The sequence below is a fragment of the Streptomyces sp. NPDC003379 genome, from assembly GCF_053589195.1.
In genome coordinates this window covers 1-56144 of record NZ_JBSFRK010000011.1, presented here as the reverse complement: position 1 = coordinate 56144, position 56144 = coordinate 1, and the positions used below count along the sequence as shown (strand labels likewise).

Genomic DNA, 56144 nt, shown 5'->3' with positions numbered 1-56144 from the left:
GTGCACGGCGACGACTCCGGGGTGGCGCACGCGGGCGGCCGCGCGGGCCTCGCGCTGCATCCGCAGACGCAGGTCGGCCAGTTCCGGACCGGCCGCGTCCGTGTACGTACGCAGTTCCTTCACCGCGACCTCGCGGTGCAGCACCTCGTCGAGCGCGCGCCATACGACGCCCATGCCGCCGCGGCCGAGCTGTGCCACCACGCGGTAGCGCCCGGCGAGGAGTCTGCCCGCCTCGCCCGTCTGTTCCTGATCCCCCGAAAACACCGCTGCCCCGTCCGTGTGACGCCACTTTCCGTGGCGTACAGACTACGGGGCAGCAGTGACAGTGGGGTGCCGGGTGCTACTTGCCCGAGGCCGTGAGGTCGCCGCGGCGCGGACCCGAGAAGCCCTGCAGACGGGCCAGGGTCAGACCGGTGAGCCGGGTGACCTCCCCCGCATCGAGGGCGCCGCAGTCCAGGCCGCGCAGCAGATAGCCGGCGAGGGCCTTGGCGGTGGCGGGCTCGTCGGCGACGCCGCCGCCCTCGCGGTGACCGGCGTACGCGGCCAGGCGCTTGGCGGCGGCCTCGAAGCCCTCGCGGTAGAAGGCGAAGACGGCGGCGTAGCGCGTGGGGATGTGGCCGGGGTGCATGTCCCAGCCCTGGTAGTAGGCGCGGGCCAGGGCGCGCCGGGTCAGGCCGTAGTGCAGCCGCCAGGCGTCGTGGACCTGCTCGGTGGTGCCGACGGGCAGGACGTTGGTGGAGCCGTCGGAGACGCGGACGCCCGTGCCGGCGGCGGCGACCTGCATGACGGCCTTGGCGTGGTCGGCGGCCGGGTGGTCGCTGGCCTGGTAGGCGGCGCTGACGCCGAGGCAGGCGCTGTAGTCGAAGGTGCCGTAGTGCAGGCCGGTGGCGCGGCCCTCGGCGGCCTGGATCATGCGGGCCACGGCGGCGGTTCCGTCGGTGGCGAGGATGGACTGGCTGGTCTCGATCTGGATCTCGAAGCCGATGCGGCCCCGCTCCAGGCCGCGCGCCTTCTCGAACTCCTCCAGGAGGCGCACCATCGCGGTGACCTGCTCGGGGTAGGTGACCTTGGGCAGCGTCAGGACGAGTCCGTCGGGGAGGCCGCCCGCCTCCATGAGGCCGGACAGGAAGACGTCGAGGGTGCGCATGCCGCGGTCGCGTACCGCCTCCTCCATGCACTTCATGCGGATGCCCATGTACGGGGCGGCGGTGCCGTTCCTGTACGCCTCGGCGATCAGTCGCGCCGCGCGGGCGGCGTCCTGGTCCTCGTCGGCGCCCTTGTAGCCGTCCTCGAAGTCGACGCGCAGGTCCTCGATCGGCTCGCGCTCCAGCTTGCTCCGTACGCGCGTGTAGACGGCCTCGGCCAGATCGTCGGCCAGGCCGAGGACCGCGGCGAAGGAGGCGGCGTCCGGGGCGTGCTCGTCGAGCATCGCCAGGGCCTTGCCGCCCCAGGTGCGGATGGTGTCGGCGGCGAACTGCTCACCGGGGACGTACACGGTGTGGACGGGCTGGCGCGTGCCGGGGTCTCCGGGGTAGCGGCGCTCCAGCTCCGCGTCCACGGGGGCGAGGGAAGCGCTGATGCCCTCGCTGACCGCGCCGGCGAGGCTCGTTGCCACCTTCTCTTGCTGACCCATTCCCGCATCCTCCACACAGTCGGTGCCGCGCCCGGCAATTCCGCTTCACGGAATCAACAATCCGTATAGCGAAGTTATCCGTGACCTTCACGCTGGTCAACACCCTCTCGCGTCCTGCATCCGTTGCCGACCCCGGCCGTTCACGCGTGTCCCGGGACCGGTGAGCGGCCTGTCGCCGGATACTGCCGCCACACCCGCGCGCCACGCTCAGGTTGCGCGAAACCGGATTCAAGGAGACCGTGTGCCGATCGTGCCGACCGACCCCCGCTTCACGCGCCGTGCCGGCCTGCGAACCGCGCTGGCCGCGACCGTGGCGCTCCCCCTGCTCGGCACGGCGCTGTCCGCCGGCCCCGCGCACGCCGCCGAGGCGCCGGACGCGCGTCTGAAGGTCATGTCGTACAACGTCCGCTTCGCGAGCAACAGACCGCCGCACACGTGGCCCGAACGCCGCCCGGCGACGAAGGAGATGCTCCTGCGCGCCAAGCCGCACATCATCGGCACCCAGGAGGGCCTCTACTACCAGCTGCAGGACATCGAGGGCGACCTCGGCGCGGACTACGACTGGGTCGGCACGGGGGTCGGGGGCGGCAGCCGCGACGAGTTCATGGCCGTCTTCTACGACAACCGCCGACTGTCCCCGCTCGAGTACGAACACTTCTGGCTCTCGGACACCCCGTACACCATCGCCTCCAACACCTGGGGCGCGAACTCCCCCCGCATGGCCACCTGGGTGCGCTTCCTCGACCTCGTCACGGGCAGCCAGCTGTATGTCCTCAACGCGCACTTCGACCACGTCAGCCAGAACGCACGCGCGCGTTCGGCGACCCTGATGGCCGAACGCATCGCCCAGCTCAAAGCGACCACGCCGCTCATCGTGACGGGCGACTTCAACGCGGTCGCCCACAAGAACCCCGTCTACACCACCATGCTGGCCGCCGGCCTCGTCGACACATGGGACACCGCGAAGGTGCGGGGCAAGGCGTACGGCACCTTCCACGGCTACCGGCCACCCATCCCGGGCGGCGGCCGGATCGACTGGGTCCTGACCAGGCCGACGGCGCAGGTCCACACGGCGTCGATGAACACGTTCTCGCTCGGCGGGCAGTACCCCAGCGACCATCTGCCGGTGCAGGCGACGCTGACGCTGTGACGCGCCGAGGCCCTCACCCCGCGCGCGGGGTGAGGGCCTCGTACAGGCGGCGGGGTCAGCCCTTGCGGGACTTGACCTCTTCGGTGAGGGCCGGGACGACCTCGAAGAGGTCGCCGACCACGCCGTAGTCGACCAGGTCGAAGATCGGGGCCTCGGCGTCCTTGTTGATGGCCACGATGGTCTTCGAGGTCTGCATGCCCGCGCGGTGCTGGATCGCGCCGGAGATGCCGGACGCGATGTACAGCTGCGGGGAGACCGACTTGCCGGTCTGGCCCACCTGGTTGGAGTGCGGGTACCAGCCGGCGTCGACCGCGGCGCGCGAGGCGCCGACGGCGGCACCGAGCGAGTCGGCGAGCGCCTCGATGACCGAGAAGTTCTCGGCGCCGTTGACGCCGCGGCCGCCGGAGACCACGATCGCGGCCTCGGTCAGCTCGGGGCGGCCCGTCGACTCGCGCGGGGTGCGCGAGACGACCTTGGTGCCGGTGGCCTTCTCGGAGAAGGAGACGGAGAGGGACTCGACGGCGCCCGCGGCCGGGGCGGCCTCCACGGCGACCGAGTTCGGCTTGACCGTGATGACCGGGGTGCCCTGGGTGATGCGGCACTTGGTGGTGTAGGACGCGGCGAACGCGGACTGCGTGGCCACCGGGCCCTCGTCGCCGGCCTCCAGGTCGACGGCGTCCGTGATGATGCCGGACTTGATGCGGACCGCGAGGCGGGCCGCGATCTCCTTGGCCTCGGCCGAGGAGGGCAGCAGCACGGCGGCCGGGGAGACGGCCTCGTACGCGGCCTGGAGCGCGTCCACCTTCGGTACGACGAGGTAGTCGGCGAACTCGGGGGCGTCGGCGGTGAGCACCTTGACCGCGCCGTGCTCGGCGAGCGTGGCGGCGGTGGCCTCGGCGCCGGAGCCGAGGGCGACGGCGACGGGCTCGCCGATGCGGCGGGCCAGGGTCAGCAGCTCGAGGGTGGGCTTGCGGACGGCGCCGTCCACGTGGTCGACATAGACGAGAACTTCAGCCATGGGACTTCAATCTCCTGCGATTACGAAGAAGTTGGGGCGGTTGAGGGGTCGGCTGAAGCTCAGATGAACTTCTGGCCCGCAAGGAACTCGGCCAGCTGCTTGCCGCCCTCGCCCTCGTCCTTGACGATCGTGCCGGCCGTGCGGGCCGGACGCTCGGCGGCGGAGTCGACCTTGGTCCAGGCACCCTCCAGGCCGACCTCTTCGGCGTCGATGTCCAGGTCGTCCAGGTCGAGCGACTCCACCGGCTTCTTCTTGGCGGCCATGATGCCCTTGAAGGACGGGTAGCGGGCCTCGCCCGACTGGTCCGTCACGGACACGACGGCCGGCAGGGAAGCCTCCAGCTGCTCGGAGGCGCTGTCGCCGTCGCGGCGGCCCTTGACGACACCGTCCTCGACGGAGACCTCGGAGAGCAGCGTGACCTGCGGGACGCCCAGACGCTCGGCGAGGATCGCCGGCAGGACACCCATGGTGCCGTCGGTCGAGGCCATACCGGCGATGACCAGGTCGTAGCCGGTCTTCTCGATGGCCTTGGCGAGCACCAGCGAGGTGCCCATGACGTCGGTGCCGTGCAGGTCGTCGTCCTCGACGTGGACGGCCTTGTCGGCGCCCATGGAGAGCGCCTTGCGCAGCGCGTCCTTGGCGTCCTCGGGGCCGACGGTCAGCACGGTGATCTCCGCGTCGTCCGCCTCGTCGGCGATCTGCAGCGCCTGCTCGACCGCGTACTCGTCGAGCTCCGACAGCAGGCCGTCGACGTCGTCGCGGTCGACGGTCAGGTCATCGGCGAAGTGCCGGTCGCCGGTGGCGTCGGGCACGTACTTCACACAGACAACGATCCTCAAGCTCACGCCGGCTCTCCTACTGCATCGTCTTTACTGGGCTGCTGCCTCGGCTATGGCTACTGCCTTCTTGCAGGCAGCATAGGCGCCTGAAGCGGCGGATCCCGGTCGGGGCGGCCCGCGCTCCGATCGAAATATTACTCATGAGTACACCCAGTTCATTCCCCCTGAGCAAGCGCTTTGAACTGTGACCTTCCCAACGCTCCGTAATCACGCGACGTGCCCGCTCACGGGAACTCTCAGTCGCGCAGCGCGTTGAAGCGCCCCTGGTGGTACAGGAGCGGGCGGCCCTCGCCCGCGGGGTCTCCGACGACGGCCTCCGCGAGCACGAGGCGGTGGTCGCCCGCGGGCACCCGCGCCACGGTCCGGCAGACCAGCCAGGCGAGCGCGCCGTCGAGCACGGGCACCCCCTCGGGCCCCCAGCGCCAGCCGGTGGGCTCCCCGAAGCGGTCGGCGCCGCTGCGCGCGAAGGTGGCGGCCAGCTCCTGCTGGTGCTCGCCGAGTATGTGCACGCCGACATGCGTGGCCTCGGAGACCGCGGGCCAGCTGGAGGCGCCGGTTCCGATGCCGAACGAGATGACCGGGGGCTCGGCGGAGACCGAGGTGAGCGAGGTGGCGGTGAAGCCGACGGGGCGGGAGCCGTGGGCCGCGGTGATCACGGCGACCCCCGCCGCGTGCTGCCGGAAGACCGAGCGCAGCAGATCGGGGGTGGCGGGCCGGTGGGTGGCGGGCCGGTGGGTGCCGAGAGCGGGCGAGGCCGTCATGGGGTTGTCCTTCTGCCGGAGGAGGTACGAGCGGAGACGTCGGTGCTCAGCAGTGCGGACAGCGCGCACTGGCATGGCGGGCGAGGTCCACATGGACGCGCTCGTACAGAAGGAGGTCCCGGGGCATGGAAGAAGGCTCGCGACAGGTGCCGCATACAGTCAAGTCCGTTCCGGGATGTGAAAGACATGTCACTGGCGTGCGCCCGATCGGGGAGCGGACGGTCACACGGCCTCCCCGAGGGCGGCGATCACGTCGGCCTTGCGGGGCTGCCCGGCGGCGCGTCGCACCACGCGGCCCCGCGCGTCCAGGACGAGCACGGTCGGCGTCTTCAGGACGCGCAGTTCTCGTACGAGATCGAGGTGGTCCTCGGCGTCGATCTCCACGTGGGTCACGCCCGGGACCATGGCGGCCACGTCCGCGAGGACTCTGCGGGTCGCGCGGCAGGGCTGGCAGAAGGCGCTGGAGAACTGTACGAGCGTCGCCCGCTCCCCCAGGCCCTCGCCGATGTCCGCCGCGCCGAGCCGCCGCTCGGTATCGCGTCCTGGCACTTGTTTCTCCCGCCCCTCGGCCTTGATCTCGTCGCTCCCCGGTTCAGCGTTCCCGTACCCGCGAAAGATTCCGGAGAAGATTTCCGACGTGATGAGAATCTCCCGGATTGAGGGCACCAAGACTGGTCACCCGTCCGTTCTTGGGGCACGATCTGCGCAACGCCGAAAAACCTACGGCTGCGTAACCTCCCGCCGGGCGCCCCCTCCCCAGGCAGAAACGAAGGGCCCACCCCACCCATGGCCGAGCTTGTCTACCGTCCCGTCATCGGTGCAGCGAAAACGCTGTTCAAGGCATGGGACCTGAAGATCGACTGCAAGGGGTCGGAGAACATCCCACGCTCCGGCGGCGCGGTCCTCGTCAGTAATCACATCAGCTATCTCGACTTCATCTTCGACGGCCTCGCCGCCCTGCCGCAGAAGCGGCTGGTGCGCTTCATGGCCAAGGAGTCGGTCTTCCGGCACAAGATCTCGGGGCCGCTGATGCGCGGGATGAAGCACATTCCCGTGGACCGCACACAGGGCGAGGCGGCCTATGCGCACGCGCTGGACTCGCTGCGCTCCGGGGAGATCATCGGCGTCTTCCCCGAGGCGACGATCTCGCAGTCCTTCACCCTCAAGACCTTCAAGTCGGGCGCCGCGCGGCTGGCCCAGGAGGCCGGGGTGCCGCTCATCCCGATGGCCCTGTGGGGCACGCAGCGGCTGTGGACCAAGGGCCACCCGCGCAACTTCAAGCGCAGCCACATCCCGATCACGATCCGCGTCGGCGAGCCGGTCGAGGCGCCCAAGGACCAGTACGCGGGCGCGATCACGCGGCGGCTGCGCGAGCGCTGCCAGGAGCTCCTGGAGGCCGCGCAGCGCGCCTACCCGGTGCGCCCCAAGGGTCCGGACGACACCTGGTGGATGCCGGCGCACCTCGGCGGGACGGCGCCGACCCCCGCCGAGGTGAAGGCCGCCGAGGCCGGCTGACCGGCCGCCGGGTCACCGCGGCGGGTGGACGGTGATCCGCGCGCCGGGGCTGAACTTCTCCAGGAGCTCGGCCAGCTCGGCGCCCGCCGCTTCGAGCCCGGCGTCCGGGCCCATGCCCTCCAGCAGGAAGATCGCGTTCACCGACTCCTCGGTGAGGCGGGTGCGCGGCCCCTGCCGCCAGTTCCAGCGGCGGCAGGTGACGCCCTCGTCGTCGCACCACACGACCTCGCCCGCGTCGGGGTGCTCGACGACCCGCTCCCCCGCCGCCGCGGTCACGAAGTCCTCGGCGCCGGTGGCCCGCACCAGGCGCATGCCGCCGTTGATCCGGTCCAGGTCCTCGCCGCCGACCGGGATCAGATGGGCCACGCTGATCGCGTTGTAGAGGTCGACGAGGGTGTTGATCCGGGGCAGTCCGCCGTCGGCGAGCGCCCGCTTGGCCAGGGCCTCGGCGGAGTTGCGGGTGCGCGAGGGCTTCACGCCGAAGGCCGTGTAGGCGGCGCGCCAGGCGACCATGTGCGGGTCCTCGTGCGGGGCGCGGCCGTCGAGCCGTACGGTCAGGCGCCGCGCGGCTTCGTCGAGCAGGACCGCACTGGCGTCGGTGCTGGGGCCGTTGACGAGGCCGTGCGCCTCGATGGCGACATGGGTGAAGCCGGGCGCGAGGGCGCGCACCTCGTCGGAGACGGTGAGCGTCAGGGGCGCGTTGGTCATGAGGCTGCCTTGCTGCGTCGGGGCTCGTCAGAGCGCGTCGGGAAGGTTCTCCCACAGGTGCGGTCGGTCCGGGGCGTTCCTCAGGAAGCTCAGGACGACCGGGTGCGGTGCAGAATAGAGTACCGGATAGTCCATCTCACTGGACTTGCCGTCCGGCGCGAAGGCCAGCCTCTCCCCGGCGAGTGAGAACCGCGCGTCGACACCCGGCTTGTTTCCGCGACAGTCCTGGCGGTGCCACGCCCCGTGGAAGCGCACGGCGACCAGACCGTGGACACAGTGGCCGGTCCCGGCGTCATGGGTGAGCCGCTGGTAGCAGAGCGCGGTCGGGATGTCCTCGGCACGCAGCAGCGCGGCCAGCGCGTGGGCCTTGGCGTGACAGATGCCGGTGCCCTGCTCCAGGACGTCCGAGGCGCGCCAGGTGACGCGCATGTCGCCGCTGTCGGCGGAGTGGGGGATGGTGTCGCGCACGAATTCGTAGGCGGCCTGCGCGTATACGTATGAATCCGTGACCTTCTCGGCGAGTCGCGCGGCGGTCTCGCGTACGAGGGGATGGTGATGGTCGATGGCCTCGTCCGCCGCCAAGTAGGCGGACAGGTCAGGGTTCTCCTGGATCAGCTGCATGCCACGGGAGCATAGGAATACGACCGACCGTACGTCAATGACTTTACGGGCGGTCGTATATCTATGCAGTCCGCTTCTATGCGGCCTCAGAGATGCCGGGTCGAGGCCGGGTTCAGCGCGCCATCTCTTCCTTCAGCGCCGCCAGGAACCCGTCGACGTCCTCCTCGCGGGTGTCGAACGCGCACATCCAGCGCACGTCGCCCGCCGCCTCGTCCCAGAAGTAGAAGCGGTACCGCTTCTGGAGGCGCTCGCTCACATCGTGCGGCAGGCGCGCGAAGACGGCGTTGGCCTGCACGGGGTGGAGGATCTCCACGCCGTGCACGGAGCGGACGCCCTCCGCGAGGCGCTGCGCCATCTCGTTGGCGTGCCGGGCGTTGCGCAGCCACAGGTCCTTGGCGAGCAGCGCCTCCAGCTGCACCGAGACGAAGCGCATCTTGGAGGCCAGCTGCATCGACATCTTGCGCAGGTGCTTCATGTGGCGGACGGCGTCCTGGTTGATGACGACGACGGCCTCGCCGAACAGCGCGCCGTTCTTGGTGCCGCCCAGCGAGAGGATGTCGACGCCGACCGCGTTCGTGAACGTGCGCATGGGCACGTCGAGCGCGGCGGCCGCGTTGGATATCCGCGAGCCGTCGAGGTGCACCTTCATGCCCAGCTGGTGCGCGTGGTCGCAGATCGCGCGGATCTCGTCGGGCGTGTAGAGCGTGCCCAGCTCGGTGTTCTGCGCGATCGAGACGGCCTGCGGCATCGCGCGGTGCTCGTCGTCCCAGCCGAACGCCTGCTTGTCGATCAGCTCGGGCGTCAGCTTGCCGTCGGGCGTCGCCACCGTGAGCAGCTTGATGCCGGCCATGCGCTCGGGCGCGCCGCCCTCGTCCACGTTGATGTGCGCGGACTCGGCGCAGATCACCGCGCCCCAGCGGTCGGTGATGGCCTGGAGCGCGACGACGTTGGCGCCCGTGCCGTTGAACACCGGGAACGCCTCGGCGGTCGGGCCGAAGTGGCCGCGGATCACCTGCTGGAGGCCGGCCGTGTAGTCGTCCTCGCCGTACGCGATCTGGTGGCCGCCGTTGGCGAGCGCCAGGGCGGCCATCACCTCCGGGTGGGCGCCCGCGTAGTTGTCGCTGGCGAAGCCGCGGACGTCCGGGTCGTGGCGGCGCCGGGCGTCGGTCTTCGGCGGGTTCACGGCCTCTCTGGCGGCGCCCACGGCGTCTCGGTCGGTCACGGCGTATCTGTCAGCCACAGGCGCTTTCCGTTCACTTCCCCGGCGGGCCGCTCCCAGACGCCGGCGATGGCCTCGGCCAGCTCCGTGACGTCCGTGAAACCCGCGAACTTCGCGCTCGGCCGCTCCGCGCGCATCGCGTCGTGCACCAGCGCCTTGACCACCAGGATGGCAGCCGCCGCGCGCGGCCCGGATTCGCCCCCCGCCTTGCGGAAGGCGTCGGCGAGGGCGAGCGTCCAGGCCTCGGCCGCCGCCTTGGAGGCCGCGTACGCCGCGTTGCCGGCGGTCGGCTTGGACGCGCCCGCCGCGCTGATCAGCAGATAGCGGCCGCGGTCGCTGCGCCGCAGACCGTCCTCGAAGGCGAGGGAGGTGTGCTGCACGGTGCGGATCAGGAGCTTTTCGAGGAAGTCCCAGTCGCCGAGGTCCGTCTCGGCGAAGCTCTTGCTGCCGCGCCAGCCGCCGACGAGGTGGACCAGGCCGTCGATCCGCCCGAACTCCTTCTCCGTGCGCGTCGCCCACTCGCGGGCGGCGGCCAGGTCCAGGAGATCGACCGTGTCCCCTATGACGGTGGCCCCGCCGTGCGCGTACCGCGCCGCGTCCACGGCCTCGGCCAGGCGCACGGGATCGGCGTCCGACGCCACGACCGTGGCGCCCGCCTCTGCCAGCCTCAGCAGCGTGGCGCGTCCGGCGGGTCCGGCGGCTCCGGCCACCGCGACCACCGCTCCATCGAGTGCGGACATGGTCCTCGCCTCCTCCTGGTGGCCGCTCACGCGGCGACCCTCTCGGCGCCCGAGGCGGTGATCCCCTTGGTGGAGGCGATCACGTTCTTCAGCTTCTTGGAGAGCGCCTCATAGAACATGCTGAGCGGAAACTCGTCGGGAAGCACCTCGTCCACCAGTTTGCGCGGCGGCAGCGAGGTGTCCAGGGCTTCCGGGCCCTTGGCCCAGCGCGATCCGGGGTGCGGGGCGAGGTAGGTGGAGACCAGGTCGTAGGCGGCGAACCAGTGGACCAGCTTCGGGCGGTCGATGCCCGCGCGGTAGAGGTCCTCGATCTCGCCGCACAGCTGGTTGGTGACCCGCGGCGCGCGCTCCCAGTCGATCCGGAGCGTGTTGTCGGTCCAGCGGACCACGTCGTGCTTGTGGAGGTAGGCGAAGAGGAGCTGGCCGCCGAGCCCGTCGTAGTTGCGTACGCGCTCACCGGTGACCGGGAAGCGGAACATCCGGTCGAAGAGCACCGCGTACTGCACGTCGCGGCCCTGCGGGAAGCCGTCGGCCTCCAGCTTCACGGCCTCCTTGAACGCGGTGAGGTCGCAGCGCAGCTCTTCCAGGCCGTACATCCAGAACGGCTGGCGCTGCTTGATCATGAAGGGGTCGAAGGGCAGGTCGCCGTGGCTGTGGGTGCGGTCGTGGACCATGTCCCACAGCACGAAAGCCTGCTGGCAGCGGTCCTGGTCGCCGACCATCTCGCGGATGTCTTCGGGCAGGTCGAGCCCGAGGAGGTCCACCGCGGCCTCGGTGACACGGCGGAAGCGGGCCGCCTCGCGGTCGCAGAAGATGCCGCCCCAGGAGAAGCGCTCGGGGGCCTCGCGCACCGCGATGGTCTCGGGGAAGAGGACGGCCGAGTTGGTGTCGTACCCGGCGGTGAAGTCCTCGAAGGTGATGCCGCAGAAGAGCGGGTTGTCGTAGCGCGTGCGCTCCAGCTCGGCCAGCCACTCGGGCCAGACCATGCGCAGCACGACCGCTTCGAGATTGCGGTCGGGGTTGCCGTTCTGGGTGTACATCGGGAAGACGACCAGGTGCTGCAGCCCGTCCCGGCGGTTCGCCGCGGGCTGGAAGGCGAGCAGCGAGTCCAGGAAGTCCGGCACCTCGAAGCCGCCCTCGGCCCAGCGGCGCAGGTCCGCGACGAGCGCCCGGTGGTACGCGGCGTCGTGCGGCAGCAGGGGGCTGAGCTGCTCGACCGCGGACATCACGCGGTCCACGGCGAGTTCGGCGACGGCCTTCGCCGGGGCGCCCTCCGCCGCGAAGTCGATGGAACCGTCCTGGGACTGCCAGGGCCTGATCTCTTCCACGGCCTCCTTGAGCACCGGCCACGCCGGGTGGTCCACCACCCGCCCTTCAGCGGACTGAACCGCACCGTCCGTACCCGCCTGCACAAGAATTTCCGTCATGTCCCACCTTCCACGGGAGAACCTCGCGTATGGACACCGTATGGGTGCAGGGTTCTCCGTGACAAGGGAAGACTCGGGAAATTATCCTGCGTCACCCCCTACTTCACCGCTGTTTTTCCCGTCCTTCACGGTTGAGGCAACCGCTTCTGCCACACCCGCCAGAGCCTCCTCGGCGTCGGGGAGCAGTTCGGGGAAGCCGAGTGGCCGCCGACGCGCCCCGTGGCTCAAGCCCTTCGCCGCGCGTCACAGCGCCGCCGCTTCCCGGCTGCGGAAGCAGGGGATGACCTTCTCGCCCCACTGGCGCAGCGTCTCCAGGCAGGCCTCCTGCGGGACCGTGCCCATCTGGATGAGGCACATGATCTCGTCGGCCCCGGCGTCACGCAGCCGTTCCACGTAGGCGATGGCGTCGTCCGCGGTGCCGTACGCGTGGTCGGCGTTGAAGGTGGCGGTCGATGTCGGGCGTACCGGAATGTTGTGTTCGTTGAGGCGGGCGACGACCTGTTCGGCGGCCTCCCGCATCCGGGCGGCCTCGTCGCCGCCCTCGACCACCGCCTCGTCGGGGACGCCGGCGCCGCCGTACCAGTGCCCGATGGACTGCGCGAAGAACCGCTGCCCACGGATGCCGACGCGCCGCGCCGTCTCGCGGTCGTCGAGGACGATCGTCGGACAGAGCACGGAGAAGTGGTCGTTGACGACGCCGGACACGAGGCGCGCGCCGGTGCGGGCCGCGAGCGCGGCGTCGTACGCCTGTCGCATCCCGGCGATCGACTCGGGCCCCGCGAAGCCCATCACCAGCGCGCCGATGCCGAGTTCGGCCGCCTGCGTCAGGGTCTCCGTCCTGCTGCAGGCGAGGAAGAGCGGCGGGTGCGGGGTCTGCTTCGGGCGCGGCAGGATCGGATGCGGGCCGATGTCGAGGAGTTCGCCATGGTGCTCCAGCTCCTCCTTCTCCCAGGCCTTGCCGATGATGCGAAGCGCTTCCTCGACCTCTTGGACCGTCCGCGCCTTGTCGACTCCGCACAGGGATGTCTCCTGCTCGGTGCCGCCCCGTCCCGCGCCGAGGTCGAGCCGTCCGCCGGAGAGCAGGTCCAGCATCGCGGCGCGCTCGGCGACCCGCGCCGGGTGGTTGAAGTTGAACGGCATGCAGACCACGCCGTGCCCGATCCTGATGGTGCTGGTGCGGGCGGCGACCCAGGTCAGGAAGATCTCCGGGGCGCTCATATGCGCGTACCACTTGAGGGAGTGGTGCTCGACCGCCCAGACGCGGTCGAACCCCATCTCCTCGGCGAGCACGGCCTGCTCGACGCTGTCGTGGATGACCTGGTGCTCGCGCTCGACGGTCGGGTCGGCGAGCTGCGCCTCGAAGATGACGGAGAACTTCACGTGCCCTCCAGGGAGATGTGCCGCTGCGGCATGGCTCACACTTCAATCAGCTATATGACTAACCGTCAGGTGCTGAAGTCGCAAGGCTTCGCGCAGGCTCTTCCCTGTCGGGCGGCTCGGGCGGCTCGGGCGGCTCGGGCCGCTCGGTCGGCCCGGATGGGCCGGGTCAGACTCGGGGCAGGTCCGCCCGGACCGTCTTGCCCTGGGACCCGGTGCTCACATCGACCGCCAGGGCCATGCTCTTGACCATGGGCCAGCCGAACCCGCCGGTCCCTCCCGCCAGATCGGGGGTCCGCTCGCGCGGTGGCCGGGGGTCGGCGTCGGTGACGGCGACCGTGACGGCGTCCCGGCGCGCCAGGAGGCGCAGCGAGCAGGCGAGGCCGCGGGCGTGCCGCACGGAGTTGGTGACGAGTTCGGAGACGGTGAGTTCGACGCTCGCGGCGGCTTGTCCGTCCATGGCCGGACTGAGGCCCTTCATGAAGGCGCGGGCGAAATCCCGCGCCTGTGCGACGACTTCCGGTCGTTTGTCGAAGACTGTCCGGTCCAACGGTTTGATGCGGTGCGGTAGGTGGTCCGTCCTCATACGCCCCTCCTCAATCAGGGGTGGACTGTACGAATGGGTCTCTTGCCCCCGAAGTCGGCTTCTTAACGCCCTCTCCCGGGCCGACGTGCCCCGCACACCGCCCCGTTCCGGCCGCACGGGTCCGCGTGAAGATCAGGCCGTGTGGTGGGTATCACGCAAGGCGTGTGGTGACAGGGGGACATGAAGCAATGGAGGAGGGGTAGTCGCTGCCTCACCAACCCACAGGGGACGAGGGGGGTTGGCGGACAGGGAGGTAGACATGACGATGGCCACTGGAACCCAGACGGACACCGGCATCACGGAACTGCCGGAGGTGGTGGATCCGCAGGCGGTGACGCCGCGGGACTCCCGTGCCTTGTCCCAGTTGTTCTTCGATCAGCTCGCCGTACTCGAAGAAGGCACGGCCGAATACCAATACGTACGCAATACTCTGATCGAATTGAACATGTCGCTGGTCCGCTATGCGGCGGGGAGATTCCGCAATCGCGGTGACGAGATGGAAGACATCGTCCAGGTCGGCATGATCGGTCTCATCAAGGCCATCGACCGTTTCGAGCTCTCCCGCGAAGTGCAGTTCGCCACTTTCGCGGTGCCTTATATCGTCGGGGAGATCAAGCGGTTCTTCCGCGACACGTCCTGGGCGGTGCACGTTCCGCGCCGCCTCCAGGAAGCGCGGGTCGAACTGGCCAAGGCCACCGAGGAGCTGAGCAGCCGTCTGGGGCGCGCTCCGACCGTGGACGAGCTGGCCGCGCTGATGAATCTGTCCGCCGACGAGGTCATCGAGGCGCGGCTCGCCTCCAACGGATACAACTCCGCCTCCCTGGACGCCGTCCTCCACGGCGACGCCAATGACGAGACTCCCCTGGCCGACTTCATCGGCGAGGAGGACCCCTCCCTGGAACTCGTGGAGGACTTCCACGCGCTCGCCCCGCTCGTCGCCGAACTGCCCGAGCGGGACCGGGAGATCCTGCATCTGCGCTTCGTGGAGGAGATGACCCAGTCGCAGATCGGCGAGCGTCTCGGAGTCTCGCAGATGCAGGTGTCCCGCCTGCTCTCGCGCACCATCGCGACCTTGCGCGCGGGCATGATGCCCGCCACCGGCTGAGGCCCGGCCCCGAAGGTCAGGGCCGGCCGTGCCAGTCGAGACAGACGATCATGGCGTCGTCGTCGGCGTCGATGGGCCCCCGGTGTCCCGCGAGCTCATGGAGCATGGCCCGCGGGACCTGCGAGGGAGGCAGCAGGCGCGTGCTGGCCATGGCGCGGGTGAGCGCTCGTTCGCTGTAGCGCTCACCCGCCGGGGAGGCCACGTTGTAGACGCCGTCGCTGACGAACAGCAGCCGGTCCCCGGGCTCCACCCGGAAGCGCTCCGTCACATACAGGGTGTCCTCGAACATGCCGAGCGGGAGCTGCGCGTCCAGTTCGATCGCCTCGGCCCTGCCCTGCCGCATGCGCCACATCTTGGGAGAGCCGGCGTCGATGACTTCCGCCTCCCCGGTCTCCAGGTCGAAGCGCAGCAGCAGCATCGAAAGGTGGACATCGCCGTGGTAATGGCCGTAGACGGCCTGGTCCGCCAGGCATGCCTGGTCGCCGAGCGACAGGCCGGCGCGGCGGGCGTTGCGCAGCGCGTTGATCGCGAGGTTGGTCAGGAGGGCGGCCTCGATGCCCTCCCCCATGCCGTTGGTGACCGTGAGAGTGAGATGGTGGGCCGAGGTCGACCAGTCGAAGTTGTCGCCGTAGATCGCGTAGGCGGGTTCGAGCTGGGCCCCGAGTTCGTACTCGGGACGCGAGCAGGCGCGTCCGGGCAGCAGCTGCCACTGCATCTCGGCGGCCAGGGTGAGGCGGTCGGCGCGGCGGGCCTGGAGGTATACGTCAGTGTCCCGTTCGGCGACGACGATCTCGTGGCCGAGGACTTCCGCGACGTCCTGGAGCTCGCGGGCGGTGGCGCTGTCGTAGGCGTCCGCCGGAAGGCGGACGGTGAGGATGCCGATGCGGTCGCCGCGCACGCTGACGGGCAGGTGCACGGTGACGAGGCCGGCCCCTTCGTCCGCCTCGACGTGGGGCTCCTGGGCCCCGAAGGCCCGGCCCGGGGCGCTGGTGTGGACGGAGATGGGGTCGGCGGTGTAAGGCAGCGCGTCGACGGGCTGCAGTATGGTCATCGCGTAATCCGCCACGAGCAGCTCCACGGAGAGCGCGTCGTAATGGGCGGTGAGCGTGGACCGCACCGCTTCGAGGAGAGCGTGCGGCGCGGCCCCGCGCAGCGCGCGTTCCACCACCCTGAATCTGTCCACCTGCCGGTTACCACCTATCTGGAATGACATGGCAAGAAGGAGCGAACAGCCCCTCATGTCTCAGCGACTGACAAGGTCATTGCGAAGTGTCACAGTTGAGGACATGAATCCCGACCTCTCCGGCAGCGGCGACCAGGACGCCGCCGCGCACGCGGTCCGGGACGTCACCGAGCTGCTCGAAGTGCTGTGGAACAAAGGCCGGGACATCACGTCGTCGGCTCCGGTGTCCTCGTCACAGCTCCGGGTGCTGTACGTCCTGGACGGCGCCCAGGGCATCAATCTGCGCACCCTCGGTGAGGTACTCGGGTCCGCGCCCTCGTCGGTCAGCCGTATGTGCGACCGCCTTCACGCGTTGGGCTTCATCGAGCGCTCCCTCAGTTCGGCCAGCCGCCGCGAGCTTGAGCTGCGCCTCTCGGGCCGGGGAGAAAGCTACCTCAAAGAACTGCGCGCACGTCGTGAGAGTGCCCTGCTCGGCGTCATCTCCGGCATGACAGGGACGGACCTGGCGGCGCTGGAGAAGGGCCTGAGCGGGTTCCGCACGGCCGTCGAGGAGACCGCTCCGAAGAGCGGGGCCGCGGCCGGCGACACGGTGGAAACCGCCTGACGGCTCCCCTGCCGGTCCCCTGGCCCCTGGCCCCTGAAGGCTCCGCCCGACCTCGTCACCGGCAGGACTTCCGATGATCGGGCTCTCTCGACTAACGTTTGCCGTGCGACAACAATTGCTAAGGTGGATGTAATGAACGCCAGTGAACCCGAGGCCCGGTTCAGCGTCAGTGCGGCACTGCGCGACCAGGGCGAGAAGGTGGCCGACCGGTGGGTGCAACTCCAGCTGGAGCGCGCTGTGCTGGGCACCGGCATCACCGAAGCCGAGCTGCGTGAGGAAGCCGACGCCTTCGTGGCCGCCCTGCGCGCGGGGCTCGACACCGGCCACCCGGTCGAGCGGGTGGCCACCGCCCACCCGGAGCTGCGCCAGGCGATCACCGACCTGTCCCTGCGCCGGGCGCGGGGCGGCGCCACGCCCACCGCGACCTCGCTGGCCGTACTGGCCCTCAAGGAAGCGCTGCTCGAAGCGGTGCAGCAGCAGGCGCGCGACACCCACGCGCTGTACCACGCCGCCGTGTTCGTCAATCGGCTCCTCGACACGGCGGGCGCCCTGTCCTTCGCCACCTACGTGGAGGGACGCGAGGAGATCATCCGTCGGCAGAGCCGGCAGCTCCTGGAGATCTCCACGCCGGTGGTGCGCCTGTGGGACCGGGTCCTGGCCGTCCCGCTGATCGGAACGCTCGACACCACCCGCACCCAGGTGGTGATGGAGAACCTGCTCCAGGCCATCGAGCGCGACGAGGCACAGGTGGCGATCATCGACATCACGGGCGTGCCCACCGTGGACACGGCTGTCGCCCATCACCTCATGCAGACCGTCAACGCCGTACGTCTGATGGGCACCGACTGTGTGATCAGCGGCATCCGCCCGCCGATCGCCCAGATCATCGCCCAACTCGGCATCGACCTGTCCGCCATTCCGACCCGGGCGACACTCGCCGACGCCCTGGCCGCCGCCATCTCCCTCACCGACCGGCCGGTCCGCTCGGCGGACCCCGCGGGCCTGCGATGACCGGCGGCCCCCGCGGCGGTGTGCCGATCCTGCGCCTGGGCGACGTACTCGTCACCGGGCTGCTCAACGAACTCGACGACAAGAGCGCGATCGCCTTCACCGAGGAACTCACCGAACGCATCGTCGCCGACCGCGCCCGCGGGGTGCTCATCGACATCTCGCGCCTTGAGCTCATCGACTCCTTCGTCGCCCGCACCCTGATGGAGCTCACCACGACGGCCCGCCTCCTGGGCGCCCGGGTCATCGTGGCGGGCATGCGTCCCGCCGTGGCCATCACCCTCGTCGAGCTGGGCCTGCAACTCTCCGGCGTGGAGACCACGTTGAACGCCGAGCAGGGACTGCGGGCGCTGGGCTGGGAGAAGGCGCCCGTCCCGCCGACCGGAGGGGGCTTGAGTTGACCCTCTACGGCGACCTCGAACAGATTCCCGCCATCCCGTCCCCCGCCATCCCGTCCCCCACCGGCGCGGCGCACCCCGCGGAGCGCCCGCGCGACAGCACCGGCGTGACCCACGAGATCCGCGCCGAGGAAGACCTCCTCTCCGCGCGCCATGCCGTCCGGGAGGCCACCCTGCGCGCGGGCTTCGGCCTGGTGGACCAGACCCGCATCGTCACCGCGGCGAGCGAACTCGCCCGCAACGCCTACGTCCACGGCGGTGGCGGCACGCTGGTCATCGAACGCGTCCAGGAGGGCGGCCGCCAGGGGCTGCGGCTCTCGGTCAGCGACGACGGCCCCGGCATCGCCGACCTCGACGCGGCGTTCCAGGACGGCTACACCACAGGTGCCGGACTGGGGCACGGTCTCGGCGGGGCGCGCCGCCTCATGGACGAGTTCGAGGTGACCAGCGCGCCCGGCCGGGGAACCACCGTCACCGCCGTCCGCTGGCTCGGACCGCGATGAACGCCCCGGCGACGCCCACCACGCTGCACGTGCCCATCGATCACCACAGCGCCGTGCAGACCGCGGCCGGCCGTGCCCGCGCCCTCGCCCACGCCTGCCGCATGCCCGGAGCGCTGCCGGAGCAGGCGGCCGTGCTGGCCAGTGAACTCGCCAGCAACATCAGCAAGCACGCCCGCAACGGCGCGCTCTTCCTTCAGCAGTCGCCCCTCGGGCAATCCCCCCTAACCACCGCGTTGGATACCGCGCCGGACGCCGCGCCGGACGCCGCGCTGGACATCGTGGCGGTGGACCACGGCCCCGGCATCCCCGACATCGGGCTCAGCCTCACCGACGGCTACAGCACCACGAAGACCATGGGCGCGGGGCTGGGGGCGGTGCGTCGTATAGCCACCGACTTCACGCTGCGTTCCGCGGCGGGGCGCGGCACCCTCGCCCATGCCCGGCTCGCGGTCCCGCACGGAAGGCGGCCCGCAGCCGACATCGGCGCCCTGTGTCTGCCCGCCAGTGGGGAGGAGATGTGCGGAGACGGATACGCCGTCGTCGAGGACGGCGGGAACTGGACGGGCCTGGTCATCGACGGGCTCGGCCACGGCCCGGACGCGGCGGCGGCCAGCCGGCGCGCCGTGCGCACCTTCCTGTCCTGCGCCGACGCCCCGCTGCGGGACGTGCTCGACGCCCTGCACAGCGCGCTGCGGCACACGCGCGGCGCCGCCGCGACGACGGTGCGGGTGGGTTCCGGCCGCGCCGAACTCTGCGGGGTGGGCAACATCCGCGTGGCGACGCTGTCCGCACGCGGCGTCCATCAGCAGCTCACCGGGCAGGCGGGCATCGTCGGCTACAACCTGCCCGTGCCGCGCAGCCGGTTCCTCGACCTGTCCGAGTGCACCGCCGTGGTCCTCCACACCGACGGCATCGACCATCGGTGGACACACGATCCGGCCCCCGACCGACTGACCCTGCCGCCGACCCTGCTGGCGGCCTCCCTGGCCCATACACACCGGCGACACCGTGACGACGCCACCGTTCTCGCCCTCGGCAGCTCTCTGGGAATCGGATGACCAGCGCCACCTTCCGCACGCCCGCCGCACTGCGGCGCGCCGTCCGCAGGCTCGCCCTCACCCATCGGCTGCCCGCCGAGGACAGGGCCCGGATCGTGCTGTCGCTCAGCGAGACGGCCGCCGCCGCGTTGCACGCCGGCCGACCTGTCACGCTGACCGCGACCGACGAGACGGGCGATGACGGAGCCGGTCGGCTCACGCTCTCGCTGAGCCTTCCCCCCGGCATGGGCGCTCAGGTGACGGCCGATCACCTTCCGCTGCCGGGCGAGGCGAGCGCCGACGGCACGGTGGTGTGGCGGGTGCCGCTGCCGCCGGTGGCCGTGCCGGTCGCCGCGGTCATACCTCGGCCCGCCGCGGAGCCCCTGGCGGCGCCCGCCACCCACGCCGCCCACAACGGCGACGCCGATCCGGCACTCATGGAGGAGGAACTGCGCGCCGCGCTGGCCCGGGCCGACCTCCTCGCCGACGAGCACCGCAAGCTCAAGCACGAGCTGGCCGAGACCAACAGCGGCGTACTGGCGCTCTACGTACAGCTGGAGGAGCGGGACGAAGAGCTGCGCAAGGCGCACGGCCGGACCCTGCGCGCCCTGGAGGACGCGCTGCGCCCCAGGCCGCTGCACGTCGACGGCCTCGAACTCGCCGTCCACTACGCTCCCGCCAGCGACGACATCCCCACCGGCGGGGACTTCTACGACTGGTTCACCCTCCCGGACGGGACGGTCCACATCACCATCGTCGACGCCCTGGGCCACGGCGTCACGAGCACGCGCACCGCGCTGACCGTCACCCACGCCGTGCGCACGCTGGCCCTCGAAGGCCACCCTCTGGAGACGATCGTGGCCCGCACGGACGAGATCCTGGCCCCCTTCGACCAGAGCGTCATGGCCACCCTGCTGCTGGCGCACCTCGACCCCGCGAGCGGGCGGCTGTCGCTGGCCAACGGAAGCCACCCGCCGGCTCTCCTCGTACGCGCCGACGGGGAGGCCGGTTTCCTCGAAGTGCGGGGCCGGGGCGTCGGCTTCCCCCTGCCGGGGAGCGAACGCGTCCTGACCACCACGCTGGGCTCCGACGACCTGCTGATCCTGTACACCGACGGCCTCACGGAGAGCCGCAGGGACCCCCGCGAGGGCGAGGAGCGCCTGCTGCGCACGGCCCGCCGCTATCGCGGCAGGCCCACGGAGGACCTTCCGGGCGCCATAGCCCGGGACATGCTCACCGACGTCCTCCACGAGGACGACACGCTCGCCATGGCCGTCCGCTTCCGTCCGCCGTACGCGACGGGCGGCCGGGCGGACGCGGTCTAGGGGGTGTCTCTTCGATCTTCGAGGGCTCGCGACGCCTGGCACCGCACCTCGCCGCGTTGTCACATCACCCGCGGACACCCAGTCCGCGGGCAGTGCTCCGCCTTGCGATGCACGGCGCCAGACGCCGCGGGCTGGTCCTCGAAGATCGAAGAGACACCCCCTAGTCCTCGCGTCGCAGCCGCGCCGAGAGGTGGTGCTGCAACGGCTCACCGACGGCCGCGAGGTCGTGGACGAAGGTGAGCGTGTCGGGGTCGCCGAGGGAGTAGCGGCGGCGGGTGGCGTCGACCTTCTTGGCGGTCGGCGCGAGGGCCACCTCGTGCGTGGAGAGGTCCACGGCGCCGTCGGCCGCGCGGCCCACGGCGATCTCCGCGATGCCGGTGGGCTGGGTGATCAGCGCCTCCACCCGGCCGTCGGGCTTGAGCCGCCACCAGCCGCTCTCCCGGGCCGACGGGCGCAGCGGCCGGCCGTCGGCGTCGATCAGCCAGGCGCGGGCCTCGTAGTGCAGGAAGGGGCGGCCGTCGTGGCTGAAGACGACCTCCTGGGCGTACGCGAACTCCCCGTCGAGCGTGGGGTACCCGCCGCGGCCCCGGCCGTGCCAGACGCCCAGGAGGCCGAGCACGGGCGTCAGCAGCTCGTGCGGGGCGGGCGCCGCGTCCGGGCGGAGGGCGTCGGGGTACGGGTGCTGCTGCGGTGCGGGGTCGAACACGGTTCGCGCTCCTGAAGTGTCGGGTCGGGTTGGATCGGCGGGTGCCGGGGTGCGGAGCGCGCCACCTCAGTCCTGCACGGGCGGCCAGACCGGCCGCTGCGGTTCCGGGAGTTCGGCCAGGGCGAGGCCGACCGTCCGGTGGCTGGGGAGCAGTTCGGCGCTGCCGGTCTGCGCGAGCAGCTCGGTCAGCCGGCGTCCGGCCCCCGCCAGGAGGAGCTTGCCCGCGCGGCGCTCCAGCAGCCACCGCATGGCGAGCAGGCAGTTGAGCCCCCGCGAGTCGCAGAACGACAGGGCGGTGGCGTCCAGGACCAGATGCCGGTGCCCCGCGTCCACATAGGCGCCGAGCGTGCCCAGGAAGTGGGCCTCGCCGGTCTGGTCGAGTTCACCGGTGACACGCAGCACCGCGCAGTCGTCACAGCTCGCCAGCTCCGTGATGATCAGACGACGGATCTGCGTGGACATCGGCGCCTCCCTCTCTACGCGGCGCCACCCTACGCCCGCGGCGACCGTTGATCGGCACTCTTTTCCGGAGTGCGCATACGCGTACCCGGCAGGACCGGGCACAGAATGTCGGGTCCTCAACGAGGCCCTGGTGACGGAGCCGTCGTGGATCGCCGTGACGTCCGAGTACCACTTCCGGCGGCTTTTCTCCGCGCCGGCGGGAAATTCTCTGTCGGAGTACATCCGACGCCGACGGCTCACCACGGGGCCACGGCTACGCTGGTCGGGTCACCACCTCGCGGACGGGTTCCGGCCGCGGGGGCGGAGCGGCAGAGGGAGGGTGCGTGGACGGGGGCACGGTAGGGCTGCGTATCGCGTCGGCGGTGATCGCGCCGCTGCTCAAGCGGCTGCTGCTGCCTCCCGCGAAGGCGCCCGGCGCACAGTTCGAGGACCGGCCGATCCCGGTGCGGCGCCTCATGGCCTTCTCCCGCGAGCACCGCACCCTCACCGAGGACGATCTGCACAGGATCGCCCGGGAGCTGGTGCGCCGCGCGGTGCGGGCGGCGGGGCCGTACGACCCGCCGGTCGGCGCCGACGAGAAGGACGCCGTGGGCCTTGCGCTGACCCGGACCCTGCACGCGCTCGGCGACCTCGACATGGACGACGTCCAGGCCTTCGCGCTGGGGCCCGAGAGGCTGGCCGCCGAGTTGTCGAGGCGGGCGGGGCCCGAGACGCGCAGGCTTCTCAGCGACGACGCCGCCCGTTTCCACGACCGGCTCCTGGAGACGGCCTGCGTCCACGTGGTGCGGTTCTTCAGCGAGCAGCCGGGGTTCGCGGCGCGCACGCAGGTCGAGCAGAGCCGTGAGGTGCGCGAGCAGAGCGAGCGGCTTGACCGGATCCTGGAGCGCCTTCCCGACATCTCCGCGCAGGACGCCCGGTTCGAGCAGGAGTACGCGCGCTACGTCGTCCAGTCCCACCGCAGGCTCACCATCCACGGCGTCGACCTGCGCGAGCCCGCGGGCCAGGAGTGGCCTCTTGAGACGGCGTACTTGAGCCTGGAGGCCGCCCCCTACCGCGGTCTGTCGGACGCGGTCCCGATCGCGGACGGCGAGTCGGCCGAGCGCGCGGCGGCGCCGGTCGAGACGACCCTCGCCACCCACGACCGGGTGCTGCTGCGCGGTGTCGCGGGGACCGGCAAGACGACGCTCGTCCAGTGGCTGGCCCTCACCACGGCGCGGCAGGACCGGGTGCCGGGCGCCCTCTCCCAGCTTCTGGGGCGCGTGCCGTTCGTCATGCCGCTGCGCGCCCTGGCCCGCAAGGGCGCCGAACTACCGATGCCGCAGGACTTCCTGCGCTGGATCGACTGCCCCCTGCTGGGCACCGAGCCCGAGGGGTGGGCCACGCGCGTGCTGCAGAACGGCCGGGCGGTGATGCTGATCGACGGCGCGGACGAGATCCCGAAGGGCGAGCGGGGCCGCGTCAAGACCTGGCTGCGCAAGCTCCTCGCGGTCTTCCCCGGCAATCTGTGGCTGCTCACCTCCCGCCCCTCCGCCCTTGAGCAGGGGTGGCTCCGGCACGAGGGGTTCCACGAGTTCGCGCTCAGCGGGATGCCGCCCGCCGACATGCGGCGGTTCATCGAACGCTGGCACGTGGCGGCGGGGGCGCCCGCCGACCTCGGTGAGTCGTTGACGCTCGCGTTGCGCAGCAGGCCGGAGCTGAGCCGCCTGGCGACCAACCCGCTGATGTGCGGGCTGATCTGCGCGCTGCACCGGGAGCGCCGCGGTTTCCTGCCGCGCGGCCGTACGTCGCTGTACGAGGCCGCGCTCGCCATGCTCCTGGAGCGGCGCGACGTGGAGCGCCGGGTCTACGGCGGCGCCGGCGGCACCCCGCAGCTGGACCAGAAGTCGGCCACCGAGCCGCTGCGGCGCCTCGCGTACTGGCTGATCCGCAACGAACGGACCGAGCTGGACCGGGCGGACGCCGTCGACGTCGTACGCCGTCTGATGCCCTCGGTGGAACGCCTGGCGGAGATCGGTGAGGCGGAGGACGTCCTCCAGCTCCTCCTTGAGCGGTCCGGGCTGCTGCGCGAACCCGCCCAGGGCGCCGTCGACTTCATCCACCGCACCTTCCAGGACTTCCTCGGCGCGCAGGCGGTGCTCGAAGAGCGGGACATGGGGATGCTGGTGAACAACGCGCACCTCGAGCAGTGGGAGGACGTGGTGCAGATGGTCGTGGCCCAGGCCCGGCACCACGAGCGCGGTGAGCTGCTCACCCGGCTGCGCGAGCGGGGCGAGCGGGAGAGGGACCCGGCCGTCCAGGCGCGGCTGCGGCTGCTCGCGCTCGCGTCCCTGGAGCAGGCCACCAGTGTCGCGCCGGTGGTGCGCGAGGCCATCGAGGCCCAGGCGGCGCGCATGGTGCCGCCGCGCAGCCTGCGCGAGGCCAGGTCGCTGGCGCAGACGGGGCCGCTGCTGCTCGGCCTGCTGCCGGGCGCCGACACCCTGACGGGCGACGAGGAGCTGGCCACCGTCCACGCGATCTGCCAGATCGGCGGGGACGCCGCCATCCCCCGCCTGCGGCCGTTCCTGCACACCGGCCAGAGCGCCGTCCGGGCGCAACTGCTGCACCACTGGGACCGGTTCGACCCCGAGGTGTACGCCGAGGAGATCGTCCGGCCGCTCCTGGAGCTCGCGCCCGACGAGATGGTCACCGTGCGCTCGCGAGCCGAGCTCGACGTGCTGCGCACCATGGCCGGGTACCGGCGCGTCAGCCTGCGGGGCGACTTCACGCCGGACGACATCCGCTCGGCGTTCGACGCACGCCATCTGCGGGAGCTTCAGCTGCGCGACATCCTGTCCCTGGACTCGCTCGACGTCCTGACCCACTACACCGAGCTGGAGTCGCTCGGGCTGCGCGGGTGCCGCAACGTCCAGGACCCCGGGCCGCTCACCCGGCTCCCGCGGCTTCGGCGGCTCGCGCTGCGGGACCTGCCCCGCTTCGAGCCGCTGCACGAACTGGCCGGCTGCACCCGGCTCGACACGCTTCTGATCGGCGCGGACGTCCCCTGGCGCGGCCTCGCCGACCTGCCGTGCCCCGAGCGGCTGCGGGTCCTGTCGCTGCCGCCGACCGCCACCCGCCTCGCGGACATCACCGCCTGCGTGAACCTCGCGGAGCTGCGTCTGCGGGAGGCGAGCGAGCGGCTGGCACCCGACTCCTGGGGCACGCTCCTCGGCGACCTGCCCGAACTGCGTACGCTCACGCTGACGTCGGCACAGCTGAGCATGCTGCTCTTCGCGCCGCGTACGCAGCTTCCGCGGGTCACCCGGCTGGACGTGCACGCCGGCGCCGGCGCCGGCACCGCGGTGCCGCTGCGCCGGATCGCCCTGCGCATGCCGGGCCTTGAGGAGATTCATCTGACGGAGGCCGCCGAGGTCGACCTCGCCTCACTGGCCGCGCTGCACCGGCTGCGCCGCGTCCGGCTCGCCTACCCCGGTGAAGTACGCGGTGTGGAGGCGCTCTCCGCGGACGTCGAGCTCTCCATCTACCCACAGCCGTGATCAACGGACTGGCACCGGCTGTGTGCTCAGGGTAAGTTCTCTGCCCCCGAGGAGGGTTGAGAACAGGACGGTACTACGGAAGCGGGATCCAGTCGCATGGACAGAGCGGAAGACGTGCCGCTGTACGGCAGGGATCCGCTCCTGCGCGCGCTCGTCCCTCGGCTGACCGGCCTCAAATACGACGAGCGCTCGCGGGCGGCGAGGGAGTTCCAGCACGACCTGCCCGTGGTCCTGGTGACGGGGCGTCACGGCATGGGGCGGACCGCCGTGCTGCGGGAGCTGGCGGCGCACTACCGCGGCAGGCTGCCCCTCGCCCACGTCCGGATCGCACCGGCCGGCGCCGCGGCCTTCGCACCGGCCGGGTCAGACGCCGACGGACACCTCGCCACCGATCTGGTCGGTGTCCTGATCGAGCTGGCGCGCCAGCTGGGACCTTCGTACCGGCGTGCCTTCCCCGTCCTGCTGCCCGGCCTGTTCGCCGTGTCCAGCTGGGAGCCGGGCGACGACGCCGAGCGGGACGCGGCCTGTCTGCGGCTGGCCCGTCTGCTGATCGCCTGCCACCTGGCCGACGAGCCCGAACAGGAGCTGCGCCAGGCGTGGGCCCTCGCGGTGGAGGCACGTGCCGAACCGGTGGCCCCGGGGGTGCCCGGCGCACCGAGGAGCGGGGCGGCGAGCATCTCCCGCGCCCTGCACGGCGAGTACGCGCACCGGTACCGGTCCGGGGCGGAGAGGGACTGGTACCGCGGCCGCTTCCCCCAACTAGCCGTCGGCGCCGATCCGTTGGAGTTGCTCGCCGACTGGTACCACCAGGGCGGTGACTACCGGCGGGCGGTCGAGCGGACGCTCGTGGCGGCGTTCCGGCACGATGTCGCCGGCGTGTACGGCCGTCTCCAGCGCTGGAACCGCGAGCCTTGGCCCCTGGTGCTCCTCGACGACGTGCATGTGCCGGCCGGGCGGCGCTTCCTCGACCTGCTGCTCGAACACCGGGCGATGGCCGAGTCCCCGGAGCGCGAGGAGCTGGTCGTCGTGGCCACCCGGCTCGGCGAGCCGCCGGGCAGCGACCCCGGCCCCGTCCGGCGCCAACTGGCCGACCTGGTCAGGGCGTCCGGCTGGCAGCGTCTCGGCACCGCGCCGTCCGCGGGCCTGCTCACCGTCCCGCTGACACCGCTGAGCCGCGACGACGTCCTGCCGCTCCTGGAGGCCGGTTCGATCGGCGCCCCGCTCCACCCCTACCTCGCCTCCGCCCTGCACACGCTGACCGGCGGCCATCCCGCGGCCACGACCATGCTGTGCACGGCGGTGCGGGACGCGACCCGCGCGGGCCGCGCCGTCGCCCCCAGGGACCTCCTCGAACTGTCCGCGAGGGACGGCCGCCCCATCGGCGAGGTGCTGCTGGAACGGCTGCTTCCGGACCGGCGCCAGCGGGACCGGCTCACCCTCCTCTCCCTGGCCAGGGACAGCACGGCGGCCGAGGCGCTCGCGACGCGGCTGCGCCTGGAGGGCCCGGAGCAGTTCCCCGCGAACGCGGTCACCGACTACCTCGAACAGCAGCACTGGCAGCACCTCACGCCGCCCGAGAGCCCGCTGGTGACCGATCCGCTGCTCCAGACGCTCCTGGTGCACGAGGCCCGCCGGCTCTCCCCGGGGCCCGACGACAGCCGGGGCTGGCAGGAGATCCACCGATTCCTCCAGAACCACCACACCCAGCGCGGCGACGAGGGCGAGGCGGACGCCCTGCGGCACATGCTCGCCGCGGGGAGCGTGGACACGGTGGTGGCGTCGCTGACGGAGGAGTTCCAGTCCGAACAGGTGGAGCGGGGAGCGGGCCACTGGCTGCGGTGCCTGCGGTACGCCGCGACCGCCCCCACACCGCCCGAGCGCGACTGGCAGGACGACCGTCTGCGGATCGCGCTCGGCGCGCACGACGGCCGCTACGTCCACCTCGACGACACGGAGCGCTGCGTCAACCGGCTGCTGCACGCCCTGTGGTACCTGTCCGAACCGCACACCGAGCCGGACCCCGACACCTGCACCGCCATCGAGCAGGAGCTCGCCTATCTCTCCCTGCGCCACCCCTCCTGGCGCGTCGCGCTCGGCCAGGCGGCCCGCAGATGGCCCGCCGCCGCCCGTGACAAGCGTCCCCTCCCCATACCAGGACAGTGAGGCAGCATGCTGTTCCGTCGCCATCCCCGCGAATGGGGACCGATCGAGTGGGCCGCCGTCCTGGGTCTCGCTCTGGTGGCCGGAGTGGTCGCCGCCCTGCTCACCCTCGGCGCGCGCGGGCCCGGCAGGTGCGGTGACGATCTGCGCGAGCTGGGCGGGGACTGCGTCGGGGTGACGGAGCACGCCTTCGACGCCGACCCGCGCGTCGAGAGCCTCATCGAGGCGGTGGCCGACGAGAACGCCGAGGTGAAGCGGGACGCGGAGTCCCCCGAGGGGAACGCGGCGCGGATCCCGTACGTACGGATCGCGCTCATGATGCCGTTCACCTCGGACGAGTCGAGCGCGATGACCACCGACATGATCCGCCGCGCGCTGGCCGGGTCGCTGGCCGCCCAGCAGGAGGCCAACAGCGGCAGCGGGCCGCACTACCAGCTGCTGCTGGCCCCCGACGGCCGCAACCTCGACCACTGGCCTCCCGTCGTCGACCGGCTGGCGGAGCTGGCCAGGGACAAGCGTGCCCCCTTGATCGGGGTGACCGGCATTCCCAGCAGCACCCCCGAGACACGGCGGACGATCACCGCGCTGAGCAAGCGCGGCATCCCCACCGTAGGCCCCGTCATCACCGCGGCCGACATGAACGCCGGCCACTTCTTCAAGACGTCCCCGAACAACGACCAGTTCGCCCGCGCCCTGAAGCAGTACCTCGTCAAGCGGCCCGGGCAGGAGCAGGGGTTCCTGGTCTGGGACAACCGCAGCGAGGACGTGTACTCGCGGAACCTGCGCCGGGTCTTCCAGAAGCACTTCGGCGAGAAGTACGACTTCAAGGGCCACAACTCCAACTTCACCGGCTCGTCCGGCACCGACAAGGGCATCCCCCAGCGGTTCACCGACGCCGTGCAGAAGATCTGCACCGCACGGTCCGACACCGTCTTCTTCGCCGGACGCGACCAGGACCTGCCGGCGTTCATCAAACGCCTCGCGCAGGAGGGCGACTGCGGCCGCGGCTCGCGGCTGCGCCTGCTCAAGGTGGGCATCGGGCTCGAACCGACCCTCACCACGCCGGAGACCACCCGCTGGCTGAAGGAGGCGCGGGCCATGATCGTCGACGCGTCGTCCGTGGACCCTGCCTGGTGGAACAGCAAGGACGACAAGAACGACCCGCCGAAGGCGCTCGGCCGCTTCCGGGACCGCTTCGACAAGCTGGACGGCAAGCACCACCTGGGCGACAAGCCCCTCAACGACGGATACGCCGTGATGTACCACGACGCGTTCACGCTGCTCGCCGACGCCGTCGACCGTACGTACAGCGACATCAACGACAGCGCCGGGAAGCCGGAGAAGAAGGGATCCCCGCTGATCCCGAACAAGGACGACGTCTACAACACCCTCATCAACCCCACCATTTCCGCGGACGGCTGCAGCAACTGCCTGCGCGGAGCCGCCGGTACGTACGGATTCGAGGGTCCCGGGGTCAACGACCAGTGGGCGGTCTGCAAGCCGGTCCCGATCGTCGAGCACCCGGCCGCGGAGGGTGGCCGGCCCGCGGGGGAACCTCTGCCGCTGTACCGGACGTTCAGAGGCGGTGACAAGAGCGCCTGCCCGGCGTGATCACTTTCGTACGACACCGCGAGGACCGCCGCGTGAACGCAATCGAAGAGCAGCAGATGATCGCCGTCCCGCCGGGGCAGGTGACGCTGTCCGACCGCCGCACGCGGCGCAGTTGGACGGTCGACCTCGCGCCGTACCGGCTCGCGGCGCGTCCGGTCACGCAGGCGCTGTACGCCGAGGTCACCGGCCTGCGGCCGAGCACCGCGCGCGGTGACCGGCTGCCCGTCGAGGGCGTCTCGTGGTGGGACGCCGTCCGTTTCTGCAATGCCCTGTCCGAGCGCGCCGGTCTCACGGCCGCCTACCGCGTCGACGCCGACGGCGAGGGCGTCGCGTGGGACGCGTCGGCGGACGGATACCGGCTGCCGACCGAGGCCGAATGGGAGTACGCCTGCCGCGCGGGCACGACGGGACCGCGGTACGGACCGCTCGACGACATCGCCTGGTACCGCGGGAATTCCGGGGAGCGCGTCCATGACGTGGGCGGCAGGCGGGCCAATGCCTGGGGGCTGTACGACATGCTCGGCAATGTGTGGGACTGGTGCTGGGACGTGTACGACGCCGAGGTCTACGGCAGTTACCGCGTGCTGCGCGGCGGGGGCTGGTTCGACGAGCACTGGAGCTGCCGGGCGTCCGCGCGGCGCCGCAGCCACCCGAGCTACCGCGTGGACGACGTGGGCTTCCGCGTCGCGCGTTCCTCACCGTGACGGCGGGGCGCCGATCCGCTTCTCGAACCCGGTGAGCCGGGCCTCTTCTTCGATCTGCGCCTGGCCCACCTCGTCCATTCCCATTCTCCGGCTTTGGTCAGGCAATGGACGAGGTTCAGGCGTGTCCCGGAGTGTGGGCGCCGTCAGGGCAGGGTGATGTAACCCGGCGCGGGCAGACGCGGGGCCGTGGCGGGCTCGTGGATGTCCGCCAGGGCCATGAAGAGGAGGGCCACGGCGAGGGCGCCGGGGTCCGGGACGCCGAGGGCGTGGTCGCCCACGTAGCTGGCGCGGCCGCGCCGGGGCCGCAGGGACGCGGTGGCAAGCGCCCCGCGGATCGCCGCCTGGGCCGCGTCGGTCAGCGGGGCCTCGGCGGCCTCGTCGCGCGCGGAGGCGGCCAGCGCCTCGGCGGCGGGGGCGAGGGCGTCGACCAGCGTGCAGTCGCCGGGGTTCGCGCCGCCGACGCGGTGGATGGCGGCGCGGCCCTCCTCGGCGGCCCGCGCCAGCGCGCCGACGGACGGCGCCCGGTCGTCCGTCGGGGTGGCGGAGGCCAGGTGCTGGAAGAGGAGGCCGAACAACGGGCCGCTGGTGCCGCCGACGTCGTTGAGGAAGGCCTCGGCGAGTGCGGCCGTGCCGCCCAGGCCGCGCTCGTCGGCGAGCTTCACCGCACGGCGTACGCCGCCCGCGAGGTTGTCGCCGAAGTCGCCGTCGCCGACGAGCTGATCCAGCTTGGTGAGGTTGTCGCGGACCTGGGTGACCGTCAGCGCGTAGCGGTCGAGAAGGGCGCGGTTCCCGCTGATGAGCGGGGCGGCGGCGGTGTCCGCCGGGGAGCTGACGGGCTCCTGCGCCGGCTTGACCGGGCCGTCCACCAGGCCGTCGCCCAGGCCGTCGACCGGGCCGTCGACCGGGCCGTCGACCGGGCCGTCGGGGGTGAGCGTGGGGCGCGGCAGGACGAGCGGCGTCCGGGTCGGCGCGGTCCACAGCTCGGCCCACCCTTCTTCGAGCCGCGTCAGGGTGAGGGAGAAGCCCGCCATGTCCAGGGCGGCCGTGAAGGTGCCGGGGACGAGGAGGACCGGCCGGACGCCGCGGGCGGTGAGCTCCTCGTTCAGCAGGACGCTGATGGCGTGCAGCTCCAGCTCGGTGGTGGCGCCGAGGCCGTTGACGAGGGCGAGCACCTCGCTGGGGCCTTCGGGAAGGGCGTCGAGCAGGTCGTCGGTCATCCGCCGGACGAGGTCACCGGTCGCGGGGCGGGCGATGGTGCGGGTGCCGCGTTCGCCGTGGATGCCGACGCCGTAGTCGAGGGTGCCCTCGTCCAGGGTGAAGGCCGGGCCCAGTGTGGTGGGCGAGGTCTGGGCGCGGGCGGCGACCGCGATGCTGCGGGACGCGGCGACGATCCGGCGGCCCAGCTCGGCGAGTTCCTCCAGTGTGGCGCCCCGGTCGGCCGCGGCGCCGAGGAGCTTCTCGACGACCACCGTGGCGGCGGTCCCCCTGCGGCCGGTGGCGCTGTCCGCGCTGTCCGTGGCCAGATCGTCGTCGACCAGGACCGTGGCGACCGGGATCCCGTCGTGCCGCAGGCGTTCCGCGGCGATCTGGAAGTTGATGACGTCGCCGGTGTAGTTCTTGACGATGTGCAGGACGCCGCCGCTCTTGGCGGCGTCCGCGCTGGCCTCGTAGATCTGCCGGTTGTGCGGGGAGGCGAAGATCTCCCCGGGGCAGACGGCGTCCAGGCCCCCGCGCCCCAGGAGCCCGGTGTGCAGGGGCTCGTGCCCGGAGCCGCCGCCCGAGACCAGCGCGACCGTGCGGTCCGGGTGCGGGTCGCGCGCCCGCAGGTACAGGGGGGCGCTGTTCACCTCGATCATCCCGGAGTGGGCGAGGGCCAGACCGCGGGCGGCGGTCAGCACGGGGTGGTTCTCCGGCAGGAAGTAGCTCATCGTTGAGTCTCTCCGTACGTGTGCGGAGCCTGCGGTGGTGTGCGTCGCCGCAGGGTGTGCGGGGTCTGCGGCGGCGTGAGGCGCAGGGTGTGCGGGACTGCGGGTCTGCGGTCTGCGGTCTGCGGTCTGCGGCAGCGTGCGTGGCGCAGGGTGTGCGGCCCGTGGTCGTTGCGGCGCTCACCATGGCCCTCCTCCCGCCGCCAAGAACGGCACGTCCCGCTACCGGCACTCTGGCGTTCCGGTCCCGGGGTCTCGTGTGCGACGCTGTCAACCTGCCCCGGCCCGGGCGAGCGAGCGCGCGGGCCACGCGGCGTTCCCCATCCGTCAACCGCACCTTTGCGAGGTCTTTACCTTTGCCGGACGTACGACGCGAGGACCTCGGGCGGATGCTGCGCGCCTGGCGGATGGCGCGGGACCCCGGACTGCTGCCGGGCCCCGTGCCGTTCCGCGGCCACCGCAGCTACCTCACGCAGCTCGACATGGCCCTGCTGCTCGGCGTCTCCGAGCGCTGGTACCGCGCGCTGGAGAGGGGCGAGGACCGCGGATACGCGCCGGAGATGATCGCCGGGGTGGTCCGGATCCTGGACCTCTCCCCCGCGCGGGCCGACGCCCTGTACCGCGGCACGGGCCTCCGGCCGCCGCGCCACCCGGCCGACGGCGCGCGGCCCGACGAGGCGATGCTCGATCTGCTGCACCAGCAGCGCCGCGTGAGCTGGATCTGCGACCAGGCCTGGGACGTGGTCGCGGCCAACGCCGTGGCCGCGCGCCACTGCCCCTGGCTGGTCCACCCGGACGCGAACGTCATGACCTGGGCGTTCTCGCCGCAGGCCCGCTATCAGCTGCGGGACTGGGACACCGAGTGGGCGGGCCCGCTGCTCGCCCGGCTGCGCCTGGCCTGGCAGCGCTGGCCGGGCAACGAGCGGCTGGACGAGGTGGTGCGGACCGTGCGGCGCGAGCCGGGCGTCGCGCAACTGTGGGACGCCACCGCCGACGTCCCCGGCCCTGACGACGCCAAGGCGCGTCCGATGTACTTCCCGCTGGTCGCGCCCGACCCCATCGACGTACGCGTCATGACGTACGCCCGCTTCGACGACACCTCGCTGCGCTGGCTCGTCCTGACGCCCGCGGACAGCGGCATCACATTCCCCTGACGCCCCCTTGACGCCCGGTCCGCGCGTCAGTCGGCCGTCGGGCGGTACACGGTGAGCGCTTCGGGGAGCTTGTCGATCAGGAGTGCGGCGGGGGCGTCCGTCACCTCACCGTCGTACGCCATCTGCGTCCCCTCGGGCAGCCCCGAGATGACGACCCGCTGGGGCCGCGCGGCCGCGTAGGCGCGGGTCCTGGCCAGCTGGCCCGCGAGCGCCGCGGCCAGCAGCCTGCTGCGCGCGAAGCGTCCGGCGTGCGCGACGCGGACGTCCAGCAGACCGTCGGCCAGGTCGTGCCGGCGCACCGGGGCGATGCCCACGCTGCGGTAGGCGCCGTTGCCCGCGAAGAGCAGCCATATGGAGCGGCGGCGGCCGTTCACCACGGCCCGCAGCGGGCGCCCCGTGCGCAGGATGTGGACAACGCCGAGCAGCGTGGCGGGCGGGCCGCCGATCTTCGGGGACCAGTGTTCCCGGCTCCGGACGAGGTCGGGGTAGCTGCCGAGGCTGAAGGTGTTGAGGAAGTAGGACGGCTCGGTGGAGGTCCTGCCCGCCGGGCCGATCCCCGCCAGGGGCTTGATGCGGCCGACGTCGGCCCGTACCGCGCTGCCCTCGGACACGGCGGCGCAGGCGTCCGCGACCGTGTCGACGCCGAGGTCGGCGGCGAAGTGGTTGAACGTGCCGCCGGGCAGCACCATCAGCGGCACCTTGAACCGCAGGGCGGGCGCCACGGCGGCGTTGACCGTCCCGTCTCCCCCGCACACGCCGAGGACACCGCCGCGCCGGGCGGCGTCCCTCGCCGCCTCCTCCAGGACCTTGGGCAGGGCCCCGGCCTCCTCCTCGTAGAGCACCACCTCGGCACGCGGCAGGGCGGTCCTCAACTGCCTTACGGGGTCCGCCAGTTGTGGCTGGGCGCCGGAGGACGGGTTGACCACCACGACCAGGCCGTCGCCCTCCGGCAGGGCGGGCGCGTCGACGCGGGGCCGAGCGGGCGGCGGGAGTTGGGCCCGCGTGGGCACCATGCCGCGCACCGCGTAGGCGGCGCCCACGCCGAGGGCCGCGCCGACCAGGACGTCCCTGGGGCCGCCGGCGCCGCCGCGGACACGGGAGTACGCCACCGAAGCCGCCACCGGCGCCAGGACCGCGCCCCAGCCCGGCGACTCCAGGGCCGCGCCCGCCGCGAAGGCGGCCGCCGAGGCGGCGTGGCCCGAGGGGTAGGGGCCGGTGAGCGGCTCGCGGGGCAGGCGGCGCAGCAAGGGGGCCGCGTCCCGCGCCGGGCGCGACTGGCCCACCGCGTGTCTGCCCAGGGCGTTGACGGTGACCGAGGCCAGTGCCAGGGAGGTGACGCCGCGCACGGCCGCGCGCCGTCCCCGCACACCGCCGAACGCCCACATCCCGGCGGCGATCCCGCAGAACAGCAGTCGGTGGTCGGCGCCGGTCGGACGCTGGGCGCGGTGCCTCAGGAGATCTTTCATTCCCCCCGTATACCCCGGTTGCCGTCCGCGAGGCCAGAACGGGCGAGCCAGGTGGTCAGGAGGCCGTTGACCTCGGCGGGGCGTTCCTGTTGGACCCAGTGGCCGCAGCCGTCGAGGATGTGGGCGGCGCTCAGGCCCGGCAGGGTGTCGGGGAACGCCTTGATCGCGTCGGCCAGCCACAGGGTGGAGGCGTCCAGGGCGCCGCCGATGAACAGGGTCGGCTGGGGCAGGGGCGCGCCGCTGAAGCGCGCGAGGTCCTCCCAGTCCCGGTCCATGTTCCGGTAGCGGTTGAGCGCGCCGGTCAGTCCGGTGCGCTCGAACTCGCCCGCGTAGACGTCGAGTTCTGCCTCGCCGAGCCAGCCGGGCAGACGGTCGGCGGGGAAGCGGTCCCGGAGCGTTCCGCCGGGGCCGACGAAGTGCGGGTCCGGCGCGCCGGGGTCCGGCATCGTATCGCCGGAGAAGGCGGCGTAGAACCCCGCGAGCCAGCCTCGGACGTCGGGCTCGATCTCGGCCTCGGCGCGGCCCGGCTCCTGGAAGTAGGAGACGTAGAACTCCTCATCGCCGTCACGGCCGTTCATCTGTGCGAACATCGCGCTCGGGCGCGGCCCGCCCGGGGGCGTGTAGGGGACGCTCAGCAAAGCGGCCGCGCTGAAGACGTCCGGCCGGACGAGGGCGGAGTGAGCGGCGATGTTCGCGCCCCAGTCGTGCCCGACGATCGCCGCGGTCTCCTCGCCGAGCGCGCGCACCACGGCGACGCCGTCCTCGACGAGTTCGAGCATCCGGTACGCGGCCACGTCGCCGGGCCCGCTGGAACGGCCGTACCCGCGTACGTCCACGGCGACCGCCCGGTACCCGGCTGCCGCCAGGGCGGGCAGCTGGTACCGCCAGGAGTACCAGGACTCGGGGAAGCCGTGCACCAGCAGGACGAGCGGCCCCGAGCCCTGCTCCACCAGGTGGATCCGTCCCGCGGGCGCGGAGACCAGACGGTGGGTGCTGCGGTCCGCGGCGGGTGAGCTCTGGGACATGGATCCTCCTGGGGCTTCGGAACGGCCGGTGGCTCTGATCACCTCTGATCACGAGCATGCGGCGCGCGGGAGGACGCCCGCGAAGTCTTTTGCCACTTCGGCAAATCGAGACGCGCCTGCCGATACGCCGGTTCCGGCTACCGCACCGTCGCCGAAGACGCCGAGGTTGTTGATGAGGACGTCCGCGTGCGGCACGGAGCCGCCCGACCGGCCGTTCACCGCGACCCGGGCGCCCGCGCGGGCCAGGCCCACGGCGATCGCGGCGCCGATTCTTTCGAGCGGGGTACCTACCCCGCCTCGCGCCCGCCCCCCCCGTCCTACGTCAAGTCGGTTCCGTGCGCCGGGGGTTGACACGCCCGTTGGCCGGAATACGTTACATGCAATATGGAACATGCCATCGAGCAACCGGGGGTTCCGTGCCGCGGACCAGTGACCGACGACCTCAACCGTGCGATCTCCTGCTGTCGAACGCCCATGTCGTCACCGTCGACGACCGCCGCTCCGTCCACGAACCGGGGTCGGTCGCCGTCGTCGGCGGCCGTGTGGCCGCCGTGGGACCGGCGGCGGAGGTCGACGCGGCCTGGCGGGCGGCCAGGACCGTGGACTGCCGGGGCCGCGCCGTGCTGCCGGGGTTCACCGACGGGCACACCCATCTGTTCCAGTCGCTCGCCCGGGGCCTCGGCGAGGGCCTGCCGATCTGGCCGTGGCTGTGCGAGTTCATGTGGCCGTACGCGATCGCCGTGACCCCCGACGACGCCCGCGTCGCGGCGACGCTCGGCGCGGTGGAGGCGCTGCGCTCCGGCATCACGACCGTCGTCGACAACCACTACGCGCCCACGGACGCCGACACCGTCCTGGCCGTCGCCGACGCCGTCGAGGCGGCCGGGCTGCGCGGCGTGATCGCCCGCGGCATGCTCGGCGACCGGACGGCCGTGGCGGCGGCCCGCGGCCTGCCTGAGGAGCTGTTCCGCTACTCCACCGCCGAGGAACTGGAGCTGACCCGCGCCTGTCTGTCGGGGCGTCCGCCGGGGGCGAGGGTGGGCGTGTGGCCCGCCCCGCTGAACCTCAGTTACGTGGACCAGAAGCTGGTCACCGGTTCGGTCGCGCTGGCCGAGGAGTTCGGCACCCGCTGGCACACGCACTGCTGCGAGGGCGCGAAGGACCCGGCGAGCTATCTGGACGCGTACGGCGTGCGTCCCGTCGAGTGGCTCGAACGCGCGGGGCTGCTGGACGACCGGGCGACGCTCGCCCACGCCGTGTGGCTGGGCGACGACGAGATCGCGTGGCTCGGCGAGCGCCGGGCCGGGGTCGCACACAACCCTGCGTCCAACGCCTATCTCGCCTCCGGAGTCATGCGGCTTCGGGCGCTGCGGGAGGCCGGTGCGGTGGTGTCGCTCGGCACGGACGGGCCCGGCGCGGGGCACCGCCAGGACATGTTCGAAGTGATGAAGCAGACCCTGTTCGGTCAGCGTCAGCACACCCTGGACCCGGCGGTACTGCGGGCCGAGGACGCCCTGGAGCTGGCCACGCGCGAGGGCGGCCGGTACGCCGCCGCCGGCGCGGGCGCCATCCGCGTCGGCGCGCCCGCGGATCTCGTCGTGGTCGGCCTGGACCGGCCGCACCTGCGTCCGCTGCACCGCGCCGTGGCGACGCTCGTCTACTCGGCGCGCGGCTCGGACGTCGACATGACGATCGTGGACGGTCGGGTGGTCTTCGAGGACGGGCGCTGCCCGCTGGTCGACGAGGAAGCGCTGCTCGTCGAGGCCCAGGAGCGGGCCGAACGCCTGGTGGAACGAGCCTCCTTCGCCGCTCTGCGCGTCCCCTGGCGGCACTGAGCCCGCCCCCGCCCCGTCACCACCGCGACCTTCGGCCGCCTGTCCGCGGCCTCGCACGTGCGCACAAGTCACGCCCCGTAGGGCGGAGGGAGAACGCACATGCCCCACCGGAAAGCGCACCACGACGACGTTCACACATCCGTGGAGAAGGATCCCGTCGAGGCGGTGCCGTCCGTGTGGCGGCTCGCGGTGTACGGGTTGCAGCACGTCCTCGCCTTCTACGCCGGAGCGGTCGTCATGCCGCTGCTCGTGGCCGAGGGGATCGGCCTATCCGGCGACGACATCGGGCTCCTGGTCAACGCCTCGCTGCTGACGTGCGGCATCGCGACCCTGCTCCAGTCCGTGGGGCTGCCGGGTGTCGGCATCCGGCTGCCGGTCGTCCAGGGCACCTCCACGACCGCCGTGCCCTCGCTCGTCTCCATCGGCCTTGCGGCGGGCGGCGCGAAGGCGGGGCTGCCGACGGTGTTCGGGGCGGTGATCGCCGCCGGGCTCGCGCTGTTCGTCATCGCGCCCGTCTTCAGCAGGCTGGTGCGGTTCTTCCCGCCGCTGGTCACCGGCACCATCGTGACGATCGTGGGCATCACCCTGCTCGCGGTGGCCGCCCGTCAGGTGGGCGGCGGCGATCCGGCGGCGCGCTCCTTCGGCTCGCCCTCCCATCTGGGTCTGGCCGCCGTCACGCTGGTCGCCATCCTGCTCCTCAACAAGCTGTCGCGGGGGTTCCTCGCCACCGTCGCGGTCCTCGCCGGGCTGGCGATCGGCACGGGCGTCGCCGCGCTCGCGGGGCGTACGGACTTCTCCGGGATCGGGGACTCCGCCTGGCTGGGCGTGGCGGCACCCCTGCACTACGGCGCGCCGCGCCTGGACGCCGTGGCCGTGCTCTCCGTCTTCCTCGTCATGGTCATCATCGCGGTGGAGTCCATCGGGCAGTTCTTCGCCGTCGGGCGGATCGTGGGCCGGGAGGTCTCGGGCCGGCACGTCACCCGCGCCCTGCGGGCGGACGGCCTGGCGACGGCCGCGGCCGGCGCCCTCAACTCCTTTCCCAGCACGGTGTATTCGCAGAACATCGGCCTGATCCAGCTGACCCGGGTGAAGTCGCGCTGGATCGTCGCGGCGAGCGGCGTGATCATGATGGTGCTGGGTCTGGTGCCGAAGGTGGGTGCCGTGGTGGCGTCGATGCCGACGTCCGTGCTCGGCGGGGCGACGATCGTGCTGTTCTCGACCATCGCCGTGGTCGGCGTGCAGATCCTCGGCCAGGCGGATCTGACCGACCAGCGCAACACCGTCCTCGTCGCGGCCAGTGTCGGCGTCGGCTTCCTGCCGACCGCGTTCCCGCAGTTCGCCGAGCAGATGCCGGGGCGGCACCTGCACGCGCTCTTCGAGAGCGGCATCATCCTCGGCACTCTCACGGCGGTGCTGCTCAATCTCTTCTTCCACCATCTGAGGCTGCCGGGACAGCGGAAGCCGGGGCGGCAGAAGAAGGACGCGCGCTCCATTGACCGCTCAGAACATTACATGCAACATGAAGAACGAGCGGCCAAGCCCGAGATACCGGCCAAGGAAGCGCCATGACAAGGGAGTTGGGGATGTCCACGCAGAGGGCGGTGAATCCGGTGGCGGCGGGGAGCCTGCTGGCGGAGCGCGCGTACGAGGAGCTGAAGGGCGCCGTGCTGGCGGGGCGGCTGCGCCCCGGTGACGCCCTGTCGGTGCCCGCGCTCGCCGTGCAGATGGGCATCAGCCGCAGCCCCGTACGCGAGGCGGTGCAGCGGCTCATCCACGACGGCCTCGCCACGCACGCCGTACACCGGGGAGCAGTCGTCTCCACCGTCGACATCGAGGACGTACGACAGCTGTACGTCGTACGCGAGGTGATGGAGGGCCTGGCGGCGCGCCTCGCCACGGAGCGCCTGGACGCCGCCACGGTCGCCGAGCTGCGCCGCCTGCTGGAGCGCCACGAGGCCGTCGTGGCCGCGGAGCCCGACGAGCGGGCGCACATCGAGATGGACATGGCCTACCACCGGCTGATCCGCGAGGCGGCGGGCAACGACCATCTGACCGCCGCCCTCGACACGATCCAGGGCAAGGCGCATCTGGCGCTGCACTCGCTGTGGCGCAGCCCCGAGGCCCCGCGGCTCGCGGTGGACGAGCACCGGCGCATCTTCGAGGCGATGACGGCGGGTGACCCGGACGCCGCGGAGAAGGCGGCCCGCGACCACATCAGGCGGCTGCGGACCCGGCTCTCCCAGGCCGTCACGGCGGCCCCGGCACCGGATGCGGACCACCGGGCGGTGCGCCCGATCGCGTAGCCACCCGGCAGCCCCACCCCGGAAGGGAAGTGACGGAACGTGAGCACCGTAACCGGTGTACGCCATGGCATCGGCGAGAGCGTGCGGCGCCCCGACGGCAGGCTGAAGGTCCGCGGCGACTTCGCCTACGCCTCCGACCTGCGCTGGGACGGCATGGTGTGGGGCGCGACCCTGCGCAGCCCGCACCCCAGCGCCCGCGTCCGGCGCCTGGACGCCACCCGCGCGAGGCGGCTGCCGGGCGTGGTGGCGGTGCTCACCCACGAGGACGTGCCGGGGCGGCCGCTGTACGGGATGAAGGTCGCCGACCAGCCGGTGCTCGCCGCCGACCGGGTGCGCCACCAGGGCGAGCCGGTCGCCCTGGTGGCCGCCGACCACCCCGAGACGGCCCGCCGCGCGCTGCGCCTGATCGAGGTGGCGTACGAGGAGCTGCCCGCCCTCACCGACGCCGAGCAGGCACTCGCGGGCACCGGCCCGCTGGTCCACGAGCGGCGCGTGGACGGCGGTGCGGGCAACGTCGTACGGCATGTCCGCATCCGGCACGGGGACCTGCCCGCCGCGCGGGGATCGGCGGACGTGGTGGTGTCGGGGACGTACGAGGTCGGCATGCAGGACCAGGCGTTCCTCGGCCCGGAGGCGGGGCTCGCGATACCGGGCGAGGACGGCGGTGTGGACGTGTACGTGTCCACGCAGTGGCTCCATGACGACCGGCGCCAGATGTGCGCGGCGCTCGGGCTGCCACCGGAGAAGGTGCGGTTGACGCTCTCCGGTGTGGGCGGCGCGTTCGGCGGGCGCGAGGACGTGTCGGTGCAGATCCACGCGGCGCTCCTCGCGCTGCGCACCGGCCGCCCGGTGAAGATGAGCTACCACCGCGAGGAGTCCTTCTTCGGCCACGTGCACCGGCACCCGGCGAAGATGTGGTTCGAGCACGGCGCGACGCGCGAGGGAAAGCTCGTGTTCGTGAAGGCGCGGCTGCTCTTCGACGGCGGCGCCTACACCTCCACGTCGCAGGTCGTCATCGCCAACGGCTCGTACTTCGCGGCGGGCGCCTACGACGTGCCGCACGTCGAGATCGACGGCTACTCCGTCTTCACCAACAACCCTCCCTGTGGGGCGATGCGCGGGTTCGGCGCCGTCCAGTCCTGCTACGGCGTGGAGTCCAACGTCGATAAACTGGCGCGCGAACTGGGCCTTGACCCGGTGGAGTTGCGCGTCCGCAATGCCATGACGACGGGGACCGTGCTGCCGACCGGGCAGGCCGTGGACGGCCCCGCGCCCGCGGCCGAACTCCTCGAAAGGCTCCGCGCCCGCCCGCTGCCCGCCGCTCCACAGGGCCCCTTCGGTCTCCCCGGCGGCCTCAACAACACCTCGCACGGCGAGGGCGTCAAGCGGGGCGTCGGGTACGCGATCGGCGTCAAGGCGATCGGCTTCTCCGGTGGCGTCGACGACCGCGCGGTGGCCCGCGTACGGCTCTCCCTGGTGAACGGCGAGCCCGTCGCCGAGATCCACACGGCGTCGGCCGAGTGCGGCCAGGGCATCGTCACCGTCCAGGCGCAGATCGCCCGCACGGAGCTGGGCGTGGAGCGGGTCGTGGTCCTGCCCGCCGACACGCGGGTCGGCGACGCGGGCTCGGCGTCCGCGTCGCGGATCACCTGGATGAGCGGGGGCGCGGTCCGGGGCGCGTGCGAGGAGCTGCGGGAGCGGCTCGCCCGTCTCGGCGACCGGCCGCTCACCGAACTCCTCGCCGCGCACGGCCCCTTGGCGGCGGAGTACGAGTTCACGCACCGCCGCACCTATCCCGTCGACCCCGAGCACGGGCAGGGCGACGCGCACATCGCCTTCGCGTTCGCCGCGCACCGGGCGGTCGTCGACGTCGACACCGATCTCGGCCTGGTGAAGGTGGTGGAGCTGGCCACCGCACAGGATGTCGGCAGAGCGATGAATCCCCTGGCCGTGGAGGGCCAGATCGAGGGCGGCGGCGCGCAGGGACTCGGGCTCGCCCTCATGGAGGAGCTGCGCGTGACGGGCGGGCGGGTACGCAACCCGTCCTTCACCGACTACCTCATCCCCACCATCGCGGACATGCCCTCCCTCCCCATCGACCTGCTCGAACTGCCGCACCCCGACGCGCCCTACGGCCTGAACGGGGTGGGCGAGCCACCGACCCTCTCCTCGACGCCGGCCATCGCCAACGCCCTGCGCGCGGCGACGGGCCTGGCCCTCGCCAGGGTGCCCGTGCGGCCCACCGACTTCCTCGACCCGGAGAGGGGGTGAGGCGGGCCCTGCCCCGGGTCCCCCAACGGTCCACCACAGAGACACGGTCGGTACCAGCCGGGAAGGAACAAGCACTTGATCATCGACACCCATATGCATCCCACGAACGTCGTGGACCAGGCGTGGCGGCACGACGGTTCCCCGTTCACGGGCGAGCGCACCATCGAGATGATGGACGGCCCGTACATGATCAACGGCAAGCCGCGCCGGATCGACTACGGCTGCATCATGCCGCCGCCCGGCAACAGCGTCTGGCAGGACGGGATGCGGACCGGCCGCGAGGGCATCCGCGACTACATGGCGTACATCACCGAACTGATCCAGCGGTACCCGGACCGGTTCATCGGGAACTTCATGTACAACCCGCGCTTCGGGCCCGAGAACGGCGCGAAGGAGCTGGAGTTCCACGTCAAGGAGTACGGCTACAAGATGGTCAAGCTCCATGCCAACATGCACGCCTACCGCCCGGACCGGGCCCTCGACTGGCTCCGTCCCGTCCTGCGGGTCTGCGACGAGCTGGGCCTTGTCGTGCTGATCCACACCGGGGACGGGCCCTACTCGATCCCGACGCAGTTCTACCCGATCATCCGGGAGTTCAAGGACGTCAACTTCATCCTGGCGCACTTCGGGGTGCAGACGGGCGGCGTCTACTGCTTCGAGGCGCTGTACATGATCCTCGACTCGCCCAACGTGTACGGGGAGTCGGGCTGGCTGCTCCAGTCACGGATCGTGGAGTTCGCCCAGCAGATGGAGCGCCACCAGCTGGTGTTCGGCACGGACTCGCCGCCGAACGAACCGGGCATGTGGGCGCGGGAGCTGGAGGTGCTGTGCGGCCCGCCGCCGCAGGGCATGCACCTGTCCGAGGAGGACCTGGAGGGCTACCTCGGCAACAACATGGCCAAGCTGCTCGGCCTGAAGCCCACTCCCCCGCCGCGCGACCAGGAGGAGGCACGGCTGCGCCTGAAGGACACGTACGCCTCGCTGGATGCGGCGTCGCGGGCGTAACTCGTCGGCGCGTCGCCGCCCTTGAGATGCCAAGGGCGGCGGCCCGCCTTCCGCTCCGCCCGTGATCACGGCGACCCCCGCGACCCCCGCGATGAGAAACGGACTCACCCCATGCAGCGCATCGGCCACCTCCTCCCCTCCACCTCGCTCGGAGTCGACCGCTGGGCGGTGCGGATCTGCGCGCCCGTCGCGGTGGAGACCGCCCACCCGACGGCCCGCGCCGCGCTGCCGGAACAGCTGTGCGGCCCGGCGATCGCCCGCGCCCAGTCGGATGAACTGACGCGCGGCGCGACGCAGTTGGCGCAGGCGGGCGCGGACGCCGTGGTGTGGAACGGCAGCTCGTGCGGTCTGCACGGCGTGGCGCACGCCCGCGCCATCGCCCGTGCGATCGGGGCCACGGCGGGCGTGCCGGCCTCCACCGTCACCCTCGGCCAGCTCGACCTCCTGGCCCGCCACGCCCTGCCTTCCCTGGCCCTGGTCACCGCGGGCTCACGGGAGACCGCCGGGCGCGTCGCCGACACGTACGTCGCCGCGGGGCTGCGCGTCTCCTCGGTCACCGCACTCGGCCTCGCGACGCCACGGGAGGCGGCGGAGCTGCCGGTGGCGCGGCTGCGGCGGCTGCTGCTCGACGCGGACACCGAGGACGCCAGGTGCCTGGTGGTGGCGGGCACGGAGCTGCCGGTGGCGCCGGTGGCCGCGCTCGTGGAGCGGGAGCTCGGCAAGCCGGTGTTCGACGGGGCGCGGGTGGCGGTGCACACGGGCCTGGGGCTGCTCGGGCTTCGGGTCGACTCCCCGGGCTGGGGGCGGCTGTTCGCCTCCGACGCGCACGCGGGGGTGTGCTGTGACACGCACTGAGGCGGCCCCGCGTACGAGCGGTCAGGATCTGCGGGCGTTCCTGCGCGCCCACGGTCCCGGGCAGGCCGACGACGTCCTGACCGTGGCGGAGGAGATCGAGGGCGAGGACGTGGCCGCGCTGGTCGCGGAGCTGGCCGCGCGGGGCCGCGACGATCTGCTGGTGTGCCCCCGGGTCAAGGGTCTCGGCACGACGCTGATCACCAATGTCTTCGCCTCGCGGGACCGCCTCGCCCGCCTCCTCGGCACCGGCCGCGCGGGCCTGCACCGCGCCTACCAGGCGGCGTCGGCGGGCCGCCGCGAACCTCGTGTGGTCGCCGACGGCCCGGTGCTGGAGGTGGTGGAGGAGGGCGCCGCGATCGACCTCGCCGCTCTGCCGCTCATCCGTCACTTCGCCTCCGACCGGGCCCCGTACATCACCAGCGGCGTCATCACGGCGGAGGCGCCGCGCGACGCGCCGGACCGCGCGGGCAACCTCAGCTACCACCGCTCCATGGTCCACTCCCGCACCGAACTGGCCACGAGCCTGCACTCGCGCGGCCATCTGTGGCAGCTCCTGAGGCTGGCCGAGGAGCGGGGCGAGGTCCTGCCGGTGGCGATGGTGATCGGCGCGCATCCGCTCTTCCTGCTCGCCGCGTCCGCCCGGGTCGGCCCCGACGTCGACGAACGCACCATCGCGGGCGGGCTGTTCGGGGCGCCGCTCGACGTGGTGGAGACACCGCGCCGCGGCATCCGGGTGCCCGCCGGGGCGGAGATCGTCCTCGAAGGGTTCATCGACCCGGAGCGGCGGGCGGAGGAGGGGCCGTTCGGGGAGTTCTCCGGCTACTCGTCGGACCGCTCCACGAACAACGTCCTCACCGTGGAGACGGTCCTGCGCCGCCGCGACGCCCTCCTCCTCGACGTGGTCGGCGGCAACAGCGCGGAGCACCTCAACCTCGCCCGGCTGCCCCGCGAGGCGGAGCTGGCCGCCCAGCTGCGGCGCCGCTTCCCCGAGGTCACCGCCCTGCACTACCCCACGTCCGGCACGCACTTCCACGCGTACGTCGCCCTGCGCCCGGCCCGCCCGGGCCAGGCGCGGCAGGTCATGCTGGCGCTGCTCGGCTGGGACCCGTACCTCAAGACGGTCGTCGCGGTCGACGAGGACGTGGACGTGACCCGGGACGCGGACGTGCTGTGGGCCATGGCCACGCACCTTCAGCCGCACCGCGACGTGTTCGTCGTCGACGGCCTGCCGGGCAGCCCACTCGACCCGTCCTCGACCCCGGACGGCACGACGTCCCGCATGGCCGTGGACGCGACGCGGGGCCCGGACTTCCACGGCGTACGCATCCGCCTGGACCCGGAGCGCCTGGCAACCGCCCGGCGGCTCCTGGACACCGCGCGCTGAAACGGACTGCCCCGCTACCCCGGCCATGTGACGGTGCTCGTCGGCGTACTGAGTCGTGGACCCGCTTGACCTGTATGTCGAGGGAGCGCCTTGTCGTCATGTCCGCATTGTCCGTCCGGTGGGCGGTGGACGCGCGCGTGACCCGTTCGGGCGAGCAGCGCGGGCCGCGGCCCCCGCGCCCTGTTGCAGTGAGGCCATGACGGGACGCATCGGCAGCATCGACCGGCGGTGGTTCGCACGGGTGGCGGCCGCGCGGCTGCCCGGCGCGGAGCAGGTCCTTCCACCGCTGAGCACCGCGGCGAACCACGGGCGGCTCTGGCTCGCAGCGGCCGCGGCGCTCGCCGCCGCCGGCGGGCCCGCGGCCGGGCGCGCCGCGCGCCGTGGCGTGGGCGCGCTGGCCCTTGCCTCGCTGGCCACCAACGCGGTCGCCAAGTGCGCGGTGCGCCGCGGCCGTCCCGCGTACGACGCGGTGCCCCTGGTGCGCCGTCCGACGAAGACGCCGTGGACGTCGTCGTTCCCGTCCGGGCACGCGGCGTCGTCGGCGGCGTTCGCCACCGGGGTGGCCCTGGAGTCGTCCCGCTACGGCGCCGTCGTCGCGCCGGTCGCCGCGGCCGTCGCGTTCTCCCGGGTGTACGTGGGGGTCCACTACCCCGGTGACGTGCTCGCCGGTATCGCGCTCGGCGCGGCCGCCGCGGCGGTCACCTGCTACTGGTGGCCGCCCCGGCCGACGCCCGCGCGGTCCGGGCGGACGCGGGTGGCCGCCCCCGCGCTGCCGGACGGCGAGGGGCTGGTGGTGGTCGTCAACTCCCGCTCCGGCAAGGGCGTACCGGGCCGACCGCCCGCACGGCAGTACGTGGAGCGGCTGCTGCCGAAGGCCGGGATCGTCGTGTGCGGGCCGGACGACGACCTCGGGCAGCTCCTGGACAAGGCGGTCGCGCGGGCCGCCGAGTCGGGCGGGGCGCTCGGGGTGTGCGGCGGCGACGGCACGGTCAACGCCGCCGCCCGCCGGGCCGTGGCGGCCGGACTCCCGCTCGCCGTCTTCCCCGGCGGCACCCTCAACCACTTCGCGCTCGACGCGGGCACGGCCACCTTCGAGGACACCGCGCACGCGCTGCGGCACGGCGAGGCCGTGCGGGTGGACCTGGCACGGGTCCGCGACGGCGAGGGCGCGGACGTCACGGGCTTCCTCAACACCTTCAGCATCGGCCTCTATCCCGAACTGGTGCGCAGGCGCGAGGCGTTGGAGGGCCGCGTCGGCAAGTGGCCCGCGGCCGCCGTGTCGCTGCTGGGCGTCCTGCGGGACGCGACGCCGCTGCGGGTCCGCCTCGACGGCCACGACCGCGTGCTGTGGCTGCTCTTCGCGGGCAACGGCCGCTATCTGCCGGACGGCCTCGCCCCCACGCACCGGCCCCACCTCGACGAGGGGCTGCTCGACATCCGTACGGTCGACGCGGACGCGCCGCTGGCCCGCACCCGGCTCGCCCTCTCCGCGCTGGCCGGAGCGCTGCGGCGCTCCCGCGTCTACCGGGCCGAACGCGTCGAGCGGCTGCGGATCAGCGGCCTGGAAGAGGTGCCCGACCTGGCGTACGACGGTGAGAGGGCGCCCGCGCCCGACTCCCTGCTCCTCGACAAGCGGCGGGGCGCGCTGACGGTCTACAGCCCGGCCTGACGGTCCCCGTGGCATACCCCTTGCGCCCGGAGCGCGCCGTTCACTTCAATGCGGCGTATGGCAGGCCGTGGAACGACCTCGCAGCGGTACGCAGAGCCTCCCGGCGGCGGGCTGCCGCCGACCGCCTGGGCGGTGCTCGGCCTGCTCTCCTTCCCCGGGGAGCGGACCGGCTACGAACTCAAGAAGTGGGCCGACGCCTCGCTCCGCTTCTTCTACTGGTCGCCCGCCATCAGCCAGATCTACGCCGAACTGCGCCGCCTGGAAGCGCTCGGCTACGCCACCTCGCGCCGCTCCGGCCCCGACGCGCCCCGCACGAAGCGTTCGTACGCGATCACCGACGAGGGCCGCGCCGCGCTGGCCTCCTGGGCGGGGAGCGGGCAGGACGCCGGGCCGCCCGTCCTGAAGCATCCGCTGCTGCTGCGGGTCTGGCTCGGTCATCTGACGGCGCCGGACCATCTGCGGGCGCTGGTGGCCGGGCACATCGCGCGGACGAGGGGCGAGCTGAAGGAGGTGCGGGACGCGCTGGCGCGGGCGGTCGGGACGGTCGGGGCGGACGGGGCAGCGGCCTGGTCGCACCCCGAGGTCGCCCTGCGCTGGAGCGAGCGGCGTCTGGAGGCGGAGGCGGGGCTGGCCGAGGCGATGCTGGACGACCTCGACCGCCTGGCGGGGGAGCGTCCCGCGCCGCCCGGTCAACCCGTCGGGGACTCGCCCACCTGCGGGTGACGCGGCTCGCCGCGGTGGCCCCGCTGCCGGTAGGACGGGTGGGGTCAGCCGTCCCCGCCGTAGGGAGCAGCGCAGCCGTGAGCACCCGTGCCGTCCTTGTCGCCGCCCTCGTCACCGGACTGGTCCTCGGCATCGTGGGAACCAGATCGGAGGGTTCCGCTCCTCCTCGTCCGGGCGGTTCCTCCGCCGAGGCGGGCCGTTAGGCTGCGACATTGCCGCGTGGCTGCTCCGTCCTCGCCCCGCGGCCACCGAGCCGCCGTCGACGGAAGCGAGTGGACCTTGAACTTCCTCACCATCGGTCATCGCGGGGTCATGGGTGTCGAACCCGAGAACACCCTCCGTTCCTTCATCGCCGCGCAAGCCGCGGGCCTCGATCTCATCGAGCTCGATCTGCATCTGAGCAAGGACGGCGCCCTCGTCGTCATGCACGACGCCGACGTGGCCCGTACGACCGACGGCAAGGGCCCGATCGCCGAGAAGACCCTCGCCGAGCTCCGGGAGCTCGACGCGGGCCGCGGCGAGCGCGTGCCCGTGTTCGAAGAGGTCCTGGACGCCGTGCGGGCGCCGCTGCAGGCCGAGATCAAGGACGTGGCGGCCGCGCGCGCCCTCGCCGAGGTCATGCACCGCCGAGACCTGGTCGCGCGCGTGGAGGTGATCTCCTTCCACGACGAGGCGCTCGCGGAGATCGCGCGCCTGGTCCCGGGCGTGCGCACCGCGCTCGTCGCCAGCCGCTACGGCCGCGACGTCGTGGAGCGCGCCACCGCCGTCGGCGCCACGACCCTCGTCCTCAACATCCGGCGGCTGACGCAGGAGATCGTCGAGCACGCCAGGAAGGCCGGCCTGCGGATCATCGGCTGGGTCGTGAACACGCAGGACGATCTGCGGCTGGTGCGCGCGCTCCAGCTGGACGGCGCCACCACCGACTACCCCGACATCAAGCGGACCGGCCGATTCACGGCCTGAGGTCCTTCACCCCGAGGTTCCTGACCCCGAGGTCCTTCACCAGCAGCTCGAACTCCAGGTCGGCCCGCTGCGGGATGCCGAAGCGCTCGTCGCCGTACGGGAAGGGCGTCATCTTCCCCGTACGGCGGTAGCCGCGCCGCTCGTACCAGGCGATGAGGTCATCGCGTACGGAGATCACGGTCATGTGCATCTCGCGGGCGCCCCACTCCTCGCGCGCGACGCGCTCCGCCTCGGCGATGATCACCTTGCCGAGGCCCGCGCCCTGCTGGGCCGGGCTCACCGCGAACATCCCGAAGTACACGTGCCCACCGCGGTGTTCCAGCTGGCAGCAGGCGACGAGCGTGCCGTCCCGCTCGACGGCCAGCAGACGACTCGCGGGCGAATCGATGACCTCGACGACGCCCTGCGGGTCGGTGCGCTGCCCCTCTAGGATGTCCGCCTCGGTGGTCCACCCGGCGCGGCTCGCGTCCCCGCGGTAGGCCGACTCGATGAGCGCGACGAGCGCGCCGACGTCGGCCGATACCGCGTCGCGGAAGGTGAGTTCGCCGGGGAGGAGAGGCGGGGCGGTGTCCATCGACTTCGTTCTCCGATCTGGGCGCTGCTTACGGCTCCGCCGAGCCTAACTCGCCGCTAAGGTGCGGCCGCATGGTGCATGTACTGAGCAGCAGGACCCTTCTCCACCCCACCGACCCGGAGCGTTCCCGCGCGTTCTACGGCGAGGCGCTGGGACTCGCCGTCTACCGCGAGTTCGGCACCGGCCCCGAACGCGGCACGGTCTACTTCCTCGGCGGCGGCTTCCTCGAACTCTCCGGCCGCTCCGACACCCCTCCCTCGCCCGAGCTCCAGCTGTGGCTCCAGGTCCCGGACGTGCACGCGGCGCACAAGGAGCTGACCGGGCACGGGGTCGAGGTGGTCAGGCCACCGGTCAAGGAGCCGTGGGGTCTGATCGAAATGTGGATCAAGGACCCGGACGGCCTCAGGATCGTCCTCGTCGAGGTCCCGCACGATCACCCCATCCGCTACCGACCGGGGATCTGAAACGGGTGTGAAGCACATCACACGATTCATCCATCCGGGATGCAGGGGTACAAGGCCACGGGTACGGTCCCGAGAAGATCCAGAAGATCCAGAAACCCGAGAAGATCCAGAAAGACGATCTCCCACAGTGTTGGAGTGACATCACATGGCAGCTCCCCGGATCCTCATCGTCGGCGGCGGCTTCGCCGGCATGGAGTGCGCGCACAAGCTGGAGAAGAAACTCGCGCCCCACGAGGCGGAGCTGCGGCTGATCAGCCCGACGGACCACCAGCTCTACCTGCCCCTTCTGCCGCACGTCGCCTCCGGGGTGCTCACCCCGCAGGCAGTCGCGGTGCCCCTGCGCCGGATGCTGCGCCGCACGGCCATCGTGCCGGGCGGCGCCATCGGCATCGACGCAGAGGCCAAGGCCGTGATCGTACGGAAGATCAGCGGCGAGGAGGTCGTGGAACGCTACGACCAGCTGGTCCTGACGCCGGGCAGCGTGACGCGGCAGTTCGACATCCCCGGTGTGGACCGGCACGCGGTGGGCGTCAAGACGCTCGCCGAGGCCGCCTGGATCCGCGATCACGTCATCTCGCAGCTGGACCTGGCCGCGGCCACCTCGAACCGCGAGGAGCGCGAGCAGCGGCTGCAGTTCGTCGTGGTCGGCGGCGGGTACGCGGGCGTGGAGACGGCCGCGTACCTCCAGCGTCTGACGTGCGCCGCCGTCAAGCGCTATCCGGGCCTGGACGTGTCGCAGATCAAGTGGCACGTGGTGGACGTCGCCCCGAAGCTGATGCCCGAGCTGGGCGAGCGGCTCGGCGACAAGGCCATGGAGATCCTCCAGCGCAGGGGCGTGAACGTCTCGCTCGGGGTGTCCGTGGCCAAGGCGACCGAGGACACCGTCACGCTCACGGACGACCGCGTGCTGCCGTGCCGCACGCTGATCTGGACCGCGGGCGTCGCGCCCAGCCCGCTCATCGCGACGCTCGGCGCCGAGACCAACCGCGGCCGTCTCGTCGTCAGGCCGGATCTGACGGTGCCGGGCCTGGACGGCGTCTTCGCGCTCGGCGACGCGGCGGCCGTGCCGGACGTCGTCAAGGGCGGCGACGCCATCTGCCCGCCGACCGCCCAGCACGCCATGCGGCAGGGCTGGGCCGCCGCGAAGAACGTCGTATCGGCGCTGCGCGGCCTGCCGCTCGCCGACTACCGGCACAAGGACATGGGCCTGGTCGTGGACCTCGGCGGCATCCAGGCGGTGTCGAAGCCGCTGGGCGTGCAGCTGACGGGGCTGCCCGCCCAGGTGGTGGCGCGCGGCTACCACCTGGGGGCGCTGCGCACGCTGACCGCCCGCTTCCGCACGGCCGCCAACTGGGGACTCAACGCGGTCGCGGGCAACGACTACGTCCGTACCGGCTTCCAGGCCCAGCGCCCCGCCACGCTCGCGGACTTCGAGAAGACGGACGCGTACCTGTCGCGGGAGGAGATCAGCGCGCGGGTGGCGTCGGCCGCGTCGTGACGGAGGTCACCGTGCCCGTCACCGCGAGGTTGGCGGCGAGGGGCCGCATGCGCCCGCCTCAGAGCCTGTCTTTGAACCCCCGTCGTTCGCGCGGAGCGCGGGCGCAGCGGCGGTCGGTGCGTGCGATCGGCGTGCGGTGTCCCAGGTCATGTGGCGGAGCCACCTGTCCCGGGGCGCTGTGCGGCGAGCGTGCGTGCCGGGCGTTGCTGCGCAGGGCTCTCAGCCCCGCCGCACTCCGAGCCGCCCCTCCAGCTGGGCCAGCAACTCGCCGAGCAGGCCGCTGAGTTGCCCCTGCCCGTCCCCGTCGAGGACGGACAGCACCACCGTCTCGTAGGCGAGCTGTTCCGGCAGGATCGCGTCGACCAGGTCGCGGCCCGCGTCGGTGAGCCGCACGTGCGCGACCCGCCGGTCGCGCGCGTCGGCCCGGCGCTCGACCAGTTCCCGTTCCTGGAGCTGCTTGAGCCGCTTGGTGACCGCGGCGCCGGAGGAGAAGGTCTCGCGCGCCAGCTCCCCGGGCGTCAGCTCGTGCCCGGTGCGGCGCAACGCGCCGAGCAGGTCGAACTCGGCGCGGGTCAGGCCCGCCCGGCGCAGCGGGGCGTCCTCGGCCTGCTGGAGGAGGGCCGCGCAGCGGTTGATGCGGCCGATCACCTCCATCGGCCCGGTGTCGATGTCGGGGCGCACCGTCTGCCACTGCCGCACCACCGCGGCCACGGTGTCCCCACCGATGCCCGCCACCGGACCGTTCTCTGCTCTCATGCTCGTGCGCCCTCCCAGGCGTCGGCGACCCCTTCGCGGGGCCGCGTCCCCTGACCGTTCTCACCGCTCTGCCGTCGGACCGTCGCCGCGAGCGTACGGTGTCCGGCGCGTTCGGCGGCGACCACGCGCTCTTCGGGCAGGGCGCGCTGCCACCATTCGCCGGCGGCCGCGTCGGTGGCGGCGCGAAGGTCGACGAGGGCGGCGGTCAGCCGGCGCCGCGCGGGCGCGACAGGGCCGGGCTCCGTCAGGTCGGCCTCGGCGCGCTCCCTGGCCCGGTCGACGGCCTCGACGGCCTGCTCGATCTGGTCGGCGGCGCGCCGGTTGGTGACGAGGACGGCGGCCGCGACGCCGAGCACGGCGCCGACGAGGGTGTCCACGACGCGGTCGAGGATCAGCTCTCCGGGCTGCTGGAACCGTGCGAACTCGGTGACGAGCAGCGCCATCGGCGTCACGCAGACACTGCCCAGCCAGTAGTTGCGGCTGATCAGCGCCTCCGCCCCGAAGGCGAGGGCGAGGCAGCTCACGATCAGCTCGGCGTGGCCGAGGTGGGCGAACGGCGCGATGGCGGCGAAGGCGAGCACGCCGACGAGGTTGCCGACCACGCGCTGCACGCCCCGGTTCCAGGTGAGCGTCACATTGGCCTGGTAGAGGGAGGCGGCGGTGACCAGGGCCCAGTAGGGGCGGCCGATGCCGAGCGCGAGGGATCCGTATCCGGCGAGCGCGCAGCCCACGGCGGTGCGCAGCGCGATGGGCAGCAGCGGGGAGCCCGGCGCGAGCCGGCGCCACAGCGGCACCCTGGGTTGGGCGAGCGCCGCGGCGACGCCGAGCAGCTCGTCGCGCTCCCCGGGGTGTACGTCGCCGGGGCGCGGTACGGCGCCCGTGCCGCGCAGTCCGGCCGCCCAGGAGCGCAGCGTCGCGGGGTCCGCGGCGGTGGGCGCGGCGAGGGCCTCTTCGGCGCGGACGACGAGGCGGGCCAGGGCGCGCCGCGCCTCGGTGGTCGGGGCGCCGGTGGCGAGCAGCGACTGCCAGGCGGCGTGCACGGCACCGGCCGCGGCGGCGCGGGCCCGCTCGGCGGCCGGCCCGGCTTCGGTTGCTTGGGCGGCTTGGGCTGCTTCGGCGGACGCGGCGGCGGCGTGCAGGGCGCGCGCGGTGGCCCGGCGCTCGGGTCCGTGCGGCCGCACCAGGGCGGGCGCCATGCCGACGAGCCAGGCCACGGCTCCCCCGGCGAGAGTGAGCGCGAGGTGGCCTGGGACCTGCCCGATGCTCTGCGGCGCGAAGAGGGTCGCCGAGCTGATGAAGGTGAAGATCAGATGGCCGGGCGGGCCGATGCGGGTCGCGTCGCACAGCGTCTTCTGCGCGGCGGCGAGGACCGCGCCGACGGCGACGAGGACCGCGGCGGAGCCGGTCAGCGAGGCGGTGACCAGCGAGACGGCCACGCTCGCGAACATCCCGGCGACGACCCAGGCCAGGGCGCGCGCCCGGGCGGCGTACGGGAGGTTGTGGGCGTACAGGGCGCAGAACGAACCGGCCATCGTGTACATCACGAGGTCGAGCCGTCCGAGGGCCAGCAGCGTCAGATTCGGTAGCGCGGTGGCCACGACCACACTGCTCGCGGGCTTGAACCAGATGTCGGACGGCTTGCCCGGGCGCAGCACCCCGGCGAGCGGGAGCCTGCGCGGACGGGTGGGACGGGGGGACGGGTGCGAGGACGGTGACGTACTGCTCATACCTAAAACATTAGCAAGTGTTTTACTCAGAAAATATTTCGGTAGGCCGCCTTGCTCCCCAAGTGCGCCCCGTGCACTCCCATGCGCTCGCGTACGGCTCCACGGCCCTGGGCATCGACCCGACGACACCGTCGACAGGGGGAGGTGCGCGGTGCACGGACCGGCGCAGGCCGCCTGGCTGCTCGTCGCGCTGTGCGCGGCGACCGGGGCCTACTGTCTGCTGCGGATGCGCAGCCGGATCGAGGAACAGCGCCGCACCGCGGGCGGCGAGGCGCTCATGGGGTTCGGGATGGCGGTGATGGCCGTGCCCGCCGCGGTGGTCGCGCTGCCGCGCTGGACCTGGCTCGGCTACGCCGCGGTGTTCGGGGCGGCCGCGGTGCACGCGCTCTGGGCGGCGCGCGCCGGCCGCCACCACGTCCACCACCTCATCGGTGCGTTCGCCATGGTGTACATGTCGGTGTCGATGATCACGGCTCCGGGCGCGCACGCGGGCCACGGAGGCGCGGGCCTGCCCCCGCTGACCGGCGCCCTCCTGCTGTACTTCGCCGGATACGTCCTGTGGTCCGGCGCGCGGCTGGCTCCCGCAGGGACAGCGGGGACAGCGGGGACAGTGGGGACAGTGGGGGCGGTGGGGGCGGTGGGGGCGGTACGGACGGCCGCGGCGGGCGAAGGCGGCGGCTCGGCGGTCCTCGGCTGGGGCGACCGGCCGGAGCTGGCGCTGGCGTGCAGGCTGTCGATGGGGATCGGCATGCTGGCGATGCTGCTGACGCTCTGACCGGCGCGCCGCCGGGACGGCCGCGGGGGCCGCCCGGTTTCAGTGGGCGATCAGCGTGGCAATCGGCGTGAGGCAGTCGATCTGCCAGTCCGCCGTGTCGGCCACGGCCGGGTCCTCCGCCCACAGGTGGCCCCACGGTCCGCGCCGGATGTGCGCGGCGCGCAGGCCCGCCTGCTTCGCCGGGAAGACGTCGTGGGCGGGGTGGTCGCCGACGTAGAGCGTCTCGTGGGGCCCGGCCTGGGCCACTTCGAGCACCCGCGTGAAGAAGGCGGGGTCCGGCTTGGCCACGCCCCAGTCGCCCGAGGTGACGACGAGGTCGGCGGGCAGGTCGAGGTCGCGCAGGAGTTCGGCGGCGCGCGAGGTCGCGTTGCCCGCGATGATGACGCGGACCCCCAGCTTGCGGAGACCTCCGAGGGCGGGCCGCACATCCGGATACAGGTCGCTCTCGGCGAGATGCTCGCCCCGGCCCGCCGCCTCGCGCGCGTGGTGGGCGGAGGCGATGTCCATGTCCGGGCTGATGAGCCGCAGGGCCTCCAGGCCGTCCCCGCCCTGCGCGACGACGGCGCCGACGAGCGCGGAGAGGGTGTGCCGCGGAACCTTCAGCCAGTCCGCCCAGGATGCCCAGTAGCGGTCGTCTTTGGTGAGGGTCTCCCCCACGTCGAACACGATGGTCTCGATCATCGTCCGACACTACGGCGTCCCACCTCCCGTACGCCGGTCGCCACTCGGCGGTGACACAGAGCGATCCGATCACGGCCCATTTCGTACGCGACGTGCCCACATCGACCGTGGCGTCCGTCACTTGCGGAGGCGGCCCATACCCCTCGGTAGCCCGGCCCTCATAGGCTGGGCGGCATGATGGTCCCCGTCGCGCTGTTGCTGCTGGGCGCCCTGACTGCCCTCGTCGCCCCACGGATGCTCGCCCGCGCCGACTGGCCGGAGCGCGAACCGGTGGTCGCGCTCTGGGTCTGGCAGTGCGTGGTGGCGGGTGTCCTGCTCTGCTGCGCGCTCTCGATGACGCTGAGCGCGGCCGCCGCCTGGCAGGCCGTGCGCGGTCATATCTTCGCGCCGGCGCCGAACGCCGTGGTCGAGGCGTACGCCCTCCAGGCGCCGGGCCCCTGGGCGGCGGCCACCGCCGTGGTGCTGGCCTGCGGCGGCGTGTGGACCGCGGCGATGCTGACCCGGGAGATCGCCCTGGCCCGGACCCGGCGGGCCGGACGGCGGGCCGAACTCCTCGTACGCGCCCCGCTGTTGCCCGGCGAGGAGCCGGGCGCCGACCGTCTCGTCGTCCTGGAGGGCGAGCGCCCGGACGCCTGGTGGCTGCCGGGCCAGGCGCCCCGACTGGTCGTCACCACGGCCGCTCTGCGCCGCCTGAAGGGCCGTCAGCTCGATGCCGTGCTCGCGCACGAGCAGGGCCACGCGCAGGCCCGGCACGACTGGCTGCTGCACTGCTCGGGCGCGCTGGCCGCGGGGTTCCCGCAGGTACGGGTGTTCGCGGCGTTCCGCGACCAGATGCACCGCCTGGTGGAGCTCGCCGCCGACGACGTGGCGTCGCGCCGCTTCGGCCGGCTGACGGTCGCGCTCGCCCTGGTCGAACTGAACGAGGACCGCGGCGTCTTCGGCCCCTGCCCGACACCGCAGGCGCACGTCCCGCAGCGCGTCCACCGACTGCTCTCCGCCCGCCCGCGCCTCACCGCCGCCCGCAGACTCCGCCTGACGGCGACGGCGGCGCTCGTGCCGGTGATCCCCATCCTGGTCACGTTCGTACCCGGCCTGCGGGCCCTCGGCTAGACCGCGGTGCACGGCCTGGCGGCCGGGCACCGGGATGGCCCCCACCCC

At 72.6% G+C, this 56144-nt stretch carries 52 protein-coding genes and 1 pseudogene (1 of these 53 running past the window's edge); 29 read left to right on the top strand and 24 right to left on the bottom strand.

The window, feature by feature from the left end:
- Nucleotides 1-264, bottom strand: the start of a protein-coding gene (locus tag ACWDVB_RS12715; RefSeq protein ID WP_451513627.1) for a protein kinase domain-containing protein. Its footprint begins 1482 nt before the window's first position; 264 of the gene's 1746 nt are visible here — the first part of the coding sequence; it begins with the start codon at nucleotides 262-264; its stop codon lies off the left edge, out of view.
- 76 nt (nucleotides 265-340) lie between these two features.
- On the bottom strand, nucleotides 341-1633 hold the full coding sequence (locus ACWDVB_RS12710) for a DUF6986 family protein (RefSeq protein WP_451513628.1): 1293 nt from the start codon (nucleotides 1631-1633) through the stop codon (nucleotides 341-343).
- A 250-nt stretch (nucleotides 1634-1883) separates the two neighbouring features.
- On the opposite strand from ACWDVB_RS12710, the gene ACWDVB_RS12705 reads away from it, so the two are divergent.
- Nucleotides 1884-2783, top strand: a complete 900-nt coding sequence (locus ACWDVB_RS12705; RefSeq protein ID WP_451513825.1) for an endonuclease/exonuclease/phosphatase family protein — start codon at nucleotides 1884-1886, stop codon at nucleotides 2781-2783.
- A 55-nt stretch (nucleotides 2784-2838) separates the two neighbouring features.
- On the opposite strand, the gene ACWDVB_RS12700 is transcribed toward ACWDVB_RS12705, so the two are convergent.
- From ACWDVB_RS12700 to ACWDVB_RS12685, 4 genes are all read right to left on the bottom strand, one after another.
- Nucleotides 2839-3801, bottom strand: a complete 963-nt coding sequence (locus ACWDVB_RS12700; protein WP_451513629.1) for an electron transfer flavoprotein subunit alpha/FixB family protein — start codon at nucleotides 3799-3801, stop codon at nucleotides 2839-2841.
- A gap of 59 nt (nucleotides 3802-3860) precedes the next feature.
- Nucleotides 3861-4646 (bottom strand): electron transfer flavoprotein subunit beta/FixA family protein, encoded by a 786-nt coding sequence (locus ACWDVB_RS12695; protein ID WP_365360227.1) that lies wholly within the window; start codon nucleotides 4644-4646, stop codon nucleotides 3861-3863.
- A gap of 230 nt (nucleotides 4647-4876) precedes the next feature.
- Complete coding sequence (locus tag ACWDVB_RS12690) at nucleotides 4877-5401, bottom strand: flavin reductase family protein (RefSeq protein ID WP_451513630.1); 525 nt, start codon at nucleotides 5399-5401, stop codon at nucleotides 4877-4879.
- Nucleotides 5402-5623: 222 nt separating this feature from the next.
- Nucleotides 5624-5977, bottom strand: a complete 354-nt coding sequence (locus tag ACWDVB_RS12685; protein ID WP_451513826.1) for a TlpA family protein disulfide reductase — start codon at nucleotides 5975-5977, stop codon at nucleotides 5624-5626.
- Between the two features lie 210 nt (nucleotides 5978-6187).
- On the opposite strand from ACWDVB_RS12685, the gene ACWDVB_RS12680 reads away from it, so the two are divergent.
- Nucleotides 6188-6916, top strand: coding sequence for a lysophospholipid acyltransferase family protein (locus tag ACWDVB_RS12680; protein ID WP_451513631.1), 729 nt, complete (start codon nucleotides 6188-6190; stop codon nucleotides 6914-6916).
- A 12-nt stretch (nucleotides 6917-6928) separates the two neighbouring features.
- On the opposite strand, the gene ACWDVB_RS12675 is transcribed toward ACWDVB_RS12680, so the two are convergent.
- The 7 genes from ACWDVB_RS12675 to ACWDVB_RS12645 all read right to left on the bottom strand — a co-directional run bounded on the left by ACWDVB_RS12675 (nucleotide 6929) and on the right by ACWDVB_RS12645 (nucleotide 13594).
- Entirely contained in the window at nucleotides 6929-7624 is a 696-nt protein-coding gene (locus ACWDVB_RS12675; protein WP_451513632.1) for a B3/B4 domain-containing protein, read from the bottom strand.
- A gap of 27 nt (nucleotides 7625-7651) precedes the next feature.
- Nucleotides 7652-8245 (bottom strand): transglutaminase domain-containing protein, encoded by a 594-nt coding sequence (locus tag ACWDVB_RS12670; protein WP_451513633.1) that lies wholly within the window; start codon nucleotides 8243-8245, stop codon nucleotides 7652-7654.
- A 112-nt stretch (nucleotides 8246-8357) separates the two neighbouring features.
- Entirely contained in the window at nucleotides 8358-9428 is a 1071-nt protein-coding gene (locus tag ACWDVB_RS12665) for a threonine aldolase family protein (protein ID WP_451513827.1), read from the bottom strand.
- A 35-nt stretch (nucleotides 9429-9463) separates the two neighbouring features.
- Nucleotides 9464-10204, bottom strand: coding sequence for an SDR family NAD(P)-dependent oxidoreductase (locus ACWDVB_RS12660; RefSeq protein ID WP_451513634.1), 741 nt, complete (start codon nucleotides 10202-10204; stop codon nucleotides 9464-9466).
- A 26-nt stretch (nucleotides 10205-10230) separates the two neighbouring features.
- Nucleotides 10231-11631 carry a DUF6421 family protein gene (locus ACWDVB_RS12655; RefSeq protein WP_451513635.1) on the bottom strand — a complete coding sequence of 467 codons (1401 nt, stop codon included), beginning with the start codon at nucleotides 11629-11631 and terminating at the stop codon, nucleotides 10231-10233.
- A gap of 243 nt (nucleotides 11632-11874) precedes the next feature.
- Nucleotides 11875-13011, bottom strand: a complete 1137-nt coding sequence (locus tag ACWDVB_RS12650) for an LLM class flavin-dependent oxidoreductase (protein ID WP_451513636.1) — start codon at nucleotides 13009-13011, stop codon at nucleotides 11875-11877.
- 166 nt (nucleotides 13012-13177) lie between these two features.
- Nucleotides 13178-13594, bottom strand: a complete 417-nt coding sequence (locus ACWDVB_RS12645) for an ATP-binding protein (RefSeq protein WP_451513637.1) — start codon at nucleotides 13592-13594, stop codon at nucleotides 13178-13180.
- 259 nt (nucleotides 13595-13853) lie between these two features.
- Between ACWDVB_RS12645 and ACWDVB_RS12640 the strand changes: the two genes are divergently transcribed.
- Nucleotides 13854-14699: an RNA polymerase sigma factor SigF gene (locus ACWDVB_RS12640; RefSeq protein ID WP_451513638.1), complete on the top strand. Its 846-nt coding sequence runs from the start codon at nucleotides 13854-13856 to the stop codon at nucleotides 14697-14699.
- Between the two features lie 16 nt (nucleotides 14700-14715).
- Here ACWDVB_RS12640 and ACWDVB_RS12635 read toward each other — a convergent pair whose 3' ends face one another.
- A complete protein-coding gene (locus tag ACWDVB_RS12635) occupies nucleotides 14716-15882 on the bottom strand; it encodes a PP2C family protein-serine/threonine phosphatase (protein ID WP_451513639.1) in 1167 nt (388 codons plus the stop codon).
- A gap of 103 nt (nucleotides 15883-15985) precedes the next feature.
- Between ACWDVB_RS12635 and ACWDVB_RS12630 the strand changes: the two genes are divergently transcribed.
- The 6 genes from ACWDVB_RS12630 (at nucleotide 15986) to ACWDVB_RS12605 (ending at nucleotide 20757) form a co-directional block, all read left to right on the top strand.
- Nucleotides 15986-16486, top strand: a complete 501-nt coding sequence (locus tag ACWDVB_RS12630) for a MarR family winged helix-turn-helix transcriptional regulator (RefSeq protein WP_451513640.1) — start codon at nucleotides 15986-15988, stop codon at nucleotides 16484-16486.
- A gap of 132 nt (nucleotides 16487-16618) precedes the next feature.
- Nucleotides 16619-17497: an STAS domain-containing protein gene (locus ACWDVB_RS12625; RefSeq protein ID WP_451513641.1), complete on the top strand. Its 879-nt coding sequence runs from the start codon at nucleotides 16619-16621 to the stop codon at nucleotides 17495-17497.
- Entirely contained in the window at nucleotides 17494-17895 is a 402-nt protein-coding gene (locus ACWDVB_RS12620; protein ID WP_451513642.1) for an STAS domain-containing protein, read from the top strand. The genes ACWDVB_RS12625 and ACWDVB_RS12620 overlap by 4 nt, the downstream gene beginning before the upstream one ends.
- 104 nt (nucleotides 17896-17999) lie before the next feature.
- Complete coding sequence (locus ACWDVB_RS12615; RefSeq protein ID WP_451513828.1) at nucleotides 18000-18395, top strand: anti-sigma regulatory factor; 396 nt, start codon at nucleotides 18000-18002, stop codon at nucleotides 18393-18395.
- A gap of 29 nt (nucleotides 18396-18424) precedes the next feature.
- Entirely contained in the window at nucleotides 18425-19453 is a 1029-nt protein-coding gene (locus ACWDVB_RS12610) for a SpoIIE family protein phosphatase (RefSeq protein WP_451513643.1), read from the top strand.
- Complete coding sequence (locus ACWDVB_RS12605) at nucleotides 19450-20757, top strand: PP2C family protein-serine/threonine phosphatase (RefSeq protein WP_451513644.1); 1308 nt, start codon at nucleotides 19450-19452, stop codon at nucleotides 20755-20757. The genes ACWDVB_RS12610 and ACWDVB_RS12605 overlap by 4 nt, the downstream gene beginning before the upstream one ends.
- 160 nt (nucleotides 20758-20917) lie before the next feature.
- Here ACWDVB_RS12605 and ACWDVB_RS12600 read toward each other — a convergent pair whose 3' ends face one another.
- The gene (locus tag ACWDVB_RS12600; protein WP_451513645.1) at nucleotides 20918-21463 is read right to left on the bottom strand and encodes an FABP family protein; all 546 of its coding nucleotides are present in this window, start codon (nucleotides 21461-21463) and stop codon (nucleotides 20918-20920) included.
- Between the two features lie 66 nt (nucleotides 21464-21529).
- Entirely contained in the window at nucleotides 21530-21925 is a 396-nt protein-coding gene (locus ACWDVB_RS12595; RefSeq protein WP_451513646.1) for an STAS domain-containing protein, read from the bottom strand.
- Between the two features lie 323 nt (nucleotides 21926-22248).
- Between ACWDVB_RS12595 and ACWDVB_RS12590 the strand changes: the two genes are divergently transcribed.
- The 4 genes from ACWDVB_RS12590 to ACWDVB_RS12575 all read left to right on the top strand — a co-directional run bounded on the left by ACWDVB_RS12590 (nucleotide 22249) and on the right by ACWDVB_RS12575 (nucleotide 29933).
- Nucleotides 22249-25458, top strand: a complete 3210-nt coding sequence (locus tag ACWDVB_RS12590) for an NACHT domain-containing protein (protein WP_451513647.1) — start codon at nucleotides 22249-22251, stop codon at nucleotides 25456-25458.
- A gap of 96 nt (nucleotides 25459-25554) precedes the next feature.
- A complete protein-coding gene (locus ACWDVB_RS12585; RefSeq protein ID WP_451513648.1) occupies nucleotides 25555-27621 on the top strand; it encodes an ATP-binding protein in 2067 nt (688 codons plus the stop codon).
- A gap of 6 nt (nucleotides 27622-27627) precedes the next feature.
- On the top strand, nucleotides 27628-29229 hold the full coding sequence (locus ACWDVB_RS12580) for an ABC transporter substrate-binding protein (RefSeq protein WP_451513649.1): 1602 nt from the start codon (nucleotides 27628-27630) through the stop codon (nucleotides 29227-29229).
- A gap of 56 nt (nucleotides 29230-29285) precedes the next feature.
- Complete coding sequence (locus ACWDVB_RS12575) at nucleotides 29286-29933, top strand: formylglycine-generating enzyme family protein (protein WP_451513829.1); 648 nt, start codon at nucleotides 29286-29288, stop codon at nucleotides 29931-29933.
- A 143-nt stretch (nucleotides 29934-30076) separates the two neighbouring features.
- Here the strand turns inward: ACWDVB_RS12575 and ACWDVB_RS12570 are convergent, their stop codons facing one another.
- Nucleotides 30077-31861 (bottom strand): dihydroxyacetone kinase subunit DhaK, encoded by a 1785-nt coding sequence (locus ACWDVB_RS12570; RefSeq protein ID WP_451513650.1) that lies wholly within the window; start codon nucleotides 31859-31861, stop codon nucleotides 30077-30079.
- 353 nt (nucleotides 31862-32214) lie between these two features.
- Between ACWDVB_RS12570 and ACWDVB_RS12565 the strand changes: the two genes are divergently transcribed.
- Complete coding sequence (locus ACWDVB_RS12565; protein ID WP_451513651.1) at nucleotides 32215-33012, top strand: MmyB family transcriptional regulator; 798 nt, start codon at nucleotides 32215-32217, stop codon at nucleotides 33010-33012.
- Between the two features lie 26 nt (nucleotides 33013-33038).
- Here the strand turns inward: ACWDVB_RS12565 and ACWDVB_RS12560 are convergent, their stop codons facing one another.
- The 3 genes and pseudogenes from ACWDVB_RS12560 to ACWDVB_RS12550 all read right to left on the bottom strand — a co-directional run.
- Nucleotides 33039-34478 (bottom strand): diacylglycerol kinase family protein, encoded by a 1440-nt coding sequence (locus ACWDVB_RS12560; RefSeq protein WP_451513652.1) that lies wholly within the window; start codon nucleotides 34476-34478, stop codon nucleotides 33039-33041.
- On the bottom strand, nucleotides 34475-35503 hold the full coding sequence (locus ACWDVB_RS12555; RefSeq protein WP_451513653.1) for an alpha/beta fold hydrolase: 1029 nt from the start codon (nucleotides 35501-35503) through the stop codon (nucleotides 34475-34477). Before ACWDVB_RS12555 ends, ACWDVB_RS12560 begins: the two co-directional genes overlap by 4 nt.
- Before the next feature lie 150 nt (nucleotides 35504-35653).
- Nucleotides 35654-35773 (bottom strand): annotated as a pseudogene (locus ACWDVB_RS12550) (oxidoreductase); the annotation flags it as partial.
- A gap of 146 nt (nucleotides 35774-35919) precedes the next feature.
- On the opposite strand from ACWDVB_RS12550, the gene ACWDVB_RS12545 reads away from it, so the two are divergent.
- The 11 genes from ACWDVB_RS12545 (at nucleotide 35920) to ACWDVB_RS12495 (ending at nucleotide 48511) form a co-directional block, all read left to right on the top strand.
- Nucleotides 35920-37338 (top strand): amidohydrolase family protein, encoded by a 1419-nt coding sequence (locus tag ACWDVB_RS12545; protein WP_451513654.1) that lies wholly within the window; start codon nucleotides 35920-35922, stop codon nucleotides 37336-37338.
- Nucleotides 37339-37437: 99 nt separating this feature from the next.
- On the top strand, nucleotides 37438-38907 hold the full coding sequence (locus ACWDVB_RS12540) for a nucleobase:cation symporter-2 family protein (protein ID WP_451513655.1): 1470 nt from the start codon (nucleotides 37438-37440) through the stop codon (nucleotides 38905-38907).
- Nucleotides 38908-38921: 14 nt separating this feature from the next.
- The gene (locus ACWDVB_RS12535; protein ID WP_451513656.1) at nucleotides 38922-39641 is read left to right on the top strand and encodes a GntR family transcriptional regulator; all 720 of its coding nucleotides are present in this window, start codon (nucleotides 38922-38924) and stop codon (nucleotides 39639-39641) included.
- A 39-nt stretch (nucleotides 39642-39680) separates the two neighbouring features.
- Nucleotides 39681-41912 carry a molybdopterin cofactor-binding domain-containing protein gene (locus ACWDVB_RS12530; protein ID WP_451513657.1) on the top strand — a complete coding sequence of 744 codons (2232 nt, stop codon included), beginning with the start codon at nucleotides 39681-39683 and terminating at the stop codon, nucleotides 41910-41912.
- A 75-nt stretch (nucleotides 41913-41987) separates the two neighbouring features.
- Complete coding sequence (locus ACWDVB_RS12525) at nucleotides 41988-42917, top strand: amidohydrolase family protein (protein WP_451513658.1); 930 nt, start codon at nucleotides 41988-41990, stop codon at nucleotides 42915-42917.
- 111 nt (nucleotides 42918-43028) lie between these two features.
- On the top strand, nucleotides 43029-43772 hold the full coding sequence (locus ACWDVB_RS12520; protein WP_451513659.1) for an aspartate racemase/maleate isomerase family protein: 744 nt from the start codon (nucleotides 43029-43031) through the stop codon (nucleotides 43770-43772).
- Entirely contained in the window at nucleotides 43759-45156 is a 1398-nt protein-coding gene (locus ACWDVB_RS12515; RefSeq protein ID WP_451513660.1) for a UbiD family decarboxylase, read from the top strand. The genes ACWDVB_RS12520 and ACWDVB_RS12515 overlap by 14 nt, the downstream gene beginning before the upstream one ends.
- A 196-nt stretch (nucleotides 45157-45352) precedes the next feature.
- Complete coding sequence (locus ACWDVB_RS12510; RefSeq protein ID WP_451513661.1) at nucleotides 45353-46825, top strand: phosphatase PAP2 family protein; 1473 nt, start codon at nucleotides 45353-45355, stop codon at nucleotides 46823-46825.
- A gap of 57 nt (nucleotides 46826-46882) precedes the next feature.
- Nucleotides 46883-47548 carry a PadR family transcriptional regulator gene (locus tag ACWDVB_RS12505; protein ID WP_451513662.1) on the top strand — a complete coding sequence of 222 codons (666 nt, stop codon included), beginning with the start codon at nucleotides 46883-46885 and terminating at the stop codon, nucleotides 47546-47548.
- 77 nt (nucleotides 47549-47625) lie between these two features.
- Nucleotides 47626-47751 (top strand): hypothetical protein, encoded by a 126-nt coding sequence (locus tag ACWDVB_RS12500; protein ID WP_451513663.1) that lies wholly within the window; start codon nucleotides 47626-47628, stop codon nucleotides 47749-47751.
- 76 nt (nucleotides 47752-47827) lie between these two features.
- The gene (locus ACWDVB_RS12495) at nucleotides 47828-48511 is read left to right on the top strand and encodes a glycerophosphodiester phosphodiesterase (protein ID WP_451513830.1); all 684 of its coding nucleotides are present in this window, start codon (nucleotides 47828-47830) and stop codon (nucleotides 48509-48511) included.
- Here ACWDVB_RS12495 and ACWDVB_RS12490 read toward each other — a convergent pair.
- Nucleotides 48501-49085: a GNAT family N-acetyltransferase gene (locus ACWDVB_RS12490; protein WP_451513664.1), complete on the bottom strand. Its 585-nt coding sequence runs from the start codon at nucleotides 49083-49085 to the stop codon at nucleotides 48501-48503. The genes ACWDVB_RS12495 and ACWDVB_RS12490 overlap by 11 nt on opposite strands.
- Before the next feature lie 71 nt (nucleotides 49086-49156).
- Here ACWDVB_RS12490 and ACWDVB_RS12485 point away from each other — a divergent pair, with 71 nt between their 5' ends.
- Together ACWDVB_RS12485 and ACWDVB_RS12480 are read left to right on the top strand one after the other, a co-directional pair.
- Nucleotides 49157-49549, top strand: a complete 393-nt coding sequence (locus ACWDVB_RS12485; RefSeq protein WP_451513665.1) for a VOC family protein — start codon at nucleotides 49157-49159, stop codon at nucleotides 49547-49549.
- Nucleotides 49550-49694: 145 nt separating this feature from the next.
- Complete coding sequence (locus ACWDVB_RS12480; protein ID WP_451513666.1) at nucleotides 49695-51047, top strand: NAD(P)/FAD-dependent oxidoreductase; 1353 nt, start codon at nucleotides 49695-49697, stop codon at nucleotides 51045-51047.
- Nucleotides 51048-51266: 219 nt separating this feature from the next.
- Here the strand turns inward: ACWDVB_RS12480 and ACWDVB_RS12475 are convergent, their stop codons facing one another.
- Together ACWDVB_RS12475 and ACWDVB_RS12470 are read right to left on the bottom strand one after the other, a co-directional pair.
- Complete coding sequence (locus tag ACWDVB_RS12475) at nucleotides 51267-51803, bottom strand: MarR family winged helix-turn-helix transcriptional regulator (protein ID WP_451513667.1); 537 nt, start codon at nucleotides 51801-51803, stop codon at nucleotides 51267-51269.
- Entirely contained in the window at nucleotides 51800-53530 is a 1731-nt protein-coding gene (locus ACWDVB_RS12470; RefSeq protein WP_451513668.1) for an FUSC family protein, read from the bottom strand. Before ACWDVB_RS12470 ends, ACWDVB_RS12475 begins: the two co-directional genes overlap by 4 nt.
- Nucleotides 53531-53681: 151 nt before the next feature.
- On the opposite strand from ACWDVB_RS12470, the gene ACWDVB_RS12465 reads away from it, so the two are divergent.
- Nucleotides 53682-54305 (top strand): DUF5134 domain-containing protein, encoded by a 624-nt coding sequence (locus ACWDVB_RS12465; protein WP_451513669.1) that lies wholly within the window; start codon nucleotides 53682-53684, stop codon nucleotides 54303-54305.
- Nucleotides 54306-54344: 39 nt separating this feature from the next.
- On the opposite strand, the gene ACWDVB_RS12460 is transcribed toward ACWDVB_RS12465, so the two are convergent.
- Nucleotides 54345-54986, bottom strand: coding sequence for an HAD family hydrolase (locus tag ACWDVB_RS12460; RefSeq protein ID WP_451513670.1), 642 nt, complete (start codon nucleotides 54984-54986; stop codon nucleotides 54345-54347).
- A 174-nt stretch (nucleotides 54987-55160) separates the two neighbouring features.
- Here ACWDVB_RS12460 and ACWDVB_RS12455 point away from each other — a divergent pair, with 174 nt between their 5' ends.
- A complete protein-coding gene (locus ACWDVB_RS12455; RefSeq protein WP_451513671.1) occupies nucleotides 55161-56096 on the top strand; it encodes a M56 family metallopeptidase in 936 nt (311 codons plus the stop codon).
- Nucleotides 56097-56144: the final 48 nt, after the last annotated feature.

Coding starts and splice junctions, on each gene's coding strand:
- ACWDVB_RS12580 (WP_451513649.1), top strand. CDS start 27,628: ATGCTGTTCCGTCGCCATCCCCGCGAATGGGGACCGATCGAGTGGGCC.
- ACWDVB_RS12640 (WP_451513638.1), top strand. CDS start 13,854: ATGACGATGGCCACTGGAACCCAGACGGACACCGGCATCACGGAACTG.
- ACWDVB_RS12595 (WP_451513646.1), bottom strand. CDS start 21,925: ATGTCCACGCAGATCCGTCGTCTGATCATCACGGAGCTGGCGAGCTGT.
- ACWDVB_RS12540 (WP_451513655.1), top strand. CDS start 37,438: ATGCCCCACCGGAAAGCGCACCACGACGACGTTCACACATCCGTGGAG.
- ACWDVB_RS12670 (WP_451513633.1), bottom strand. CDS start 8,245: ATGCAGCTGATCCAGGAGAACCCTGACCTGTCCGCCTACTTGGCGGCG.
- ACWDVB_RS12490 (WP_451513664.1), bottom strand. CDS start 49,085: ATGGACACCGCCCCGCCTCTCCTCCCCGGCGAACTCACCTTCCGCGAC.
- ACWDVB_RS12455 (WP_451513671.1), top strand. CDS start 55,161: ATGATGGTCCCCGTCGCGCTGTTGCTGCTGGGCGCCCTGACTGCCCTC.
- ACWDVB_RS12575 (WP_451513829.1), top strand. CDS start 29,286: ATGATCGCCGTCCCGCCGGGGCAGGTGACGCTGTCCGACCGCCGCACG.
- ACWDVB_RS12520 (WP_451513659.1), top strand. CDS start 43,029: ATGCAGCGCATCGGCCACCTCCTCCCCTCCACCTCGCTCGGAGTCGAC.
- ACWDVB_RS12510 (WP_451513661.1), top strand. CDS start 45,353: ATGACGGGACGCATCGGCAGCATCGACCGGCGGTGGTTCGCACGGGTG.
- ACWDVB_RS12620 (WP_451513642.1), top strand. CDS start 17,494: ATGACCGGCGGCCCCCGCGGCGGTGTGCCGATCCTGCGCCTGGGCGAC.
- ACWDVB_RS12585 (WP_451513648.1), top strand. CDS start 25,555: ATGGACAGAGCGGAAGACGTGCCGCTGTACGGCAGGGATCCGCTCCTG.
- ACWDVB_RS12700 (WP_451513629.1), bottom strand. CDS start 3,801: ATGGCTGAAGTTCTCGTCTATGTCGACCACGTGGACGGCGCCGTCCGC.
- ACWDVB_RS12460 (WP_451513670.1), bottom strand. CDS start 54,986: ATGATCGAGACCATCGTGTTCGACGTGGGGGAGACCCTCACCAAAGAC.
- ACWDVB_RS12560 (WP_451513652.1), bottom strand. CDS start 34,478: ATGAAAGATCTCCTGAGGCACCGCGCCCAGCGTCCGACCGGCGCCGAC.
- ACWDVB_RS12470 (WP_451513668.1), bottom strand. CDS start 53,530: ATGAGCAGTACGTCACCGTCCTCGCACCCGTCCCCCCGTCCCACCCGT.
- ACWDVB_RS12480 (WP_451513666.1), top strand. CDS start 49,695: ATGGCAGCTCCCCGGATCCTCATCGTCGGCGGCGGCTTCGCCGGCATG.
- ACWDVB_RS12675 (WP_451513632.1), bottom strand. CDS start 7,624: ATGACCAACGCGCCCCTGACGCTCACCGTCTCCGACGAGGTGCGCGCC.
- ACWDVB_RS12655 (WP_451513635.1), bottom strand. CDS start 11,631: ATGACGGAAATTCTTGTGCAGGCGGGTACGGACGGTGCGGTTCAGTCC.
- ACWDVB_RS12555 (WP_451513653.1), bottom strand. CDS start 35,503: ATGTCCCAGAGCTCACCCGCCGCGGACCGCAGCACCCACCGTCTGGTC.
- ACWDVB_RS12645 (WP_451513637.1), bottom strand. CDS start 13,594: ATGAGGACGGACCACCTACCGCACCGCATCAAACCGTTGGACCGGACA.
- ACWDVB_RS12570 (WP_451513650.1), bottom strand. CDS start 31,861: ATGAGCTACTTCCTGCCGGAGAACCACCCCGTGCTGACCGCCGCCCGC.
- ACWDVB_RS12485 (WP_451513665.1), top strand. CDS start 49,157: ATGGTGCATGTACTGAGCAGCAGGACCCTTCTCCACCCCACCGACCCG.
- ACWDVB_RS12630 (WP_451513640.1), top strand. CDS start 15,986: ATGAATCCCGACCTCTCCGGCAGCGGCGACCAGGACGCCGCCGCGCAC.
- ACWDVB_RS12690 (WP_451513630.1), bottom strand. CDS start 5,401: ATGACGGCCTCGCCCGCTCTCGGCACCCACCGGCCCGCCACCCACCGG.
- ACWDVB_RS12680 (WP_451513631.1), top strand. CDS start 6,188: ATGGCCGAGCTTGTCTACCGTCCCGTCATCGGTGCAGCGAAAACGCTG.
- ACWDVB_RS12625 (WP_451513641.1), top strand. CDS start 16,619: ATGAACGCCAGTGAACCCGAGGCCCGGTTCAGCGTCAGTGCGGCACTG.
- ACWDVB_RS12475 (WP_451513667.1), bottom strand. CDS start 51,803: ATGAGAGCAGAGAACGGTCCGGTGGCGGGCATCGGTGGGGACACCGTG.
- ACWDVB_RS12660 (WP_451513634.1), bottom strand. CDS start 10,204: ATGTCCGCACTCGATGGAGCGGTGGTCGCGGTGGCCGGAGCCGCCGGA.
- ACWDVB_RS12605 (WP_451513644.1), top strand. CDS start 19,450: ATGACCAGCGCCACCTTCCGCACGCCCGCCGCACTGCGGCGCGCCGTC.
- ACWDVB_RS12710 (WP_451513628.1), bottom strand. CDS start 1,633: ATGGGTCAGCAAGAGAAGGTGGCAACGAGCCTCGCCGGCGCGGTCAGC.
- ACWDVB_RS12535 (WP_451513656.1), top strand. CDS start 38,922: ATGTCCACGCAGAGGGCGGTGAATCCGGTGGCGGCGGGGAGCCTGCTG.
- ACWDVB_RS12505 (WP_451513662.1), top strand. CDS start 46,883: ATGGCAGGCCGTGGAACGACCTCGCAGCGGTACGCAGAGCCTCCCGGC.